Source organism: Streptomyces exfoliatus (assembly GCF_000725545.1).
Taxonomy (GTDB): domain Bacteria; phylum Actinomycetota; class Actinomycetes; order Streptomycetales; family Streptomycetaceae; genus Streptomyces; species Streptomyces exfoliatus.
In genome coordinates, this window is record NZ_JNZP01000050.1 from 1 (window position 1) to 47,550 (window position 47,550).

The 47,550-nt window shown below is 67.2% G+C and carries 40 protein-coding genes and 4 pseudogenes; 15 read left to right on the forward strand and 29 right to left on the reverse strand.

Annotation, left to right across the window (positions count from 1 at the left end; genetic code table 11):
- Positions 1-487: 487 nt before the first annotated feature.
- The 3 genes from IO20_RS0132905 to IO20_RS40525 all read right to left on the reverse strand — a co-directional run bounded on the left by IO20_RS0132905 (position 488) and on the right by IO20_RS40525 (position 3,575).
- Entirely contained in the window at positions 488-2,398 is a 1,911-nt protein-coding gene (locus IO20_RS0132905; protein ID WP_245685136.1) for a pentapeptide repeat-containing protein, read from the reverse strand.
- Positions 2,399-2,640: 242 nt separating this feature from the next.
- Positions 2,641-2,763, reverse strand: a complete 123-nt coding sequence (locus tag IO20_RS42075) for a hypothetical protein (protein WP_281181693.1) — start codon at positions 2,761-2,763, stop codon at positions 2,641-2,643.
- A gap of 638 nt (positions 2,764-3,401) precedes the next feature.
- Positions 3,402-3,575 carry a hypothetical protein gene (locus IO20_RS40525; protein WP_157850844.1) on the reverse strand — a complete coding sequence of 58 codons (174 nt, stop codon included), beginning with the start codon at positions 3,573-3,575 and terminating at the stop codon, positions 3,402-3,404.
- Between the two features lie 325 nt (positions 3,576-3,900).
- Here IO20_RS40525 and IO20_RS0132920 point away from each other — a divergent pair, with 325 nt between their 5' ends.
- Positions 3,901-4,935, forward strand: a complete 1,035-nt coding sequence (locus tag IO20_RS0132920; RefSeq protein ID WP_051875141.1) for an IS630 family transposase — start codon at positions 3,901-3,903, stop codon at positions 4,933-4,935.
- A gap of 317 nt (positions 4,936-5,252) precedes the next feature.
- Here the strand turns inward: IO20_RS0132920 and IO20_RS0132925 are convergent, their stop codons facing one another.
- Both IO20_RS0132925 and IO20_RS0132930 read right to left on the reverse strand, forming a co-directional pair.
- The gene (locus tag IO20_RS0132925) at positions 5,253-5,450 is read right to left on the reverse strand and encodes a DUF6207 family protein (RefSeq protein WP_030556778.1); all 198 of its coding nucleotides are present in this window, start codon (positions 5,448-5,450) and stop codon (positions 5,253-5,255) included.
- 160 nt (positions 5,451-5,610) lie between these two features.
- On the reverse strand, positions 5,611-6,576 hold the full coding sequence (locus IO20_RS0132930) for a protein NO VEIN domain-containing protein (RefSeq protein WP_245685137.1): 966 nt from the start codon (positions 6,574-6,576) through the stop codon (positions 5,611-5,613).
- Between the two features lie 348 nt (positions 6,577-6,924).
- Between IO20_RS0132930 and IO20_RS0132935 the strand changes: the two genes are divergently transcribed.
- The 3 genes from IO20_RS0132935 (at position 6,925) to IO20_RS0132945 (ending at position 11,233) form a co-directional block, all read left to right on the forward strand.
- Positions 6,925-8,820: a DNA/RNA helicase domain-containing protein gene (locus tag IO20_RS0132935; RefSeq protein WP_051875135.1), complete on the forward strand. Its 1,896-nt coding sequence runs from the start codon at positions 6,925-6,927 to the stop codon at positions 8,818-8,820.
- Positions 8,821-8,932: 112 nt separating this feature from the next.
- The gene (locus tag IO20_RS0132940) at positions 8,933-9,697 is read left to right on the forward strand and encodes a hypothetical protein (protein ID WP_051875132.1); all 765 of its coding nucleotides are present in this window, start codon (positions 8,933-8,935) and stop codon (positions 9,695-9,697) included.
- A gap of 594 nt (positions 9,698-10,291) precedes the next feature.
- On the forward strand, positions 10,292-11,233 hold the full coding sequence (locus IO20_RS0132945; RefSeq protein WP_157850845.1) for a hypothetical protein: 942 nt from the start codon (positions 10,292-10,294) through the stop codon (positions 11,231-11,233).
- 284 nt (positions 11,234-11,517) lie between these two features.
- On the opposite strand, the gene IO20_RS0132950 is transcribed toward IO20_RS0132945, so the two are convergent.
- Both IO20_RS0132950 and IO20_RS0132955 read right to left on the reverse strand, forming a co-directional pair.
- The gene (locus IO20_RS0132950; protein WP_030556770.1) at positions 11,518-12,210 is read right to left on the reverse strand and encodes an HNH endonuclease family protein; all 693 of its coding nucleotides are present in this window, start codon (positions 12,208-12,210) and stop codon (positions 11,518-11,520) included.
- Positions 12,211-12,585: 375 nt separating this feature from the next.
- Complete coding sequence (locus tag IO20_RS0132955; protein ID WP_030556768.1) at positions 12,586-13,065, reverse strand: hypothetical protein; 480 nt, start codon at positions 13,063-13,065, stop codon at positions 12,586-12,588.
- Between the two features lie 121 nt (positions 13,066-13,186).
- Here IO20_RS0132955 and IO20_RS0132960 point away from each other — a divergent pair, with 121 nt between their 5' ends.
- Positions 13,187-14,005 carry a CGNR zinc finger domain-containing protein gene (locus IO20_RS0132960; RefSeq protein ID WP_063761463.1) on the forward strand — a complete coding sequence of 273 codons (819 nt, stop codon included), beginning with the start codon at positions 13,187-13,189 and terminating at the stop codon, positions 14,003-14,005.
- A 96-nt stretch (positions 14,006-14,101) separates the two neighbouring features.
- Here the strand turns inward: IO20_RS0132960 and IO20_RS37880 are convergent, their stop codons facing one another.
- The 6 genes and pseudogenes from IO20_RS37880 to IO20_RS40085 all read right to left on the reverse strand — a co-directional run.
- Positions 14,102-14,380, reverse strand: a complete 279-nt coding sequence (locus tag IO20_RS37880; RefSeq protein ID WP_051875127.1) for a hypothetical protein — start codon at positions 14,378-14,380, stop codon at positions 14,102-14,104.
- 50 nt (positions 14,381-14,430) lie between these two features.
- The gene (locus IO20_RS37885) at positions 14,431-14,670 is read right to left on the reverse strand and encodes a peptidoglycan-binding domain-containing protein (protein ID WP_051894203.1); all 240 of its coding nucleotides are present in this window, start codon (positions 14,668-14,670) and stop codon (positions 14,431-14,433) included.
- Entirely contained in the window at positions 14,667-14,990 is a 324-nt protein-coding gene (locus IO20_RS37145; protein ID WP_051894204.1) for a peptidoglycan-binding domain-containing protein, read from the reverse strand. The genes IO20_RS37885 and IO20_RS37145 overlap by 4 nt, the downstream gene beginning before the upstream one ends.
- Before the next feature lie 294 nt (positions 14,991-15,284).
- Positions 15,285-15,686, reverse strand: coding sequence for a hypothetical protein (locus IO20_RS0132975; RefSeq protein WP_030556760.1), 402 nt, complete (start codon positions 15,684-15,686; stop codon positions 15,285-15,287).
- A gap of 39 nt (positions 15,687-15,725) precedes the next feature.
- Positions 15,726-16,358: an ATP-grasp domain-containing protein gene (locus IO20_RS37150; RefSeq protein WP_245685138.1), complete on the reverse strand. Its 633-nt coding sequence runs from the start codon at positions 16,356-16,358 to the stop codon at positions 15,726-15,728.
- 636 nt (positions 16,359-16,994) lie between these two features.
- Positions 16,995-17,105: pseudogene (locus IO20_RS40085) on the reverse strand (response regulator); the annotation flags it as partial.
- Between IO20_RS40085 and IO20_RS39255 the strand changes: the two are divergent.
- From IO20_RS39255 to IO20_RS0133000, 3 genes and pseudogenes are all read left to right on the forward strand, one after another.
- Positions 17,091-17,387 (forward strand): annotated as a pseudogene (locus IO20_RS39255) (transposase); the annotation flags it as partial. The pseudogenes IO20_RS40085 and IO20_RS39255 sit on opposite strands and share 15 nt — an antisense overlap.
- Positions 17,388-18,009: 622 nt before the next feature.
- Positions 18,010-18,303 carry a transposase family protein gene (locus IO20_RS42480; protein ID WP_157850847.1) on the forward strand — a complete coding sequence of 98 codons (294 nt, stop codon included), beginning with the start codon at positions 18,010-18,012 and terminating at the stop codon, positions 18,301-18,303.
- A 163-nt stretch (positions 18,304-18,466) separates the two neighbouring features.
- Positions 18,467-18,907 (forward strand): hypothetical protein, encoded by a 441-nt coding sequence (locus IO20_RS0133000; RefSeq protein ID WP_030556752.1) that lies wholly within the window; start codon positions 18,467-18,469, stop codon positions 18,905-18,907.
- A gap of 240 nt (positions 18,908-19,147) precedes the next feature.
- Here the strand turns inward: IO20_RS0133000 and IO20_RS37155 are convergent, their stop codons facing one another.
- Positions 19,148-19,342, reverse strand: a complete 195-nt coding sequence (locus IO20_RS37155) for a 4a-hydroxytetrahydrobiopterin dehydratase (protein ID WP_324604770.1) — start codon at positions 19,340-19,342, stop codon at positions 19,148-19,150.
- 526 nt (positions 19,343-19,868) lie between these two features.
- On the opposite strand from IO20_RS37155, the gene IO20_RS40535 reads away from it, so the two are divergent.
- The gene (locus IO20_RS40535; RefSeq protein ID WP_157850848.1) at positions 19,869-20,441 is read left to right on the forward strand and encodes a GIY-YIG nuclease family protein; all 573 of its coding nucleotides are present in this window, start codon (positions 19,869-19,871) and stop codon (positions 20,439-20,441) included.
- Between the two features lie 1,878 nt (positions 20,442-22,319).
- Complete coding sequence (locus IO20_RS0133020; protein ID WP_030556748.1) at positions 22,320-23,486, forward strand: ImmA/IrrE family metallo-endopeptidase; 1,167 nt, start codon at positions 22,320-22,322, stop codon at positions 23,484-23,486.
- A 19-nt stretch (positions 23,487-23,505) separates the two neighbouring features.
- On the opposite strand, the gene IO20_RS0133025 is transcribed toward IO20_RS0133020, so the two are convergent.
- Together IO20_RS0133025 and IO20_RS0133030 are read right to left on the reverse strand one after the other, a co-directional pair.
- The gene (locus IO20_RS0133025; RefSeq protein WP_234315026.1) at positions 23,506-24,168 is read right to left on the reverse strand and encodes a hypothetical protein; all 663 of its coding nucleotides are present in this window, start codon (positions 24,166-24,168) and stop codon (positions 23,506-23,508) included.
- Between the two features lie 236 nt (positions 24,169-24,404).
- On the reverse strand, positions 24,405-25,988 hold the full coding sequence (locus IO20_RS0133030) for a PD-(D/E)XK nuclease family protein (protein WP_234315025.1): 1,584 nt from the start codon (positions 25,986-25,988) through the stop codon (positions 24,405-24,407).
- Positions 25,989-26,213: 225 nt separating this feature from the next.
- Between IO20_RS0133030 and IO20_RS37160 the strand changes: the two are divergent.
- Positions 26,214-26,836, forward strand: a pseudogene (locus IO20_RS37160) (HNH endonuclease family protein).
- 513 nt (positions 26,837-27,349) lie between these two features.
- On the opposite strand, the gene IO20_RS0133045 reads toward IO20_RS37160, so the two are convergent.
- The 12 genes and pseudogenes from IO20_RS0133045 to IO20_RS0133105 all read right to left on the reverse strand — a co-directional run bounded on the left by IO20_RS0133045 (position 27,350) and on the right by IO20_RS0133105 (position 43,890).
- On the reverse strand, positions 27,350-27,919 hold the full coding sequence (locus IO20_RS0133045; RefSeq protein ID WP_030556740.1) for a hypothetical protein: 570 nt from the start codon (positions 27,917-27,919) through the stop codon (positions 27,350-27,352).
- Positions 27,916-29,169: a DUF7224 domain-containing protein gene (locus IO20_RS0133050; RefSeq protein WP_030556738.1), complete on the reverse strand. Its 1,254-nt coding sequence runs from the start codon at positions 29,167-29,169 to the stop codon at positions 27,916-27,918. Before IO20_RS0133050 ends, IO20_RS0133045 begins: the two co-directional genes overlap by 4 nt.
- Complete coding sequence (locus IO20_RS0133055) at positions 29,166-29,912, reverse strand: ABC transporter ATP-binding protein (protein WP_030556736.1); 747 nt, start codon at positions 29,910-29,912, stop codon at positions 29,166-29,168. Before IO20_RS0133055 ends, IO20_RS0133050 begins: the two co-directional genes overlap by 4 nt.
- Before the next feature lie 77 nt (positions 29,913-29,989).
- Positions 29,990-30,421, reverse strand: coding sequence for a hypothetical protein (locus IO20_RS37895; RefSeq protein WP_051766156.1), 432 nt, complete (start codon positions 30,419-30,421; stop codon positions 29,990-29,992).
- 990 nt (positions 30,422-31,411) lie between these two features.
- Positions 31,412-31,945 (reverse strand): hypothetical protein, encoded by a 534-nt coding sequence (locus tag IO20_RS0133065; protein ID WP_157850849.1) that lies wholly within the window; start codon positions 31,943-31,945, stop codon positions 31,412-31,414.
- A 457-nt stretch (positions 31,946-32,402) separates the two neighbouring features.
- Entirely contained in the window at positions 32,403-33,089 is a 687-nt protein-coding gene (locus tag IO20_RS0133070) for an Lsr2 family DNA-binding protein (RefSeq protein ID WP_030556731.1), read from the reverse strand.
- Positions 33,090-33,104: 15 nt separating this feature from the next.
- Positions 33,105-37,803: pseudogene (locus IO20_RS37165) on the reverse strand (RHS repeat-associated core domain-containing protein).
- Between the two features lie 914 nt (positions 37,804-38,717).
- The gene (locus IO20_RS0133085) at positions 38,718-39,098 is read right to left on the reverse strand and encodes a DUF6009 family protein (protein WP_030556730.1); all 381 of its coding nucleotides are present in this window, start codon (positions 39,096-39,098) and stop codon (positions 38,718-38,720) included.
- Positions 39,095-40,777 carry a DNA primase family protein gene (locus IO20_RS0133090; protein ID WP_211270462.1) on the reverse strand — a complete coding sequence of 561 codons (1,683 nt, stop codon included), beginning with the start codon at positions 40,775-40,777 and terminating at the stop codon, positions 39,095-39,097. The genes IO20_RS0133085 and IO20_RS0133090 overlap by 4 nt, the downstream gene beginning before the upstream one ends.
- Positions 40,774-41,850, reverse strand: a complete 1,077-nt coding sequence (locus IO20_RS39270) for a bifunctional DNA primase/polymerase (RefSeq protein WP_078946296.1) — start codon at positions 41,848-41,850, stop codon at positions 40,774-40,776. The genes IO20_RS0133090 and IO20_RS39270 overlap by 4 nt, the downstream gene beginning before the upstream one ends.
- 877 nt (positions 41,851-42,727) lie before the next feature.
- Positions 42,728-43,102, reverse strand: a complete 375-nt coding sequence (locus IO20_RS0133100; RefSeq protein ID WP_030556723.1) for a hypothetical protein — start codon at positions 43,100-43,102, stop codon at positions 42,728-42,730.
- A 131-nt stretch (positions 43,103-43,233) separates the two neighbouring features.
- Entirely contained in the window at positions 43,234-43,890 is a 657-nt protein-coding gene (locus tag IO20_RS0133105) for a DUF4352 domain-containing protein (protein ID WP_030556721.1), read from the reverse strand.
- A 780-nt stretch (positions 43,891-44,670) separates the two neighbouring features.
- Between IO20_RS0133105 and IO20_RS40540 the strand changes: the two genes are divergently transcribed.
- Together IO20_RS40540 and IO20_RS42080 are read left to right on the forward strand one after the other, a co-directional pair.
- Positions 44,671-44,925 carry an SAM domain-containing protein gene (locus IO20_RS40540; RefSeq protein ID WP_157850851.1) on the forward strand — a complete coding sequence of 85 codons (255 nt, stop codon included), beginning with the start codon at positions 44,671-44,673 and terminating at the stop codon, positions 44,923-44,925.
- Between the two features lie 322 nt (positions 44,926-45,247).
- Positions 45,248-45,616 (forward strand): FxLYD domain-containing protein, encoded by a 369-nt coding sequence (locus IO20_RS42080; RefSeq protein ID WP_281181694.1) that lies wholly within the window; start codon positions 45,248-45,250, stop codon positions 45,614-45,616.
- Here IO20_RS42080 and IO20_RS40550 read toward each other — a convergent pair.
- The gene (locus IO20_RS40550) at positions 45,611-46,228 is read right to left on the reverse strand and encodes an RNA polymerase sigma factor (RefSeq protein WP_051875119.1); all 618 of its coding nucleotides are present in this window, start codon (positions 46,226-46,228) and stop codon (positions 45,611-45,613) included. The two genes, IO20_RS42080 and IO20_RS40550, sit on opposite strands and share 6 nt — an antisense overlap.
- A 475-nt stretch (positions 46,229-46,703) precedes the next feature.
- On the opposite strand from IO20_RS40550, the gene IO20_RS37170 reads away from it, so the two are divergent.
- Together IO20_RS37170 and IO20_RS0133130 are read left to right on the forward strand one after the other, a co-directional pair.
- A complete protein-coding gene (locus tag IO20_RS37170; protein WP_037636876.1) occupies positions 46,704-47,288 on the forward strand; it encodes a matrixin family metalloprotease in 585 nt (194 codons plus the stop codon).
- Positions 47,289-47,290: 2 nt separating this feature from the next.
- The coding region (locus IO20_RS0133130; RefSeq protein WP_157850853.1) for a hypothetical protein at positions 47,291-47,550 on the forward strand (260 nt) is incomplete at its 3' end.

Genomic DNA, 47,550 nt, shown 5'->3' on the forward strand with positions numbered 1-47,550 from the left:
AGGCACCAAGGCGTACGCCGTCTCGCACGAGCCAGTCACTCGCAATCGAACACCGAGGTAACGCTCCGCGACGGCTCCCCAAGATCTGTGCCAGAACCCCGTTCTCGTGAACAAAGCCAGACGTTCGATGGACCCCACGGCAGCGGCGCGGACGCGGTCCCGGGATCGGCGGGACCGCCGCCCGGCGGGCGCGGGGGTGGGGTCGGCCGTCCAGTCGCCGGCGGCGGCGCGTTCGGCAGCTGTCATCGCCCGCGGATCGCGGACAAGCGGCTCGGACAGGTCGGTGCGGCCGGGCCCGAAGGGCCGACGTCGTGCGGTGCTCACCGTCCCAGTCTCGCCGGTGCCCACGTCTCGGCCTTACTCAGGTCCACCTCTTCGTACGGCTACCGCGTACGGAAGGCTTGCTCACCTTGGGTCGAGCTGTCACACGAGGAAGCCCTCCGAGCGGTTGGACGTTCAGTCTGCTGAACACCCTGGGGTCGGACGATCAGCGTTTGATGCGTCCGCGGATGGCGAGGACGGCGAGGGCGAGGAGGGCGGGTTCGAGGAGGCGGGAGGTCATCTCGATATAGGTGCCAGTGGTGGTGAGGTCCTGGCCGCTGGAGCGGAAGACCACGGAGTTGAGCGTGACGTTCAGGGCTTTGTCGAAGCGTTTGCTGGTGAATCTGTCCCCGGTGGGGTTCTTCACGTCCTGCTTGTCGATGATGAAGGTGACGGTGCCGCCGCCCGCCGGGACGGTGCCGGTGGCTTCCTGTTTCGGGGACGACATCGGCAGGCCGGAGGCCATCAGCAGCACGATGGTGGCAAGCATGGCGGCGGCGAGCCAGCCCAGGGCGCGGCCGGCGCGGAGGCCGTAGCCGGAGAGCAGCCAGTAGGCCCACAGCAGACGGCGTTCGGCTTTCGGGGTGCCGGTGCGGTCGTGACGGCGCATCTCGCACTCGCCGTAGTAGAAGTCGGCGGCGCCGGGTTCGTTCTTGCCGTCCTCGAACGCCTTGCGGAGCTGCCGGTACAGGGGCGCGATGTCGTCGGGGTCGGGTGTCCGGGCGGGGTCGGGGTGGTGCGGGCCGGTACGCCACCGGCGGGGCTCGGGCGGGGTGCCGGTGAAAACGGAGGGCTGGCCGACGGTTTGTGCCCGCCAGTGCTGCTCCTCGGCCAGCGTGCGCCGGCGAGTCCAGCGGACCGGGAATATGCCCTTGCGATGCCAGCCAGTGGGCGTAGAAGAAAGGGTGGTACGGCCCTCCAGCCGGAGCTGATCGAGGTGGAAGGCCCCAGAGAACAGGCAGTCGGACAGGTCGGTGTCCGTCAGTACCAGATGCGCGGCGTCCACGCCCTGCACCGACATCACCCGCACTTCCCCGCTCCCTGCCAGTGGGCTCTCGTCCAGGGGCGTCCTGCGTGGGCTGATGAACAGGGTCGGGTGAGCGATGACGGCGACAGGAGCCTCCAGCACCGCATGCCCCAGGTCCACAGATGCACGGCGGACCCGGACGGTCGCGGTCGACTGCCAACGGGTCCTCGTACACCGCACCTGCCTCGCCGCGACCTCCAGCGTCACCGGCGCCCCGAACACCGCCCCCGACAATCCCACCGTCCCTCCGCACACCACTGGCCCCCACCACGAAGCCGCCAAGAACTGCGCCTCGTCGAACCAGACGTCGCCGGAAAACCGCGCTCCGCCGAACCGCACGTCGCTGGAGAACCGCGCACGGTCGAACCAGGTGATGCCCGAGAACCGCGCCTCGCGGAAGGTGGCGAAGCCAGAAAACTGCGCCTCGCCGAACCCGGTGATACCAGAGAACTGCGCCTCGCCGAAGTTCGCGGCGCCGGAGAACTGCGCCCCGGCAAACCCAGCGTCGTCGAAGAACCGTGCCTTGCCGAAGTTGGCGTTGCCGGAGAACTGCGCTCCGCCGAACCAGGCATCGCCGGAGAACTGCGCCTCGACGAACCAGGCGGCCCCCAGGTGTGGACGTCGGCTGACGGGGTCGCGGACGGCGTCGAGGAAGTGATTGAGGAGGTCTTCGGTGAAGGGGGTGCCACGGTGGTCGATGTCGGCTCCGGGGGTCAGACCAGACAGGTAGGTGTCGCGGTCGGTGTCGGTCAGGTGGGCGAGGCAGGCGGTGTGGCCCGGGACCTGGATGCCGTGGCAACCGACGGGATCGGCGGGGTGGGCGCCGTGGGCACAGTGCGGCCAGGACGGTGCCGACGGTGAGGGGGTACTCATGGGATAACGGCTCCAGGAGGGAAGAGTGCCCGCGTTGCTGCCCGGGCGGGTAGCAACGGGGCGGGACGGAGGTATGGGGTCAGCCGCACCCAGGGCGGAAACGGTTACACGCGGTATACGGGTTCTCGTCTGTCTCGCCGCGGCGGTGGCGCTCGGCCTGGTAGGCGGTCCAGGCATCCGCGCCTTGACAGACGGACTGCGCGGGCGTGCCGGTCCAAACTGCGCAGGCGCGGGCCAGTGCTTCGACGCCGCGCGACACGCCGCAGCACGGCCGCCACCCTCGCCAGATCCACGACCACCGCAAGCCGGTCGGGAAAATCGGCTTCGGGCCGCAGATTCACCACCGGCGGGAAACTCTCCGGCTGAAGGTGCTGGCTCGGCAGGGGAATCGGCTCGCCGGTCTTGACCCGGACCGCCTTTCATCCCGACAGGTCAAGGCAGTCCTCGATCGTCGCCTTCGGCAGCTTGCGGGTCGTGTCGAGCACCGTCACCTTCGGCGCGTGCCCCAGCTCGCCCGTGCCGATCGTCCCGGCCTTCTTCATCCGGGCCAGGTCAATGCGGAACTGTCCGAGCGCGTCCAGGCTCGCGTAACTCTCCAGGTCCGTGCCCTTGGCATCGGCCTTCGCGAGGACGGCCTGTTCTCTTCCGGGTCGCCGGGGACGTCGTCGGCGCGGGCGGCTGGGTGGTCGTGACGGGCGCGGTGATGGCCAGCACCTTCGCGTCGTCGTGAGTGCCAGGAGCGCGAGCGCGGGCGCCGCTGTGCGTGTGTGTCGAGCCGTCACTATCAAGGGAGTCCCCCGCGCAGTCGAAGCCGATCACGAGCACCGTAGCGGGACGCATACGAATGGTCGCAGCCGACCTGGCGAGTCCGTCAGCACCCGCCGCCCGCCCGGCCCATGAACACCCAACCTCTCCATACGGCTATCGCGTACAAGGAGGTGTCGTCGCGCGGATCAGGCTTGACCACGTGGCCTGACTAGGTGAAACGCTCGTGCTCAAAAGGTGGGCGTCCCACCTCCGGTCACATCTCCGGTGCAACCCCTAGTGCGCCTCTGCAGACAACGGTGGGGCCAACCTTCGGTGCAACCCTCCCGAGGCGGGGCCGGTAGGGCTTGCCCACCCCGGGAATGACTGTCACATCCGTACGACTTCCGGACCCCGTTGCCGGGGGGCCGGCGCGCTACAGGTCGGCGAGGCCGAAGACGGCGGCGACGTACAGGGCGCCGAACGCGCAGGCGACCGTCAGGGGGATGCCGAGGCGGGGGTGGCGCCAGACGAGGTAGCCGGGCACGGCCAGGACGAGCAGGCCGACGGTGGGCACGAGCAGCAGGACCAGGAACGTGGTCGTGGACATGGAATTCCCCCTCGAGATGTGTGTGGATGCCGGTCGGTCGACGCGGCGATCCGCACTTTCAAGGAGGAAGGGGTTAGCCGCGCAACTCCCCGGCACTCAAGGCCCCAAGGGAATCTCATTCAATAGTTCGCGGACTTCTGACCTGGTGCATCTCGCCGCCGGGCAAGCGCTAGTGACCTGGTCGTGAGTTGATTCGACACCACGTGAGTCGCTTTGCGTACCAATTTGCGGGTTTGGCTGACGGGTGCCGGTTGGCTTCGGTCTGCTGTGCGCTGTGGGTGACAGCAGGCTGGAGCCGCTGGTCCTGAGCGAGACCGAGCGGCAGATGTTGAGCAACTGGGTCAAGCGCCGGACGACCGCGCAGGGGCTGGCCCTGCGGGCGAGGATCGTGCTGGCGTGTGCGGAGGGCGGGCCGAACCTGGCGGTCGCGGCCCGGCTGGGTGTGAACCGGGGCACCGTCGCCAAGTGGCGCGCGGGGTTCCTGCGTGACCGGCTCGACGGGCTCGCGGACGAGCCACGGCCCGGGGTGCCACGGACCATCACCGACGCCCAGGTCGAAGAGGTGGTGGTCCGCACCCTGGAGGAGACACCTCCCGGCGGGACACACTGGTCCAAGCGGGAACTGGCCAAGGCCGTGGGGATCTCCCCAGCGAATGTGCTGCGGATCTGGCACGCCTTCGGCCTGCAGCCGTGGCGGACCGAGACCTTCAAGATCTCCCCGGACCCGTTCCTGATCGACAAGGTCCGTGACGTCGTCGGCCTGTATCTGGCTCCGCCGGCGAACGCCGTCGTCTTCGCGGTGGACGAGAAACCGCAGATCCAGGCATTGGAGCGGACCGCTCCTGTGCTGCCGATGATCCCGGGAGTTCCCGAGCGGCGGAGCTTCGACTACGTCCGCCACGGAACCGTCGATCTGTTCGCCGCGCTGAACACCGCGACGGGCCAGGTGATCACGAAGCTGTCCGCCCAGCACCGGGCGGTGGACTTCCGGGACTTCCTCGACGAGATCGACCGCCAGACCGATGAAGGCCTGGCGGTCCACGTCATCTGTGACAACCTCTCCGCCCACAAGGCACCCGTGGTGCACAAGTGGTTGCTCGCGCATCCCCGCTTCCAGCTCCACTTCACCCCCACCTACTCGTCCTGGATCAACCAGGTCGAGCGGTGGTTCGCCGAGCTGGAACGACGCTGCCTCGAACGCGGAGTGTTCTGCTCTCTCGACGACCTCAAGACCGCGCTGGAGAACTGGATCAAGGTCTGGAACGACGAGGCCCGGCCCTTCAAATGGACCAAGACCGCCGACCAGATCCTCGACCGCATCTGCCGCTACTGCTCACGCATCTCCGAACCAGATCACTAGGCGACCCTGGGCAAGCCTCGAATACGGCCGGTACCACGGGCATGGGCAAGCCCCGCAACCCGTACGAGGACTCCGCGCATGCGGGGCGGTTGGGTCGGGTGCAGCTCCTGCACCTCGGCGGGGCGGGGCGTGCGGCTGTCCTGGAGTCTGCCGGAACGGGGGAAATCCGGCAGACTCCTGGACTACCAGAGCGGTCCCATGCGCTCACTACCCGCCTGCCCCCGAACCCACCTCCCACACACCACCTTCCGCCCCAGGCAGACCGGAGAGTCCGGCCGGGGACGGCGCAGCCGGCCGCGGCCGGTGTGGCTTCTGGGTCAGGGCCGCAGGTCGGCGTAGAGCCGTGCGGTGACACCCGGCTCTCCGGGGACGCGCCGTACCCGCGGTGTCCCCGAAGTCGCCCAGCGCCGGCCGAGTTCCTCGACGGCCGCCTGGAGGGTCGCTTCGTCGGTGGCGGTGATGTCCAGGACGATCAGGCCGGGCTCGCTGACGTGGATCGGGTCAATCGGTTCCATGCCCGCCAGAACGCCCCTGCGGAGGTGGCGGCGTCGGGAGCATCGCCCGGATCGCCTGGACGGGTCGAGTTCCGTGCGGATTTGACCCCGGAGACGGTCCGGATGCTGACGGCGGCACACGCAAGGACGCCGAGGGCGGCAAGCGGCCTGAACGGCAGGCTCAGCCGGTCGTGTCGGGGAGGCGGTACTCGTACTTGCGGGGTCGGAGGTCTTCCTCGGCCGGTTCCCAGTCGGTGTAGTGGGAGACGGTGCCTTCGCTGGGGGTGTAGGGGTCGGTGCGGGTGTCGACCTTGATGTCGCTGACGACGTAGAGGTCGACGGTGTTGATTTCGTCCCGGGCGTGCAGGACCTCGTTGATCGTCAGTTCGACGCTCGTGGCCGCGCCGGTCGTGCCCTTGACCTCGACGTGGCGTTCCTGGGTGCCGCGGGTGCAGCGCAGGTCGTAGGGCTTGCCCAGCTTTTCGACCGTCCAGCCCTCGGCTTCGTAGTGGGAGGTGGCGAACGCTTCGGCATACTCCTCGATGGCCTTGCGCTTCTTGGGGTCGGAGATGTAGCCGGCGCCGCGGCGGCGGCGCTGGGGCTTCTTCCTGCCCTCGACCTGTTCGGCGGTGAAGCCCGGGGACTTGTCCAGGGGGATGTCCTCGGGCTCGTCGGGGTCGAAGGGGATGCCGGCGAGTTCCAGGAGGCGCTGGGCGGGCATCTGGACGAGCTTGCCCATGCCGCGGTCGGTGCCCGAGCGGCGGATGGCGTCGCTGCCGGCCTCGGTGAGCGGTCCGTCGAGGCCCAGGGGGACGTTGTCGAGTTTGGCCAGGGGTTCGATGCCGAAGCGCTGGGGGTACTTCAGGCGCCGTTCGACTTCCTCGTCGGGCCAGTGCCAGGATTTCCCTTCGTAGAAGCCGCCGCGGACCTGGAAGAGGTAGAGGGTGGCGGTGTCCCTGAGCCACTGCTCGAGCTGGACACGGGGCGAGGCGCCGGTGGCCAGGACCGCGAAGCGGGGGCGGGCGCCGTCGTACTCGGGCTTCTTCTCCGGGAAGCCCCAGGAGAGTGTCTCGATGCCGTGCTCGAGGTTGCGCTGGGACTCGGTGCTCTGGCCCACGTGGACCATGACGAACGTCGAACTCTTCATACAGGCCATCATAGTGATGCGCTTATCGAGTGCTGGCTAAGTCCTTATTTTTGATAGCCTGCAGGACAGATGCTGGTCGAGGACGACAACTCGCAGGCTGAGCCTGGACTCTGACAACCCGGCGGCTGTTTCCGCCGGTGCGTGTGAGCCGTGGTCCGGGCCGTCCAGGACGGTCGGAGCAGGGACTCGCCGCAGTCCGGGGGGGCTGGGAGGTGTCGTGGAATCCGGGGGAAGAACATGTTCGAACAGACCACTGCAGCGTCCGCGCACAGCGGTGCCATTCTCCCCTCGCCGCGTCCCGCGCCGGGGACGACCGTGGGGAGGGTGGCGTGCGCGGCGTCGGGCAGGGTGGGTGAGCTCGCGGCCCGCGTCGGTGATCCGGCGTTCTTGAGGCAGTGCGCGGTCCGGTACACGGCTGCCGGGTTCGGGGTGCCGGGCGAGGCGGAGGTGCGCAGCTGGCGCAACAGCTGGCCGCCTCTGCTGCGGGCGCTGGTGCGGGCGGGGTTATCGGACCTGTGGGTGTATCTGGAGTACGGCACGCCGGGTGGTGGCCGGCGCCTGGACGCGCTGCTGGTCGGTACCAAGGCGGACGGGGCGCTGGGGCTGGTGGTCGTGGAGCTGAAGCAGTGGCAGTCCTGCCGGGTTCTCGACGCCGGGCGGGTCCTGCGCACAGACGGGGTGGTGACGGCCCATCCGGTGTTTCAGGTCGCGGCCTACCGGAGCTTCTTCCGGCACTGGCGGCCCGCCGGGGCGCCGAGGCTGGATGTGCGGGCGGTGGTAGTGCTGCATAACGCCAGCGCCGAAGAGGCGGCTGTCCTGCGCCTCGGTGCTCCCGCCGTCGCCGATATCCCCGTCCTGAGCGGTGCGGACCTGTCCGCACCAGCGGAGGACCTGGCTGCATTGTTGCGGGCCGGGGGCCTGGCCGCGCCGGACGCCGCCCGAAGAGCGGCCTTCGAGGGCATCCGGTGGGAGCCCTCCAGCAGGCTGCTCGACCACGTCGGTTCCGTCCTGGAAGGCAACAGCGCCTTCGCCCTGGTGGGCGACCAGCAGGACGCGTTCCTGCAGATCCGCGCGACCGCGGCGCTCCACCTGCCCGGCCGCGGCGGGAGTACGGCACCCGGCGACGGGACGGGTGCGGTCATCACCGTGCGCGGTGGGCCGGGCAGCGGCAAGACAGCGCTCGCCGTGCGGCTGCTGGGCCACCTCATGCGCCAGCACCCCACGACCCGCCCCCGCTTCATCACCCCGTCCGGGACCCTGCGCGCCCACCTCCTGGACGCCGTGAGCGGTCACAGCGCCGCCCGTGAACTGTTCCCCGGCATCGGTTACCTGCGGGCCGCCGCACGGCAAGCCGGCGCGCTCGTCATCGACGAGGCACAGCGGATCAAGCGCGGCGCCCACGGGCTGCCGCCGGACCTGGCCGCCGTGATCGAACACGTCCCGCTCGCCGTCGTCTTCCTCGACGAACGCCAGATCATCCGCCCCGACGAAGGCACCACCGTCGAAGAGATCCACGCCGCCGCCGGGCACCTGGGCCGCGCCCACCACCACCTGGAGCTCACCGGCTCGTTCCGCTGCGCCGGATCAGCCGCCTACACCGCCTGGGTCGACGCCCTGCTCTACGGCACGCCCCGCCCCTGGAAGGGCCACACCGGCTACGACCTGGGGCTCGCTGATGACCCCTTCCACCTGCAGCAGTGGATCGAACAGGCCACGGCCGCCGGGCACACCGCCCGCACCACCGCCGGATTCTGCTGGCCCTGGACCCGCAGCCGCCCCCGCGGCGCCACCACCCTCCCCCTCGACATCACCATCGACGTCCCCAGCACCAGCCCCGCCGCCCCGGACCGGACCTGGCACGCGGCCTGGAACGCCGCATCCGCCCTCACCCACCCCGACGACGGCCGCCCCCTCGCCCCCCACAACCAGCTCTGGGCCACCCACACCGGCGGACACCAACAGATCGGCTGCATCTACACCGCACAAGGCCTCGAATACCGCGACGCAGGCGTCATCATCGGCCCCGACCTCACCTGGAACAACGACCACTGGGAAGCCCACCCCCACCACAGCCACGACGAAACCCTCCGCTACCTGCCCCCCGACCAATACCTGCGCTACGCCCTCAACACCTACCGCGTCCTACTCACCCGCGGCACCCACACCACCCGCATCCACTCCACCCACCCCACCACCCAACACATGCTCCACACCCTCATCCACCCCACCACCCCAGCCGACTGACCAGCACCGCCACCAAGGACGCGAACCACACAAACCCGCCCACACACGGAACGCCCCCGCCTCCCGCTGCGACGTCGGGAGCGTTGTCGGACCTGACGGCTACCGTGCGTCCATGGACGCAGCAGAATGGATCGCCGCCGGCTCCGCCGGGGTGGCGGTGCTCGCGGCAGGCTTCAGCTGGCGGCAGGTCAGGCATGCCAACGGCCAGGTGCTGGCGGCCCAGGAGCAGGTCGTCGTGGCCCGGCGCAAACTGGAGCACGCGCAGAAGGTGCACCGGGAACAGAACGAGCCGTACGTCATCGTCGACATCCAGCCCGCCGGCGGCCCCAGACGGGGTCTTCTTCTGCTCATCGTCGAGAACATCGGCTCCACGGTTGCCCGCAACGTGCGGATCACCGCCGATCCCCCGCTCGAATCGGCTCTGGGAGCCGAGTACACCACGCGTCTGCAGCGTGCCCTGGAGCGCACCTTCCCCATGATTCCGCCAGGGCGCCGGCTCGAGTACACCTTCGACGGACCGATGCGGTGGGAAAACACCGAGCTGCCCACCGCGTACACCTTCACAGTCCGCTGCGAGGGGCCCTTCGGCCGGATGGAGGAGCAGCAGTACGCCGTCGACTTCGGCACCTGGGTGGAAACGCTGCTCCCTCCGCTGCCCCTAAAGCAGATGGAGGACAACCTGGAAAAGATCCGCAGGGAGCTGAAGAGCATGGTCGGCGTCTTCGAGAAGAGTCACGCGCCTGCCATCCGGGAGGAGAACGAGCACGCCATGCAGCAGCACCGCGAGCGCGCGGCAGCCCGAACGGCACGACAGAACCAGGCCGCAGAGGCCGAAGCCGCAGGCGAAGGACCAAGCGAGAAGGCTGCGGGCAGCTAACTCAGAGGCGCTCCGTCGTCCCCCAGCGGGTGCTGCCCCGGCGCGCGTTTGACGAGGTAGCGGACCTGGACGCGGCTGCCGGTGCCGGCCTATTGCAGGCGGCCCCGGTACCAGGCGAGGGTTCCGGTCCGACCGGATTGCCCAAGACCGGTATGGGCAAGCCCCACGACACGCGCTGGGATTACGGTGGCGCGGGGCGGGGGTGTCGGTGGGCCGTGACGGCGGGCCGGTCCAGCGTGAGGCGCGCGCGGGATCGGCCGCTCCCCGATCCGGTGCCGGCGCGAGGTCGGGGAGCCGCCCGGGCGCATGCAGGACGAGGTGGCTTCAGGACTCCGGTCCCGAAGCACTACCGCGGGCCCTGTTCGAGCCCCCGTCGTACGGCTTCCCGATCCATCGATGCAGCACATACGGGGTGTTCACGAGTGCTCCTGACCAGCCATCTCCCGGCCCGTTGAAGATCGCTTCCCAGGTGCAGGATGATCGCTTCCCGTTCCGGACAGCGCCGAGGACGACCTGGACTTTCACTGAGCTTCTTCAGCGTTGCTGGTCCGGGGTGGTGTGGCCGGGTCAAGCTTCGACAGCGGAAGGAGAACTGTGGGTATCGCTGGCGGGTTTACACCCAACACGAGTGTCCATGCGGAGTTGAACTTTGCCGTTCCGGAAGGAAGGAAGGGCTATCGGCGTCTGGTGGAAGAGTGGTTCGTCGACGCTGCCAGGAGTCTGAGTGGGGCAGCGCTGGAGCCTTTCACACATGGCCTCGATCTAACGGGCCGTGGAGCTGTGCTGAGCAAGTCGGGACTCCCGTACGGCGAACCCGGTGAGCTGTGGGGAAGTCTGTTCACCACGAAAGTGGCCCGCGGTAGACGCACGCGCTCCAGCCGGGCGTGGTCGCCGACGGAGTGGGATGCTTTCCTCGACGGTCTCGAGAAGGTCCCCTTCGAGGTGGCACTCAAGCTGACGCGACTTGGTGCGGACGGGTACCCTGCCGGACCTTGGCTCAAGGTCACCGCCGAGCGGGACATCGAGGCTCCCGAGTGGGTGCGGCTCACGGCCGATCGGTCCTCGGAGGAGTTCTTCGCCCCGGATCGCTCTTCCGGCGTCCAGCTGCAGTGGATCACGTTCCTGCGCCGCCAACTGGTGGAGGCGGGGCAGACCTGCCTCTTCGGGTGCTTGACGGACGACGCCGAGACGACCACCCAGCGGACGGCCCTGGAAGCGTCACTGGGGCTCTTTCAGGACGAGACCCTCCCGGAACTGGACTCCCGGCTGCGCGGTTACTCGTGGATCACCGTGTGCTCCCCCGGTGTCGCGAGCCGCCTCGGAGGTTCTGAGGCGCTCCGGTCTTCCGGGGCGTTCTCATCGGTCACTCCGCTGGTCGACGGCGGCCTGGCGCTCCAGGCGACCGAGGACATGCGCGACTACACTCCTGACCGCATTGCCATGGTCTACCGGCAGCTACAGGCGGTGCTACCGCCCGGTGAGCCGGTGGGCGGGTACTCGGACATGACCCTTCGGCTGGTCTTCGGAGAGCGCTGAGGCGGTCCGGTGGCGGTGCAGCGGACGGTGCGGCGCCGGGTGTTCAGCGCCTGCAGGTGTTCATGCAGGTGATGTCCAGGACGACAAGGACGGGCTCATCACATGGATCGGGTCAACCGGTTCCCCGCCCGCCAGAACCCCTTGCGGGCACGACGAGCGCGGTGGAGGTTCCTGACATTCCGGCCGACGACGTCGCAGTCGTCGGCCGCCGCCCACCACGCCGACGGGCCGCTGAAGCCGAAGCGAGCGGCCGCCGACGGGCGGGCTGGCGCGTGGTCCGCGGGTTACGGGGCCGGGGTGTAGTGGACGACGGTCATCTCGCACGGGCCGCCGGCGTAGACGTTGATCGCGTCGATCTCGCTCTGGTCGGCGGCCAGGCCCCAGCGGAGCTTGGTCGCGGTCCACTCGGCGAGGTAGCGGCAGGTGGCGTTCGGGGCCGGCGGCATCCAGGTGGCTGGGTCCTGGTCGGCCTTCTGACGGTTCGTGCGCGCGGTCACGGCGACAAGGCTGGTGGCCGCGTCCTGGTCGTTCGCGTATGCCTCGCGCCGCTTCGCGTCCCAGGCGGAGGCGCCGGAATCCCAGGCCTCGGCGAGGGGGACCATGTGGTCGATGTCGAGCTTCGCCGGGTCGGTGACCTCCTGCTCGTCGTAGTACGACAGCCACTCCCCCTCGGACAGCTTGCAGCCAGCCGCGACCGACGGGGCCTCGGTCGCCTCCGCCAGGAGCACCTCGGCCCGGGTGTTGCAACCGTCCGCGGGATCGAGTCCGGTGTTCCAGTGCCGGAACTTGTCCCGGGTGTAGCCGGCCCGGCTCTCCTCAGCGACCGGGATCTGGCCGATCGCGTAGGAGAGCGGGAACGTCTGCGCCGCGACCGCGGCGGGCGGGGCGGCCGGGGCGGCCTGCGCGGCGGCAGGCAGCGTGAGCGGGGTCAGGGCGAGGGAAAGCGCGGCAAGGCCGCGAGCCATGTTCTTGATCACGACAGCTGGCGTACCGGCCGGCGCAAATGCCGGCCACCACTTTCGCGGCCGCCGCGCCCGGCTGGACGAACAGGTTCACCGGAGAAACGTTCAGCTCCGCCGGGCTAAGACCTCACTCCAGTGAGCCGCGAACCTGTAACCGAAGCGCGGAACGCACTGCGCCCCACACCTGGGTCACAGGTGCGGGGCGCGGATGGGAAACGCACCAGCTTGACCAGTCGGCACGGCCCCTGCAGCTGACCGTAGCGGGCGGGCGGCACCGTACGGTCGCATCCGGCTCGTCGATGACCGAGACGAGCTACATGTCCGGCCCAAGGGTGACAGTCGGGTCGACGGTGCGGGCGGGCGCCGGGTCATCGGGATCTGCTTCTGCCTTCACGCTGCCTGGGCGGCTGGCGTGCCGAAGACGTCGTCGAAAGTGTGGGCCTGGTGGGTGGCGACCATGAGCCAGGCTCCGCTCCGGTGCCGCCGGGCGTGTGCGGTGTAGTGCTGCACCTCGGACGGAGTGAGGACCTTCAGGTCGCCGAAGACGTAGTACAGCGGCGTGGGGGCATGCGCAGCGGTGAACAACAGGCCGGCCTTCAGGGTGGAGCTGCTGATGGCGTAGCGGTCGGTGTGGGTGCTGGGCATGCGGTCCTTGGCGTCGATGGTGACGAGTTCGCCGTCACGTGCGGCGATCAGGTCGGGGAAGTAGCGCAGGGCCGAGTCCGTGCGGGCCAGCGCTCGACGGATCGGGGGCGCGTAGGTGCCCTGGCCGCAGAGCTGAACAGTCCATCCGAGGTTTTCCAGAGCGCGGGCGACCCGCTGTTCGTGCACATCGCCCACGCGCTTGCGGTCCTGCCATTGGAGCGTCATGCCCCTCCCCAGCGTGATACGAACCATCCCCTTTTCGTGCTACTGCCTCATCACTATGATGCCCCGCATGACGGCATACGTAGACCCACGGTTTCGTCCCACGCTCTGGCCCGGAACCCCAGTGCCCGCACCGGAGTTGAAGCCGGTGCGCGGAGCGCGGGCCGAAGGCGAATGGATTGTGTGGACGCCCCAGGTCCGCAGCGAAGGGGAGCCTGTCGCGTTGCCGGAGGACTTCTACCTGCGCGAGCTCATGGACCTCGATCCCACCGACCTCGACTCAGTCGCGAACATGATGCGCGCCTACGGGCACTTCGGTGGCAGCGTCGCATCCGGAAGCTGGGAGGACGACGAGTACAACCGGCTCACCGAGCTCGAGAACAGCCTCCACCCCGTGCGCGGGCCGTTCGCCGTGCACGGCGACCTCATCGGCGTCTTCATCACCCAGGCCCAAGAAGCCATCACGACCTGGACGGCACTACGCCGGGAAGGGGGACTGGACGCACTCGTCGAGCCGGAAGTGACACCCGAGGCACTGGCCCAGATCCACAAGGACAACGACCACCAGGACGAACCCTGGCCCAAGGACCTGGACGAGCTGCGCCAAGTGCTGCTGGAACTACGCATCACTAACCTCACCGGGATGCTGAACTCCGCGCTGCAGCCCTTCAGCATCGGCATCGGCAGCCTGACCGACCGCTACCCCACCATCCTGTCGGTGGCCTTCCTCCAGCTCTACAACCACCTCGCCGAGGAAGCCACCATCCGCACCTGCGCCAATGAGACCTGCCGGCGCTCCTTCGTCCGCCAGCGCGGCCGCGCGGAGTACGGCCAGAACCGCACCAGCGGTATCAAGTACTGCACCCGTGAATGCGCCCGCGCCCAGGCACAACGCGAACACCGACGACGCCGCAAGACCGCCGCCGAACACCACCAGCCGTAAGCCCCCGGAGAGGTCGCCTCTCCGGCACGGCCGGACACACTGCAGCGGCCGCGCCCAAGAAGGGGCGCGGCCGCGGATACGCGGGTGGGGTTACTTTCAGGCGCAGTGGATGTGGGTGTTGTGGTCATGACCTTCTTGTGGGGGGGCGCCGCTGCCCACGTGGATGCCGTTGATGAAGTTGGCGTCGAAGGAGAGGCCGCGGTAATGGCGGGAGTTCTTGCCGTGGACGCCGCCGACGAGCTCGGAGATCCGCAGCTTGTAGCCGTACCTGTCGTGCAGGGTGATCAGGGCGCGGAGCATGCGGGGGTCGAGCGGGACGCGCTTGTAGCCGACGTGGCTGTTGCCGCTGGTGGCGGCACCGATGCCCTTGGCCATGTCGTGGATGTTCCGGTAGGCGGTGGACCGGGAATCGACGTCTCAGAGTGCTAGGTGGCGTACGTGATTCCGCGCTTAGTAAGGAGCTGGCGGGCCAGGGCGGCGGAGCTGCCGGCCGGCTTGGCGGTGCCGGGCTTGGGGGTGGGCTCGGGCTTGACCGGGGTGGACCTGGTGATCAGGGCGTTCCACATCTTCGGGCCGACAACGCCGTCGACCTTCAGACCGGCCCTTGCCTGGAAGCTGCGGACCGCGCTCTTGGTGTTCTTGCCGAAGACGCCGTCGGTCTTCACGCCGAGCTGCACCTGGGCGGCCTTGACGGCCGGGCTGCGGTCGCCGAGGCCGTCTTTGCCCCGACGACGCCGTCAGCCTTCAGGCCGGCGCGCTTCTGGAACTTCCCGACCGCGGTCGCGGTCTTCCTGCCGTAGATGCCGTCGGCGGACACCGCGTAGCCCCGGGCGGTCAGGAGGTGCTGGACGCTCTTCACGTCGGTGCTCCTGGAGCCGGTCTTCAACTTCGGCCACGCCCCAGTCCTGGCCATGGTGCTGGCGTGGGAGGCGCCGCGGACGACTGGCTTGCCCGAAGCGTTCGCCTGGTCACCGGTCGCGCTCACCGCGCCCGCACTCCACTGCCTTGATGGCCTCGCTGTACGCGCCTACCGGGTCCGGGTGCAGTCCGCATGTCGCCCTCCAGGCCGCTGCCAGGTGATCGGCAGCGCAGCCAGCGGAAGGGGCGGCAGCCGCGTCGGTGACGGTCTGGCGCAGGCGACGCACGCCGTCATCCAGCCCAACCACGCTGGGCGAGCTTAAGGGCGCCCGGCACAAGTTCAGTACCGCGATCTCCGCCCCGGCCGGAGGAGCGTGGAGCCGATACGCCCCCGACGACCACCAGCGATGAAGCACGGTACTTACGCTGGGTCCGCTGAGCCGCGTTTGTCCTCAACATGGACGACGTGAAGCTCGGTGCCGTCCCGGTGGCGCTTGGAACGTCCGAACAGCCCGACAGCGATCTGCGACTGATCCTGAGGCTCATCGGGGCCGACATAGGTAAGGACGTCGTTGTGATGCCCAGTGACGACCCATCCCTCGACGTCCTTGAGGTCGATCACCCCAAAGTCTCCTGCCGAAGATCCGGCATGCGCCGGGCCGAACTTCTTCAGGAGGTCGGTTGCCTGTTCAGCAAGCTCCCCTTCCGGAGCGGTCAGCACGACACAAGTGCCATGCTCGAACAGCACCCACGACTTGCCAGGGTCGGCGAGAAGCCGCTGCCAGACGTCTATGACTATCTCGGTGTTCACGCCGGTCATCATGCCGCAGGGCACCGACACAGGGTGACGATCGGCCTACGGCTACGGCGAATACGCGACTCTTGAACATGCGGGCCTACCAGTCGCGAACGCCAGATCTCGCGGCCGCATGTGCTCGCGTGGCCCCGCCGCCCGCAGGACCACGTCCAGCACCCGTGCCGGGTCGGCCGCGTAGGCATGCGAGAACCACGCCATGTTGGCCTCCACCACCGCCCAGCGGTGGCCTGCGCGGTAGGGGTCCAGCAGTTGCCCGACGTCCACGACGACGGCACTCGGCAGCGTGTGCCCGGCTGCGGTGGCCAGCCGGTCGGCGAACTCCGTAATCTGCGCGGCGGTGGCCCCGTCCGCCCGGTCCGTACCGAGTGGGCGGGGGTCGAGCCGGCCGAACACTGCGTACCGGCTCGCCGTGGCAATCTGACCGTCCAGCAGGAACAGCCGGTACTCGGCCGCGAAGGTCACCACGTCAGACAGCAGCACCGGTGCTGCCGGGTCCAGGGCGGAGAACAGCCGGGACCCGTCGGTGTAGACATCGGCCGGGAAGGACTTGTCACGGGGCGGCTTGACGAACGTCGGCTGGTCGATCACCCATGCGTCCGCAATGGTCCCAGCCCGTACCTGGCGGCCGGTGAACTCTTCCGGCAACTCGGCGAGCCAGCCGTCTGCCGGCTCCAGCAAAGCGAACCGCCCTGACCGACATCCCTCGGCCCGCCGCCTCGACGGCCAACAGGTCCATCGTCGACGTCCGCCGTCCAGGCATGACCAGCACCGCGAATCCCTCCTGCACTCCGCAAAACCGCCACGCTAGCTGTATTGATCACGAGCGTTGTTAACGGGGCCAGGTCTTGATCATGGCGAAGACCTCCGGTGTGGTGGAGGCTCACACCGCATACGAAGGTCTTCGTGTCCCACCGTAATGCCCGGCTGACCGCAGGCGGCCGCCAGGCGGACCATTTCGTCGCCTGTTATCCCGGCGTCTACGAGGAGCACGCCGTCCCTGCCCTGCACGACAGCGGTGTTGTTCTCGAGTAGCTCGCTCTGGTGGATCAGCACACCCTCCGCAACCTGCTGAACTCAAGCACAACTCCCAGCACCTCAGCAGGCAAGACCACCTACGGCTCGTCCAGCTGCTCCAGACGCTCCACCGGCCGAACGCCCGCTCGGGGCGCGCCTCCCCCAGGGCACGCCCCGCAGCCTTCACCGCCGCACCGCCCTCGGCCTACGCCAGCTGAGCACTGCGAAGCTCGTGCTCCAGACACGCCTTGAGCGCCGACGTGTGGTTCCGGCGCCTTGGAGCTGCGGTGTCGCCGGGCCCTACGAGGTGTGTCGTTCGAGGTAGATGGACGTGAAGACGGCGACCTTGGCGCGTAGGGCCCAGGGGTCGAAGGGTTTGCTGATGTAGTCGACGGCGCCGGCCACCTCGCCGCCTACGCCGGTCTCGCCCCGGCGACCCGGAGCTCGGGCTCCTCGATCCGCGGCGAACAGCCGTCAAGGAGAGGAAACAAGCAGCTCAAGAGAGCCTTCTTCCTTTCCGCGTTCGCCGCGCTGGGAGACCCGACCTCACGGGCCGACTACGACAAGAAAATCGCCCAGGGTAAGCATCACACCCAGGCCCTGCTCTGCCTCGCACGGCGACGAGCAGACGTCCTCTTCGCGATGCTCCACGACGGAACCTTCTACGAACCCCAACTTGCAGGGGCCGGGTGACGGTTCTGACTCACCGGTCAGTCCTCCTCCGGCCGAAGCCGCCAGCGAGCGGCCTCAAGCCGCTGGTCATAGTCAGGCGCGAACAGCCCCGCAAGTGACTTGTCCAGCGTCCCGGCGATGCGATGGATCGGCACCCAGACCGCCGGATCGTCGACAACTCTTGATCGTGACCTGGCTATCACTCATGCACACCCCTACGGCTCGGCCCCACTGACCTTCGACCTTGACCAAACACATAGGGGCACCCCCCGGCCCACCACGACGTGGAGACCGAGTCCGCGGCACGGGCCCGGTGCGTCGGCGGCCGTCAGGGCAAGCCGGTCACACCTGGGCGCCGTCGCGTCCCACCGGGTGACGGACGGCCAGCTCCGGCTACGCGTGCAAGGCCACCTCTCATGGCGGCAGCCTGGTCACCCCAGTGACAGGCACTGCCGACCGTCACCTCTACTACGAGTTGAAGTGCCCAGGCGGGTACGGAGAAGCGGGCTCTGTCGCTGATCTTGTGACGTTGCAGCCATTCGATCGTTTCGGATGGGTGTGCGGTTCAGGGGACTTGCGGGAGGTTCTCCCGCATCTGGCGGACGTGGTGGTCGAGTCTGTGCGTCGGGATGCGGGCGTGGTCATGCTGCGTACCCGTTCCCAAACGGGTTCGGCGCGGTGTCCGCAGTGCGGAAGGCCCTCGGGCCGAATACACGGCCGGTACGAGCGGCGACTCAAGGGCGCGCCGGTGGGCGGGCTGCCGGTGGTGATCGTGGTGCTGATACGGCGGTTCAAGTGCCTGGCGGCTGAGTGCCCGACAGCCTTCGCCGAGCAGATTCCGGGACTGGCCCGGCCGCACGCCCGGCACACGCCCGCCCTGCGGGACCTGCTCGGCCGGGTCGCCCAGGCACTAGGGGCTGTCCGATGGGTCGTGTGAGCTGATCAGGGCCGTGGCATAGGCGCAGATGAGCTTCTCCCGAGGCGCCGTCGTCGGGCTCGCCCGCACGGAGAGCTCGTCGCCAATCCGCCCGTCCTTGCCTGCGTCGGCCGGTTGAGGAATTTGGTTGCGGTGGATCAGGCGGATGCGGTCATACTCCGGCATGAGTAGAGACGCCGAGGTCATCGTGCTAGCCCGCTGGTCGGACGAGGTGATGGAACCGCTGACCCAGGACGACCCGGAACGCACGTGGCGAGGTCGCTTCGTCCCGATAGCGGGGCAGTGGGGCTACGAGTTCGGGTGGGCCCTGGAGTTCGAGAAATTGCGTGGCCGCCAGGGCCTGCTCAGGCACCTGGAGTCGCTGCCGTGGCCGCATCCGCACACGGTGCAGGTTCTGCTTCGCGACCAGGACGACGACTGCTTCGGGCTGTGGATGTTCCAGGAGGGCCGGCTGGTGGAAGTCACCATTCCGCGCACCGAGCGTTTCCACCAGCCCAATGAGGACTTCGAACCCTACCCAAGCATGCTGCTGCGCACCGACCAGAACACGGCTCTGCCCGAGCAGACCCCAGAAGCGCGCCGCGACACCCGCTCACCCTGGTAGACCGAGTTCGGCAGCTCATCTTGGGGACGTCAGGGCTGTCGACGAGCGCGTACTCAGCGAACTGCGCCACCACTACCCAGGTGCCAAGGACCTCTCAACGGGGCGTTTCACTGCGGACGGAGCCATAGGCGGATCGCGGCCACGGTGACCGTCCCGTGGAAGACGTACGCCCGTTTGTCGAAGCGCGTGGCGACGGCGCACGCACGCCGTGCAAGGGTCGACTTCGCCGTTGCCCCTGGGTCAGTCGAGCGGGAGCGCCTGGTGCGCGGTCACCATCGTGCCGATGCGCTGCGCGAGGTCGAAGTCCGCGGCTGTCAGTTTGAAGCCGGCGTCATGTGTGGTGATGGATGCCCGTAGGCGGTCCATGCGGAGGTCGAGGTCGGCATGGTGCTGTATGCGGCGGGAACGGTCTGCGATCGACACGATCGCGGCCACGGCGGCGTGCTAGCGGATGGGGGTATGTCCGGCTGTTCCTTAGCCAGCCCGGCAAACTGATCACATGAACCGAGGCGCCCTGTAATCCGCACTGTTCCAGGATGGCTGCATCTCTGCACGCGCCGCTCTGGCCGAGCTGGAGGCAGGCGCGGACTTCGAGGTCTTTCTGAACCAAACGGGTTCCGCACAGCTCTGGGACACCTGGTCCTGGCGGCACGAAGTCATGCTCGACACGGGCGTCACACCTCGGCCCGGACTCGCCGAAGCCATCACCGGACTTCAAGCCGCAGGAACAGCTCGGGTATACATGGCGACCGGCGCCGGATCGCAGAGACGTTTCACGCTCTTCCTGTCAGAAAACCTTACCCAGTGCATCGCCTCCTGGTGATCTCACCTCATTGGATTAGGCGTTCTAAGCTGGCTACCTGCGGCGTAGGCTCCAGCGGCATGAGTACAAGGGGCACACCGCTTGGTCGGGTAGTTCAGAGCGGCTGGTTTGTCGTGCCCAACCCTTAGGCTCTTCGCCATGGACGAAGCCATGGTGTGTGTTGCTCTCGCTGCCTTGACTGATGGCCCGCAGCACACGGCGCAGGAGGCCCTTGAGGTGGTGCCGAACGCGGCAGGCCTCTATGCGATCCATGGTGATCTGCTGGCAGTCAAAGAACTCGCAGCAGGTGCCGCTGACCACCCCCTCTATGTGGGGAAGGCAGAACGCAGCTTGGTAGGGCGCGACCTGCGTACACACTTCGCAACGGGCAAGACTGGCTTCTCCACCCTACGACGGACTCTCTCAGCGCTCCTGCGGGAACCGCTTGGACTCCGAGCAGTGCCCCGCAACCTTGCTCGGCCTGACGGCAGCGCCAACTACTCTCTGGAGAGCAGCGGCGATGAGCGGCTGACGGAATGGATGCACGCGAGGTTGCAGCTCTCGGTGTGGGTAGGACCTGACGGTGTGGTCCTCGATGAGGTTGAGACTGCTGTGCTCAATGTGCTTCGGCCGCCCCTCAACCTGGCCAAGATGGGAAGCCTGGGCGACCGCAGGGTCAAGGCGGCTCGTGCAGCTATGGCAGAGGAGGCAAGGGCCTGGCAAGAGGCGTGACGGAATCTACGGTCGCGCCTGAGCTGGGTGCGGCGCACCGCACCCTCGGCCGCACTCGCACACGTCGCGCACCACGCCCGACGCTCACTCCTCCCCTCACACCTGCGGACTTGCCAGTGCCATGAACGCGGCTGCCGCTGGCACCCGCGACATCGCGGCTGCGCCGGCCCTCTCCTTCTCGTCCTGTCCCGCGAGCTGGGTGGCCGGCTGTGGCGGCTGGCTGACGTGTGCGCCGCATGCGCTGCGGCGATGAAAGACGCGTCGGCCGTGCCAGCGACCGCCCTGACCGGAAAGCAGGACGCATCTCCAGGGCCTGGCCGTCGCCGGCCGCGCCCCTCCCCCGTCGTGCAGGAGGAGATGGAACTGGTACGCAACATGCTCAGCTTTGCCGCGGCCTCACTTCCCGCATCAACAAGCGCCTCGGCCCGCCTCCTGGATTTGCAGGGCGTCTTGCGTTCCGACCAGCTAGGGCACGCACTCGTTCCGGCAGGGCTGACTCGCGGCATGGCCTTGGGGAACTCGACGGTCGCCTGGTGGGAGCTGGAGGCGGCCAGATGGTTGCGGCTTGCCCCGCAGGGGACGGCTGCGGCCGTCTGGCTCAGTGACCCTCTGACGGGCATGCCGGGCCACAGAGCCCGGTCACGGGCTGCCGACTGGACCCTGCGCGTCGCCCGCGAGCACAGGCTCACGAAGCCGGCCGCGAGGTCCCAGCTGGTCGCTGTCGCACTGCAAGCCCATTTGGAACCAGGCGCTGTCGAGGGTGCCGCCGACGCCCACCAAATCGCACACCGCCACACCCGTCTACCGACTGCTCGAAGAAGTCCTAAGGCTCGTGGAACACCAGGTGATCTTGACTGGCGCCCTCGATCACAACCGTGGCGAGCAGTCCTGGAGGCTGACTGCCCCCTTTCGCCCGAGCCGGCATGCCTGAACCTGCTCATCAAGCTGAAAGGCGCCAGCCCCTCACAGCCTGCCGGCAATGGCCGCCTCCACGGTTCCTTCCGCCACTCGGGCCTCCGATCCCAGGAGCCCGCGTCCAGAGACGCTCGGCCGCGTACCAGCGGTACGGGGGCAGGGCGGGGCCTCGAAGCATGCGCTACGAGGCCGACGGGCCGGCTCATGTCGGCGATCGCCCTGCGTCCGCTGCGGTCGCCTGCAAGTTTTTCTGTCCGAGCCGCTCAAGTTCACTGACGCTTGAGCGCTGATGCCAAAAACAGATCGGCCACTGGCACCAGGTCCGCTATCGCCGACAAGCGCTGTTGGGCAGTACTGGATCCGAGCCGACGCCCTGCGCCGATAGACGCCTACCAAGGGATCTTGGCTGACGCCTTTGCAGGCGGGTGCCGCCCGTCCAATAAGGTGACGCGGCATGGGCAAGGCTGCTTTGATAGTGCGGGCATCGGGCATGCTGGTGCATCGCTGCGCGGGCTGCCGGATGGGCACTGACGTATCGCGGGCTCTGCCGGGGAGGGAACAGACAGTCGTGACCCCTGAGGCAACCGCCCCCCGGACCGCATCCTCATCCTGTCGGTCGAGGCGGCAAGGTGCTGTCAGCCTCCCCGCAAGGGGCGTAGTCACGATGAGCTGCACCTATCGCCTGGCGCCCCTTCTGGAGACACGTAATCGCTGGTCAACCGGCTTGTGCGATGTCTCGGCCAAGGCCCCTACCCGGTCTGCTTCGCCTTCGCGGCTGTCAGTGTCCGCCTCTATCCTTGTGGGCATAGGGGGTGGTCGAAGAGTGAACTTTTCTGCTGCGGAGAGTCGGCTGTCAGGACTACAGGGCAGAGTCGGGGGGAGAGTCTTTGAGGACGGTTTCCCCGCTGCTGCGGGGGACGCAAGTGCGGGCACACAGACGAGGCGGCCAGGGAGGTGACGCGTGTGGGCAATGAGGCAGCGACATTTGATGCCCGTGCGCTGAGCAGCCTGCTCTCCCGCTACGAGGTCACTCCGCCTGTACTGGAAGAGCTTTTCGGGTCATCTGAGATCGGGGAAGAGCTGCTGGACGGGAAGCGTCTTCCCTCACGGCGGGAAGCCTCGCTCCTGGGTGCGCTGCTGGGAGTGGATCCCACCATCCTGACCGGCGCGAGGAGGCCCTCACTTGGCGTGAGCCTGCGCCTGGGCACGGCGGAAATCGAGCACGATGTGGTCGAGCCGGTCGAACACGCCATGAAGCTTCTAGCCGCAGATCGGCTGACCGAGCGTTGGGGCTTCAGCACGCCGGTTGAGGATCTCTCCCGGCTCCCTGTGTCAAGGAGGTTGTTCAAACCGAAGGAGGACGGCAGGACGACTGCTGTCCGGCTACGGGCCCAGCGCGCTCTGGATCCGCTCGCCCCGATTGAGGATCTCACCGGCTTCGTCGAGAGCCTGGGCTGCCTGGTGGAGTACCGGCCGTTGCCGAAGAACGTTCACGGCATTTCAGTCCCAGAAATCCACGAAAACCGCCAGACTTGGGCAATCCTCATCAATTCGGACGACTATTGGGCGCTTCAGAGATTCACGCTCGCACACGAATTGAGCCATGTCCTATACCAGGACAGCGGGCAAATAATCATCGACCGGGCGCAGAATTCCAACGCAATTCCAGAGATCATCGCGGACTCTTTCTCTCGACATTTCCTATTCCCGGACGAGGCGCTGGAGGAAATGCTGGAAGAGCATGGCCCCTCGAATGATCTACCGGATGTGAACCGTCTTGTCGCCGATGCCATGCTCACCTACGGAATAAGCAGGCGGGCCACGGTCAAGGCGCTACGGGATTCGGAATACCACCTGACGCCTTCCAGCGCGCTGCTGGATCAGTGCGAGAACACGACAGTCGCGTCGATGATGGTCAGCGTCGGAGCCGGTACGGCGTGGTCTCAGATGGCGGAGGCCGAGGGCCGGCGGTATGCCTCACCTCGTCTGACCGAGCATGTCCTGGCCGCATTCGCAAGCAATGTGGTGAGTCTGCAGACAGTGGCTGATGTGATCGCAGACGGGGACGAAGGGGAGGCCGTGCGACAGCTGAGCGCCGCCGGTTGGGACCTGACCGCGGCGGCGGAATAGACGGCACCGGGCTAACACATCAAGGGTCGCAGGAGCGGCACACACCTGCGAGACCACGGCACCGGAAGGCAGAGGAGTCCGCCGGACGGACATCGGTGGGCAGGGTGGCGAAGTGGGCCGTCATCTCGTTGAGCGCTGCCAGGAGGTCCTCTTCCTTCAGGTTCGGTTCTGCGCAGGCGAGTTCGGCAAGGATGTCACGCAGGTTCCGTGCGGATACCCCCTGCCGCCAGGCCACTCGGCTGGCGCCTCCGTCGTTGGTCAGCACGATGGCCGTGCCGCCGGCTTTGATGACGTCGGCGGCGATGAGGATGCTCTCCTTCTCGCCGTGATGACGCTTCGCCCTGTCCGTATCGATCTGGTGCCACGTCGCACCCCGCCGCTCGGCCGCCGCACGATCGAGCTCCAGGAGTTGCTGCTGCACCGCAGCCTCCAGCGCGGCCGAGTCCTCGGAGGGCTCGAGCACGGTGATGGTCTTGTCGTCGAGCTTCTTGACGAGGCGGTCCGCGCAGGCCGCCATCAGCACCAGGTTCCGACGCGGACGGGCGACCTGCGGGATCCGCGCAACGTTGCGGATCTCTTCCTCGACCGCCGTGGCCACGGCCACACTCTCCCCGTAGAGCTTGAGGAACATCTCCAGGTACAGAGGCCGGTGAGCCAGGGCATAGAGGACGCCGGTGTCCACGAGGGCGGTGGTGACGGGCCGACGACGCCGTGGAAGCGACGAATCGACCGCGTACTGACGCACCGGCGGCAAGGGCGGCCGAGGGCGGAGGTTCGGGCCGCGTGGCAGCATCACCCGGGGCGTGGGTAGCGGCCTATCCAACTACCCTCCCGTAACACACTCTTACAACCTGCCGACATGCTCCTCACCCAAGCCTAGCCCCCCGCCAGTCTGCCGTGCACGTGTTCTCCGTCGGGCTAGTCGGACAAGCCCGCCTGCAGGCCAGCACACGGCTCGTCATACACCTGCGGCTGTCCGTCGGCGTCACCGTGAGCGTCCGCGGCGTCGGGGCACCACCGCCTGACGGGGCACCAGGTGCACTGAGACCCGGGCGACGAGGACCATGTGGCATCTCGAATCCAGGAGCTGGCCCGCTGGCGGACCTCGGCCCGCGCCATGCGGACCATGTCCTGATCGCGCTCCAGATCCCAGGTGAACACGCGTGCCCCCTCTGAAGTGATCACCTCCAGTTCGACGACGGGGAGCATTTCGGTTTCACCGAAGGCATCTTTCGCAGTAGAGGCGATATTCATCAGCCACGGGACCGGGAAGAAGCGGTCGAAGGCGTCGCTCTCGTCTGCGGGCATCTGAGTCGTGGTCTTCGTCTCGCGTACGAAAATCTGCCCGCTCGCTCCTCGATATACCAGATCGGGCTGAGAAGCAATCACAACGTCCGCGGTCCCGTCGTACCCGTAAACCGAGGGTTCGACGGCAACAACTTCGACGCCGTCGGCCAGAGGGCACAAACGAGCATGCGCAGCAAGGAATTCACGAGTCTTCGCATACTCTTCCGCCGTGAGGGTTCCCGTGAAGGCCCCAGCCTGTCCGAGAGGTGCGACGTCCTGCTCGGTACACCGCGTGCCGCGTGCGTGGGCTTGAGCGAGCCACCGGTGAATAATGCGGCCGCGGTCCGACGCCTCCGACGACATGCGGGCTGGCGGCAGCCTGCACACCGTTTCGAGGTACCAGCGGGCGGGGCATTTCAGGTAGAGCTCAAGGTCGGCGGCGCTCACCGAGCGGGTGTGCGTCCCCGGCCGTCGCTGGCCAAGGCAGCCTGAGAGATCCTCCAGACTCGGACAGCACCCTGCCAGCTTGCAGTCCTGACACGACTGGCCGGGCCGGTAGTCAGCGGCATCCAGCAACTTCTTGATGACAGGACGTCCATACGTCTCGTATCGCGTGCGAACCTCATCCGGCGTGGCTTCGAAGACGACCTCGGTGGAGCCGTCAAACAAGCCAGCCTCGACGATTCGGATCTTCACTGGCGGGATCCGCATCTTGGCCCCGGCAGCAGCGAAGGCGGCGACCGTCGCCCAGCGATCATGCTCTTCGGCGCTGCTGCGGGCCTTGTTCACGCGCAGTCGTCGGACCTCGCGGACTCCATCGACGCTGGAGTACAAAGGCGCCCAGACGGTGACCTCACGCCCCTGGCTTCCCACGGCAGGGTCGAAGGCAAAAAAACGCACTTCCTCGTACTGTGCCGCGAGTTCGTCGTGGGCGTCGAGGTACTGCTCCACCGCGTGTGCAATGTACCTCTCCACTCCCGGGTGAAGATCGGGGTACTGTGCCATCTGTTCCCGGAGGGCCTCCTGGAGGCCCTCCCAGGTGGCGATGCGCTCGTCGCGGTGAAGCGCGGCGATGACCTGCCGGGTCACTTTCAGCATGAACGGATCGTCGCCGTGGCGCCGCTCCCAGCCGGCCACAGTAAAGCGTCGGCGGACTTTGGCCGCCAAGAAGACACCGCACCGGGCAGCGTAGCTCTCCGCGTCAGAGGCCGACACCCGAAGGGCCCCTTGGTACTGGCTCAGCTGCTCTCGCGGGTCCTGGGTCGACACTGACCGCACCCCCTGTTGCGTCGGACCTGCAGGCATACCTGCGAATGTCCGCAGTATAGGACCGACACGAGCATAGGCCTTTCGTATTTGACAGCAGCAACTTCATTGGCTAACGAGCTCGTGCACGGTAAGCGGTGAGACGTCGGGCTCCTCGCCCTGGCGCCGATCGCCCTGCCGTACACGGCCGCCGCGGCCCCGGTGGCGCCGGCCGGTGCGGAGGTGCTCAACTGGTCGACGCCGTCGAGCAGATCCCCCTCGCCGACGAGGCGCGCGCCGGATACAGCCGCGATGCGTTCAAGCACTGGAACACCGGCCTCGATCCCGCCGACGGCTGCAACACCCGCGCCGAGGTCCTCCAGGCAAAAGCGGTCCAAGCGCCGACCATGGCTGCCAGCTGCAAGCTGTCCGGCGGCCTGTGGAAGAGCTATTACAACGGCCAGGAGGTCAACGACCCCGCCAAACTCGACATCGACCACATGGTGCCCCTCGCCGAGGCCTGGGATTCGGGAGCGTCCGCCTGGACGCCGGCCCGGCGCGAGGCATACGCGAACGACCAGGACGCCAGCTCGTCCCTCGTCGCGATGACCGCACGCTCCAACCGTCAGAAGGCCGACCAGGACCCCCGCGACTGGATGCCGCCGCTCCCCAGCGCGCACTGTCGCTACATCTCCGAATGGGTCGGCACCAAGCTCCGCTGGAATCTGGCCGCCGACAACGCCGAGATGGACGCCCTCGCCGTCTTCGCCCACGGCGACTGCGCGAAGACCGCCGTCATCTTCACCCCCGCCCCGTAACACCCGGTCGACCTGCAGGTCCTGACGCGTTGCCCTCCCCTCCGGGTGCTCCTGCCGGTCGTCGGCCTCGTGGGCGTCGGCGACGGCCGCGCGCTTGCATCTGTCGCAAAGGTGCGGATGGGGGTCCTTCGGGACTCCCCAGTCCGTCGCCTGTGCAGCCTCCCAGCGGGCGTCGGTGAACTTCGCCCCGCAGCCGGTGCAGACAGGACGGCGGGCCTCGCGTTCGGCTGCCTGCTTCGCGGCCTGCTCCCGGGCTGCCCGCCGTACCTGTGCCTGGTACTGCGCCTGGCGGGCCTTGGACTCCTCTTCCTCGCGGACGTCGGCGACTTCGCGGCGCGGGTTGCCGATCGCCTCAAGGAACGGCTGCGGATGGTCTCGGCCGAAACGGAGGAACACTGGCTGGCCGGACCGTGCTGGCGCAGCTGGTTCAAACCGGTCGCAATGATCGGGATCTTCCGGTCCTAGAGACGGTGGCCGCCGCGCCAACACCTCACGAACCGCCCTCTGAAACGATCAGTTAGAGCGCCCTGCCCCTGAGAGCTTCAGCGCGAAGGCGAACAGGACAACTGCGACCAGCCACGCAGCCAGGCTTTCGGCAGGGTAGAGAGGAAGGGCCCACCAGACGTGGGAGGGGTGGCCCCCGGGTTGGTAGGCGCGACCAAGGATGAGGTTGAAGATGAGCAGCAGCAACCCTGATGCTGCTGCCGTCGCCTCGTTGGCGAGGCGACGTGTGAGAAGGGCGATAGCGAGAAGGAGGGTGACGTTTCGGGCGACGTCCATTCCCACCACTAGCCCGGCCGCGTGCGTAAGCACCACGGTGAGGATGAGGGCGCCATTGTCGTACAGGCGGACGTGAGCTACCGCTGTGCTCTCGGCTTCGCGTAGTTGTCGTTCGAGGCAGTACATGACGGCGACGACGATCAGAACTGGGGTGAAGTAGGTCAGACGTGCCCCGACCATGCCGCCGACGAGACTGGGAACAGGAATCTCGCTCGTCCCCACAGACCCGCACATCAAGACGAGCACGGCGAGTGCGATGGGAATGACCCACCAGCGGCGTACGGCGATTATGTAGCGGCTCATGGCATGACCCGCACGCAGTGCTTCTGGCTCACGGCTGCTGTGTTGAACCATCTGGCCTGCTCTTGGACCGATAGACCGCGGACCTTCTGGAGCGCTGCCCAGTCTGCAGGGAGCATTCCCTGCCGTATGACTTCCTCGTTCAGTCCCATCGCCAGGGCGGCCCAAGCGGCGGCGGGCGAGCCCGGCTGTCGGCAGTCGGTCACGCCAGCGAGCGAGGCCGCCCCGGCTACTGCCGACTCCGCCAAATCCGCCGTGTATTGGGCACGGTCGCCCCCGCCGTGAAGGGAGGGCAACGACCAGTACAGCGGCCACGTTCCTGGCTTGAGTGGAATCTCTGGGGAGGTGACGCGCAGTTCTTGAGGAACGGGTATCCCGGCAGCCTTCAGTCTGTCTATCGGAGTGAGTGCATCCCGCCGCAATTGCTCGGCATAGGGTTTGTACTCCGGGGGCACGCACACCCTCGGTACTTGTCCGGTACAGGCCATGGCGATGTTGCGGGGATTTGTCGGGGGCCGGTACCCCCAATCGCTCACCAAACTATGGCCTGCTGTGAACGTGGCCGCGGCTACCAGGACGCTGGCTGCTGCGGTCCAGGGGCGCTGGCGCACGCCGGCCAAGGTCCAGAAAGCGAGGGCGAGGCCGGCGACAATGAGCCATGGCACTACAAACACGGCGGGCTCGCGCACGTCGGTGACGGTGGATGTTCCGTCGATGAAACCGCCCAGGTGTCGCAGCCAGGGGTTGGCTATCGCGTGCGGCATGGATAGCCAGGCCCAACAGCTGATCCCAACGACGGGGGCCGCAATGCTCCTGGGCAGGATGAGCCCTAGACACCAGCCGATGATGAGCCAGCCGAAGGGAAGTACGACCAGATGCACCGCGGCGAGCCACCCGGCTCCGCCAGGCCACACACCTACCGCTCTGCGGGCCATCACGAGCGCCCCGGCGATGAGGACGAGGTGCAGGGTCAAGACCGGTGCAGCGGCCCGCAAGAGCTGTTCTGGGAGCCAACGCGCGCTGGTGGTTCGCATGGCTCCCAGCTGGCGGTGGCGGCCCGCTTCCCACGCAGCAGCCCCGGCCACCGCCGGGGCGATGATCGCCATGGCGAAGGCGGCAAGCTCACCGGATTGCACGCCGTATCCCGATGGCGCAGTGTAGGTGACATCGTCGATGTACAAACCGACGTAGAACAAGGCGGGTAGGGCCAGCCACGGTGCAGCCGAGGCCCGGAGATTCGCCCAGGTGATCATTCGGTCGCCTCCAGCAGCGACGCGTAGGCGCTCTCCAGACGTCGGCCCGGCGCGCAGTCCGGTTGGGCGTGGGCGGCGAACTCCTCAACCGCCCCCTTGAACCTCGGTCGGCCCGCTTCGAGGACCACGACCTCGTCGAAAGCCTGGTCGAGGTCGCCGATGTCGTGGGTGGAGACGATCACATGAACGGTGCCACGCAACGAGATCAGCAAGTCGAGAAACCTGCGCCGCTGGTGGGGGTCTAGCCCTACGGTGGGTTCGTCGAGGAGTAGCAACTCCGCGTTATGGACGAGTGCTTGTGCGATAGCGATCCGCTGTTGCTGGCCTCCGGATAGCGTCTTAATCTTATCGTTGATCTTGTCGCTGAGCCCGACTCGTTCAATTGCTTCCGGCGCGGCGCGCCAAGCGTCACGTTCCCGCATGCCCTTTAGCCAGCCGATATACGCCACGTGCTCTCTGCATGTCAGTCCGGGCAGGAATCCAGGGCGCTGCGGCAGCCAGGACACCCTGTGCCGGTAGTTCCGCATGTGTTTCCGGTTGGCCGGGTCAAGCCTTCCGTAGCGGACGAGCCCTGCCTGCGGCTGCGAGGCACTAGCGCCGAGAGAGAGCAGAGTGCTCTTGCCAGCGCCGTTGGGTCCGAGGAGCACAGTATGGCCCGGTGAAAACTCCAGGTCGAGCTGGTTAAGGACTGGGCGTGATGTGCGGGGATAACGGAAGGTGCAGGACTGGTAGTGCAAGGGCATCGGTGGTACCTCGGCGCCGGAGCGGGACTCCTCCGGCTACGCCGACATGGGGTGGGCGCAACCGGAGGAGCAGAGTTTTAGTAGGACACGGTAAGGGACTTGACCCAGGTACGGACGCCCGTAGCACCGTCGTTGACGACGAAGTAGTAGTCGCCGGCGCCGTGATCAGACCATGTGCCGGTGGAGGTGGAGGTGCTGCTGGCGTGGCACTGCGTGAAACTCGCCCTCACGTAGTACGGGTCGGGCCCGAAGGTGTCCTTGCGCAGGGTGACATTGGTGACCGAGGTGCTGCCGTCGGTGCTGCAGCCGGTGAACTTGATCGTGGTGGAGCCACCGGTGTCATACCAGCGACGGGATTCGTAGCCCGGAATGACGCCCGTAAGCGAGCCGGACCAGCTGGCGGCGTGGGCGGGCGCGGTAAGGAGGCCGAGTACAGCGGCGGCACCAAGGCCAACAGTGCCTATTCGCCGACCAGACTCACGCAGGGTGATGAGACGTGTAGATCTCACGGGTTTCCCCCCTTGGGAAGTTGAAAAAGACAACCGTGACCGTAAGTAAGGGACGGCGTTTGATCAACGATCAGTGATGTTTAGGCCATGAGTTCGTCACATCAACATGTTGGATGGCTGAGAGTCCTCCAGACCTGCGTCGACGTGCGGTCATTGGGCGTGCCTTGTGGCGAAGTCGGTGACGCCGTCACGATGGGGCATTTGGACCCAGAGGTGGGTAGTGACCTCACTGCGGCGACAGGTCCGACAGCGCATTTATCGGCGTAGGCGAGACCCTGCGGGGTGCGCAAGAGGACTTGCTGCTCCAGCAGCCTGTCCGGCACCCGGACGGCAGTGGTTGGTTCTATGGATCAGAAACTCATGGGGTCCTCGTCCAGGACGTAGCGGACGGGTGGGCCGCCGAAGTAGCCGCGGACGATGTGCGGCTGACCCGCCGGCGGAAGAAGCGGCGTGTCTCGGCGGCGAGTTCGGCCTGATTCCGGGCGCGGTGCTGCCGGGGCTGAACGCCTTGTCCCGGACCTTTGCATCGGCTGAAGCCATACCGAGCAGCCATCCCGGCACATCGTCTGCAGGACCGTAGGCGTGCCCCATGGAGGCGCCCAGTCGATACGCTCCAAGTCATTGGTCATGACCGGCACTATGCCGGGCAGCACCGACACCCCCTGACAGCACTGTGCCCCCCGCACCGCAGTACGGGGGCAAGGGGGCGCTCCAACGACCAGTCGGCTCACCTATCCACGATCCCAGTAGCGGGCCTCAGTCGCCGATCCGCTGCTCCCCTACGCGGATGACCCAGACGAACGACACCGCGCACCGCGGCCTTGACGGGACCAGGTGAGGAGTCAGTCGCCTTCGACCCACGCGAGACGAGCGTTCCAATGACGGCGGGATGTATCTGTCTGCGCTTCGTCGCGCATCCCGGCCTCGCGCGGCTCCGTCGTCGACCGGACGCTGGGTCGCCCCCGCCCCCGTACGCCGAGAGGGGCGTGGTCACAGGTCCATGTGCTCGTAGTGCCGCAAGAGGGAGCTGGCGGCCTGCTCGGTCATACCAAGCACCTCGGCGACCCGAGCGAGAGGGAGCTGTTCGCTGCTGGTGACGATCCTGGTAGCGAGGGGGCCGAAGACCGCGACGGTCGCCTTCAGCTCACCAGCCGCCTTCACCACGGTGAGCGGATCGTCGTCGACGAGCTCGTCCAGGCGCTCGTGCAACCGCCGCAGCAGACCGGCCAGGTCCTCGGGGAGCGGCACCGCACGTGCGGCGACCTCATCCAGGTGGCTCCCCCAGTCCCGCTCGGGCCCGGAGGTGTCGTAGGCGTCGACGTCGTCGCGGTCGACCTGCTGCCAGTCGATCGGGAACGTCCGCTCGCCGCGCCATCCGCATGCGCACCTGCCCCGCATCGTCGTCGCCATCGGCCTGCGCACCGCTCCGTCGTACACCCACCAGTCGGTGAAGCTGGGGACATGGCCACTGCTGCCCATGTCGATGTAGACCGGGCCCGGCTCGCTGCCATCGGCCAGCAACACCCCGACCCCACCCACATGCGAGTCGAACCCATCACGCTTCCAGGACACCCCGGTCCACCTCCTCGTCCACACAGGGCGCACCGAACCGCCACCCTGCACCCCACGGTGGAGCATCAAGGCGTTGCCGCGCAGCGAGTCGGCATATCCCAAAGGCACATCGGTTGCGCGCGCCACGCTGCGCGCCCCCGGCCCGCCTGGAAGCAGGCACTCGGCAACGCCGTCGCAGGGACCCTTGGGGGCGTCAGGGCCGTGTGCACGGTGTGCGGGCCTGTTTGGCGTCGATCGTGACGAGTTCGCCGTAACGGGCGGAGCTGGCCGAGCAGCCGGCTGAAGAAATTGCGCTGGATGGCGGCGTGGCAGTCGGAGTGCTTGTCGCGGGAGGGGCGCCGGTTGTGGGCTCTGGCGCATGCTCTTGATCAGAAGTTGCACCGAGCGACACACGTCTCGTTTGCCCCTTTCACGCGTTGTTGGAGTTCTCCTGTTCCCAGGCCTGGATGATCTCGATAGGGATGCGCCCGCGTTCAGGTAGGTCGTAGCCGTGGGCGTGGGCCCAGTCGCGGATGGTGCGTGTGCTGACGGATGTCCGGGGGGCTGCAACCGGTGTGTTGCTATGGAGAGCTGAAGGGGTGAAGGTGGCCCCGTGTTCAAGGAGGTCCTTGGGGAACATGGGGATGTGTGTTGTTCCGCTGAGAGTGGCGACGAGGAATTCGGTCAAGGACCCGTCGTAGATGTACCAGGGGGCGCGCAAGGCTTCGTTGACGGCGACGGTCCACTCGTCCGGGGTGCCAGCGGGCTGGGTGACCCAGAAGAGGTAGTCCCCGTTGCCCGTGACTCCCATGGCGAAGAGATCCTCGGGAGGGTGCGGCAATGCCCAGGGGTGTCGGGCAGTTTGTCGGACCTCTTCGATCTGCGTTCGTAGACGGGCCGGCATGGGCCCGGTCAGGTCGGCCCACTCGCTGGGGGCGTGAGGCTGGTACAGGGAGATGAAGTCGCAGAACTGGCCCGGGCCGTAGGTGGTGACGAGTTGCTTGTAGTCCTGGGGCAGGTTCATGCCCAGTGCAGCCTCGATCCGGGACCAGTCAGGGGCTGGCGGGACGGTAGGGGGAGGTGGGCACAGGGCCGTCAGTGCTGTGAGGGCAGTCATCCGATTCCTTGGAGGCTAAGGACGGCGCCGGGGGCGGGGCTCGTCGTGAGCAGGGTTGTTAAGGATGGTCCCCTCATCGAACAGGAGGTTGCCGTCCCGGTCCTTTTTGGCTCCGAACGCCTCGAGCTGGATGGTCTTGGGGGGTGAGTCAGGATCATCGTTTACGTACTCCAGGTACACGCTGTACTGGACGACGTCGTTTCCGGCGACAGCGTCGTACACACGCTGCTCGAACATGCTCATTTCTGGCGTGTTCGTCGGGTTCTGGGAGATCGTGAACAGGTTGTCGTCATGATCACCGGATCCGCCGAGCTGCCGCGCCAGCATGTGCCCGCGGGCCTGTCCCTTGTCCGGCTGGTAGCCAGGAGGGATGATCGAGTTACGGGCGTGTGTGCCTTCATCAAGCATGTTGCGGGTGATGATGGCGTGCATCTCATAGGGACGTCCGTGCTCGTCGCGAACCCACCTGACTTGCCCCGCCCATGTGGGATCCGGCTCGCAGGCTGCCAGGCCCAGGGGGTCAGCCAGAATGAACGGGTTCGCGACATAGGCGTAGGGGTTGATCGACGGAGCGATGCCCAATGGGTCGGGCGAGAGGTACCTGCCCGCTTCGGGGTCGTAGTAGCGGTTGAAGTTGTAGTGCAGACCCGTCTCGGGGTCGAAGTACTGGCCCGGGTAGCGCAGCGGGGTATAGGCGGTGCTGTTCTTGTTCCACTGGGTGGCGCCCCAAGCGGTGCTGCGGGCTCGCCAGGCCAGGGACCCGTCGGCCGAGACCATTTCCGTGGGGCTGCCCACGAGGTCGGTGACGATCGCGAAGAACCGGCGATCGACCTCCTGCTGTGTGCCGCCGGCCTTCATTTCACGCTGGCTCAGGGGTTTTAGTCCGGCGTAGTCCCACACCAGGGTCGCGTCATCGTCCTGCTGCTCGACCAGCTGTGCGCCATCCCAGCGGAAGGTCGTGGTCTGTGTGACTTGCTCGTCGTTCTGACCTACGCCAGCGATCCCCCTCAGGTGTCTGGACCTGGGTGAGTCGATCTTCCGCGTCCCACTGGAAGTGCCAGGTCAGAGTCGTGCCGCTGAGTGTCTTGGTCCGGCGGAGTGTGAGGCGGCCCTGCTCGTCGTAGCTGTAGCGCGTGCGCCCTGCCCGGACCAGGCGAGCGCCCTCGTATTGCCGGTCTCCGACGGCTGATTGGCCCGGTGCCTGGGCTGGAAGGGCTGTGCGGCTCTGGTCACCAGCAGCGTTGTAGGCGTACCGCTCCGTCCAGCCACGCGCCTGGACCTCTCGCACGCGACTGGCTGCATCCAGCAAGAACGTGCGGCGCCCCGCCAGGCTGTCCTCGATACTCGTAGGCACGCCGTCGGCCTGGTAAGTAAAGCTACGGCGTAGCAGGGGCTCACTGGTGTTGCCCAGGGTCATGTGGGTGAGACGGCCAACGGGGTCCCAGTCCTGCCGCATCTCCAGGGCGTCATCAACGAAGCGTGCGGTCTCGCGGCCGAGCGCGTCTCGTTCGAACCGGAAAGCGCGCTCCCCCACTGTGTAAGACGCCAGGCCGCTCGCCGTGTACTCCAGCAGGCTTTCGGCGCCGGAGGGCGTGCGCCTGCCGACGCGGCGCCCGAGGGCATCGTAGGTGAAGGACATAGTGGCGCCGTTGACGGTCTCGGCAACGATGCGACCTGAGAGGTCTCTCTCCAGCTGGATGCGGGAATGTGCGTTCGTGATCTGCGCGACGTGCCCGCTCTCGTCGTGAGTGAACTGCGAGACCGAACCATCGTCGTGCGTGATGTGGGTGACGCGGCCGAGGATGTCACGGTCGAAACTGATGCTCTGGCCGGCAGCGTTCGTCCGCCGGACGATGAATCCGAGTGGATCGCGCTCGTACGTCAGTGTGCGGCCGTCGAAGTCTTGCTCCGCGACGAGCCTGCCTGCAGCGTCGTAGATGTATTCCCACACCAGGCCTTCGGCGTTGGTGACCGCTGTCAGCCGCAGCTCCGTGTCATGGGTGAAGTGATAGTCGCTGTGCTCACCTGTCTGGGTGCTCAGCAGCAGGTCAAAGTGGCCGGAGGAGTGAGTGGTGGTGCGGCCCATGCGGTCGGTGTGTGAAACGAGGTTGCCCTCGCCGTCCCATGTCCATTCCTCGCGGCTGCCGTCCGGCATTTCGCGCCAGATGAGTTTCCCTTCGACGCTCCAGCCCTGCTGCACGACGCCACCCAGAGCGTCGACGACCTTGGTGACACGTCCGAAGGCGTCACGTGTGCATGAGGCGGTCGTCCCGTCAGGCCGCGTGACCTGTACCTGGAGGCCGGCGGCATTGGTCGTATAGCGGGTGGAGGCCCCCAACGCATCCTGGACGAGACACAGGTGCCCGCGGGGATTGAACACGTACTCGGTGCGGGCTCCGGCCGGGTCCACGGACCCGGTGAGGTTGCCGCGTTCGTCGTAGTCGTAGCGGCGAGAGATTCCGGCGCGTTCGGTGATCACCTCAGGCAGGTGCAGCTTGCTGTAGGTGGCGGTGGTCCGCACGCCGTCCGGCGCGACAAGACCGGTGAGATTGCCGTGCTCATCCCGCTCAAAGCGGGTGGAACGGTCAAGCGCGTCTGTCTGGACGAGCAGCCGGTCGTGGGCATCGAACTCGAACCGCGTGGCGTGTCCCAGGGGGTCGATCTGGCTGGTGACCTGGAGACGGCTGTTGAGGACGTATGTCGTCGTCGCGTCCTGCGAGTTCGTGTAGTGGGTGATCCGGTCGCCGGTTTCCGGGTGGACGTTGTACGAGAACGTCGACGAGAGGTAGCCGTCGGGGCCGATCGTGCGGACCACTCGCCCCTCGGTGTCGTAGACATACTGGAACGTCGAGTCGTTGCGGTCGGTCCAGGAAGTGATCCGGCCTTCCGGGCTGTAGGTGAAGCGCAGCGGCAGACCGGAGGAGTTGGTGACCTCGGCTAGGTTGCCCAAGTCGTCGTACGCGTACCGCATGACGGTGACAGGGCCATCGTCGGTGCGCAGGGAAAGTTCACTGATGCGGGTGTCTTCGGCCGTGAGCTGGACGGTGTAGCCGCCGTTGTGAGTAACCGCGGTCGGGGTTCCGTCCGGGCGCCGGGAGAAGGTGAGCCGATTGTGGTTTCTATCGGTCAGGCTGGTCAGCCAGTAAGCGGGAGAGGCACGGTAGGGGCTGCCGGTGAAGGAGCGGGTCACTCCGGTGTGAAGGTCGGTTGCCGTGTAGGTGGTCTCGTCCTCGCTCTGGCCGCCGTAGACCAAGGCAATTCGTGGGCCCTCCACGGGCAGGACCGCGGTGCCGTCCGGTAGGGGGAGACTGGGATAGACCAGGGTGGAACCGTCCTCGCGTGCCCAGATCGCCCCGGCTCCGGGCACGTCGGTTTCGAGGCGTTCATCGAAGGTGGAGGTCCAGCTGCGGCCGAAGAAGTGGCCGAAGCGGTACTCGGAGAGATGGGTGCGGCGAAGGACGAGGGGAAGGACTCCCGGAAGGGACAGGTCGGTCTGGGGGAGGGTCATCTCACCCGTTGCTACATCGACAGGGTCGTTGGCGCACTTCTTCTTCGTGAGCTCGATCCCGTGCCGGCGCGGGTCGGATTTCACGCCACGGAGCGAATCAGGCTTCAGGTACGCGTCTCCGCGCCTGCCACTGCGATCGCCAGGATTCTTCCCCCTGTTCCGCTCGTCGTCTCCGCCCTTGCGTTGCCGGGCGATACGGGCAGCGGTGTCGTCGTCGTTGTTCTTGTGGTCGACGGAGATCTGCTTGACGACCCTCGGCAGCGTCTTGCCGACGTGGTCGCCCATCGTGTTGGCAGACTTCACCAGGGCGCCCATGGCCTTCTCGATGGCCGGGTCCAGGGCGTCGGCGATGCTGTCCCGGCCCTTGTTGCGTCCCTGAGCCGTCTTCGCCTTCGCCAGTTTCCCGGCGGTCTTGCCATGGATGCCGACGCTCACACTGTTCAGTTTCGTACCGGCGTTGGCGTGCTCGTCGTGCTCGATGTGGAAGCCCTTGCCTCCGGGCGACCGTCGCCCGCCATTTCCGGTGTCGGCCGAGGCGAGGTTCAGGCCCTCCTTGGCGCCCTGCACACCTTCGTCGAAGGCGTCCTTGCCTGCTTGCCTGGTCTGGCCGAGGTCTACACCGTTCTGGACGCCCAAGGCGTCCATGCTGACCTGGACCACCAGGTCCGCGGCCATGTTCTCCAGCGCCGCCACGGCCGGCTCGGTCATCACACCGACGATGTGACCGACCGCCTCTTCCATCGCGCCCGTGATGAACTTCAGCAGTTGCTTCTTCGTGTAGGCGATCGCACCGGCACCCAGCAGCGCGGACAGACCACCGGTCACCGGGATCAGTGCCATGGCCAGACCTGTCTGGCCGGCCAGGATGCCGAGCTCGGCGACCGCTTTCCACTTCATGCCCTCGATCGCACCCGCCGCCATGTCCAGCGCGTCCGCGATGGTCCGGGCCGCGGACACCATGTCCTTCAGGTGCTTGCCCTTGACCTTGCCCCAGTGCTCGTTCAGCGCGTCCATCGCCTCGCCGTGACCCGACGACAGCAAACGCTCCATGTGGTTGTTGGCGAGCTGCCCGTCGTCGGCGAGGTCGTCCGCGAACTCCCGCAGCGCGTCCGCCATCTCCCGGTAGGCGTCCTCGTCCACGTTGGGCCAGTTCACCCCCACGAGGTCCAGCAGCGTGTCCGCCCAGTCCGGCACCGTGACAGCCATGGTCGAAGATCCCCCGTCGGATGATGATCAGTCAGCCGAACAGTCCTACCACGGTGCCTGGACGACGGGTAATCCGCTACAGCAACCTGTCTGGATACGTGGCGAAAAATGTCATCGGTCCAGCGAAAGTCGCAGGTCACATCGCTGTGCGTTCAAGAAGCTGGGACCAGCGAGTGGTTAACGTCGTCGCGAGTGCGACTGAGTAACGGACGGGGCCTGCAGAGTGCGACCAACCCTCTGCTAGGCGCACTCGGCGAGCCCAGCCGTCCACGGACTTCACATGGAATAGATGCGGCACTGGCGAGCGGATGTGGTGGGACCTGCTGTCACTGGACCAGATTTCCGAGCAGTTCACCGCCGTCGCCGTGAGGCAAGCGCCGCCCCTTTGGCTTGGTGCTCACGCCCGGTGAGAAGAAGGGTCTGGTTACGAGGACCTCCGTACGGTCGGTGACCGGCTCTCCCCACCCTCGCTCTTCTCCCCCACCCCCATGGCATGGCCGCTGGTCGTGTCCCAGCTGGTGCGACCGCGGCTTCGGCCCCCGGTCCAGCCTGTGGACCGAGTAACGAAGGATTGGGTGGGCTCCGCTCGGTGGGTTCCACCGAGCCGGCTCCACTCTCTCTTCAAGCTGGTAGAGCAGCAGCAGGGCGTCGAGGGCGTGCTGGGCGGGTGACCAGTCGCACTGCTTCAGCGTGCTGAGCAGGGCCAGGCGGTCGTCGCGTAGCGGCCCTATTGACACTCCCCGGCCGCCTCGCCCAACTGCCAGCGGCGGGTTCCTCTCGACGCGCGTACACAGGGCCAAGACCCTGCTGTACGTGCTCCGCACCTCTCGAGGCCCGTGTGAGGTCCTCCAGTGGAGCCATGGCGGCCAGGGCCGCGCAGATGGCCGCGGGCATACCGCGCACGGGGCCGAGGGCTATGCGGGCAGCGTGGCGGTGGCCGGGCCGCGCTGGGATCGAGGGGTCTTGGTGCCGGGGTGGCGGGGCTCGATGGTGCGGGGGTCGACGGCTTCTCCGGGGGCGCCTTCTCTGTAGACGCCGTCGGGGTCGCTGTCCCGGTCGTGCGGGAGCAGGAAGAAGACTCGCCGCTTGTACAGGCCGCTGTCAGGGTCGGACTCGGCGGTGCCGGCGAGGAGCGCGTAGCCGATCATGCGGCCGTCACGGAGGTAGGGCGGTCGTGTGTTGCGCCGCCTGGTCTTGTCGAGGGCTTGTCGGACGTAGTCAAGCTTGTCCGTGTCCTCCAGCCAGACCACGTCTGCTTCGTGGATGAGATCGCTTTCGGTCAACAGCGAACTCATGGCTGCAGCCCTTCTTCAGTCGGGTTCGCGGGGCCGACGGCCTGGCGCGGGGAGTGGGTGGTCTGGACGGGTGTAACCGAACGGGGTCCCGGTTTTTCATCGTACGGGGACCCGGGTGTGGGGTGAAGTGCGCCGCCTGCTGAGGGGGTGGGGGCGGGGTCGGGGGTGTCGGTCAGCAGGGCGAGGCCGGGGTAGTACTTGCGGCCGTTGGACTTGATCATGTCGGCAGGTGAGGCGAGGCCGGCCTCCTGCCGGACGCGGGTGGCGAAGGCGCGTGGGGTGGCCGGGCGGATTCCTTCGCCGGCGAGACACCAGGAGCTGTACTCGGTGTACAGGAGGCCCTGCTCGACGCGGAGTTCCCCGGGGTCGTCGGCTCTGGTGCAGCATTCGGTGAGGAAGCGCCCGATGTGGTCTTCGGTGGTGGCGTAGGCGCTGGTGGCCAGGCGTACGCGGCCGGGGCCTTCGAGGGGGTCTCGGGTGGCGAGGTAGCGGCGGGCTCCTTCGATGAGCCAGTGGAGGATGCCGGGGCCTTCGTCGCGGACGAGTTCGGAGGCGAGGTTGTCGATGCGCCGTCGTTCGGAGACGGTGCGGGTGAAGGGGATCAGCCGGATGCGGCGCCAGAAGGCGAAGCCTCCGGTGGTGACCTCAGGCCGGTGGTTACCGAGGAGCCAGAGGTGATGGGTGGGGGCGAAGGAGAAGTAGTCCTGCCTCATGCGCCGCGCCTTGATCTTGTCTCCGCCGGTGAGGAGACGGACCCGCGCTTCGTCGAACTTGTCGTTGGGTTTGAGTTCGGAGCAGACGATCAGGCGGCGGCCATGGAGTTCGGTGAGCTCGGTGGAGTGCTCGCTGAAGGCTCCGCGGTCCATGAGGAAGCCGGGCGGAGCGGCATCTGCGTAGTCCCCGAGGATCTGGATCATGGTGTCGAGCAGGACGCTCTTGCCGTTCTTGCCCTCGCCGTGGAGAAAGGGCAGTACCTGGGCGCCGACGTCTCCGGTGATGGAGTAGCCGAGCAGCAGGTGCAGGAAGTCGATCATCTCCCGGCCCTCGGCGTCGTCTCCGAAGGTGTCGGTGAGGAACAGTTGCCATCGGGGGGCGTCCATGGGGAGCGGGGCGACGGCGGTGGCGCGGGAGTGGAAGTCGTTCTTCGGGTCGGCCTTGTGCATCTGGCCGGTGCGGAGATCGACGACTCCGGAAGGCGTGCACAGGGCGTAGGGGTCGCCGTCGAGGGTGTCGGGGTCCACGGACATGTCGGGTGAGGCCTTCGCCTGGATGAGGAGGGCCTTCATGCCGGTGGTCGACAGGGTGCGCTTCTTGTGGTGGGCGAGTTCTCTGTTGCTGTGGATGCCGCGCGGGTCTGTGTCGGCCATGTCCTCGGCCATTTCGCCGGCTGCCCACAGGGCCGCCTTCTCGCCGCCGACACGCTTCCAGCGGTAGCCGTCCCAGGAGTGCCAGCCCAGGCCCTCGACGTGACGGAACTGGTCACGGTAGAGCTGCACGAACAGGCGGGCGTTGCCCCGGTCGGTGAGCGAGGGAGGCAGCAGCGCAGGCGTGCCCCAGGCCGCGGGGGCGGCGGCGCTTTGGGCCGGAAGCGTGACCGCAGGGTCGGCCGGGGTGAGGGCGAGCATCTGTTGGGCGGCGGCGTCCGCGTCGAAGCGAGGCATGTCTTCGGCCCTGCTCATGATCGTCCTTCGGGGTGGAGCGGCCGCCTGGCACCAGCGGCCAGGCCGTCGTCGATGATCTGCATGTTGCGGCGGGAGTTCCCGGGGCGGGCTCGGTCCGCTATCTCCTGGAGCTGGTCTCGGACGGTTTCGTTGTCGAGGTGGCCTGCTGCTGCCAGACCGCCCGCGGTGTAGGCGGCACGGTTGAGCTTCTCGGTGAAGGACATGCCCTCCTGCGCGACCGCGCAGTGGGCGACCTCACTCAGCAGGGGCTCCAGGAGTCGGCGGGCGCCTACTGCTCTGCGTCGGCGCGGCGCCTGGAGCGGGGCAGGTTGACTGCGGGGTTCGGCAGGGCGGATGAGGTGTCCGGTCCGGGTCAGTTCGCCCTTCAGCCAGTCCGGTAGCGGGGCAGGCAGCCGGCTCGGTCCCTGGGCCTCGTAACGCCCGTCTGGGGTCTGGGTGGTGGGGGCGACGATGTAGCCGCCTTCGGCGCGCACGTCGACCTGCCAGGCAAGGGCCACCTTAGGGCTGGAGCCTGTCGAGCAGCGGAACTTCGTTGTCGGGTCGGGGTTCCGGTACCAGATGTGGAGCCCGCCTGACGGGGTACGTACCCGCAGCGTGGTGGCGTCTTCGGCCGGGTTCTGCTGTCCCCGGTAAGCAGCAAGGAGCGCGAGAGTGTCGAAGCCCGAGGCCAGACCTGCCAGGTCGACCGATTCGTGGATGGCGATGCCCGGCAGGAGGCGGCTTCTGTCCGGAACTTTGGCGGAGTGCGCGTCGACGTCGATGACCACCAGGTCCGCCGGACCGCAGGCGACACCGACTCCCGCACCCGGGGCAGCCCCCCACCAGGCATCCACCAGGAGGGGGTCCGTCGTCGCTGAGTGGAAACCGTGGCAGGGCCGGCCTTCCGCCGGACACCGGCAGGTCTTCGGGTCGTGACTCCGTGCCTGGCACGCTTTGCAGTTGGCGGTGGGCGTTTTGCGTCCGGGCGCCAAAGGATGGACCGGCCAGCCCTGCTCGGCGCACCAGCGCGCGACAGCGTGCGGAGTGCCGCGCCTGGGCCGGGCAGGCCGGGGAACTGCGAGGCTCCGCACTCGGATGGTCCTTTTCCTTCAGGGTCGACGCCGGTCCCATTCAGGCCTCGTTCTCCACAGGGACTGAGGGACCGAAGGGACTCTGATCCGGAAGTGTAGAACGGATCTCTCCCCGATCTGGCAGGAGCCACGCACACCGTGATGTCGTTTCGGGTTCTCGGTCCCTTGGGTCCCTTCCAGCGCCAAGCCAGCCCACGTTGCGCTCCGGGCTCGCGGACGGAGCTGAAGGCGCAGGACTTCGACCTCCGCGGGCCGGAATGTCCGGAGGGACCGAGCGAGAGTGACCTCAAGGACGTTCAGAGACTTTGAACCCCTGAACGTTTTGCCTGGTCAGAAGGGCTGCATGCCCTTCGCAAGGGACTGAAGGGACTGAATTCTCTAGTTATGGGCTAGTTAGAGGTCCTTGTTGTATGCGCGCGTGCATGTATGAACAGTGTCGTGAGTACACGTCATAACTAGAGATTTGAGTCCCTTGAGTCCCTGAGATCAGGGGTGCACATGCCCTGACCAGGTAAAACTCTCAGGGACTGAGCGAAGGGACGATGCAGGGACTCGGGCCACTCAGGCCCTGAGGCCCTACCCCGGTCGGCAAGTTGCTCGCCCAGGGGCCAGGGCCTTCGTCGGCGGATTCCAGGCAGAAGGCGTAGGCCCCTCGACTCGTTGCTATACCTCTGGTCCGACGGCCGGGAGCCGAGTGGGGAGCCAAGTGAGGTGCTTCGCGAGCAGCTTCTGCCACGGTGCTCAAGGCGCGCGCGGCGCCGGCGAACCAGCCGGTGAGACATCTGGAGCGCCGGGCCACCGGCCCTGGCGACAGGGCAGCGCGGCGGCTACCCGGGCAGCCGCCGTATGGCAGCTTAGGACCAACCTGCGAATGTCATCAACGCAGGCCGCGCCACGACCCCAGCCCAGCAGACGTACCTGCTCGACCGCGGCGGACCGGTGGCCAGGTCTCCGTCGAGGCTTCGAGGCGGGCGAGTGTGGTGGCGGCGGCGCTGAGGCTGGTGACGAGGGCTTTGCGGCCCTCGGCCGGGAGCCGGTTGACGTTGTAGCGGACGGGTGCACCCATGAACCCCTCGACGAGGTCGTAGGTGTCGTCCTTGAGGTAGGCGAGATCGTCTTCGACGACGTGGTAGAAGCCTTCGATGATGCCAGCGCGGCGGGCCTTCGCGTCGCCCTTGCGGGCCTCGGCGGCGACTGCGGTGTGGGTGCGGGGCTCATCTGCCTTGATGACGCGCGCGTGTTTGCCTCCCACAGGTCGCCTCCGAGTACGAGAAAGGCCCCGACCGGGGTGGTGGTCGGGGCCTGGCGTATGTCTGCGGGCATGCCGGATCTGCCGCCCATGATGGGGCATACCTAGAGGTTTTGCAACTAGGTGCAGAACATCTACTTCACGTTGCCGCGCACGCCGTCGCCGAAGAGGCCGTTGACGTAAGTCACGTAGGCCGCAGTGAACTTGCCCTCGCCGGTGATGACGCCGGTGATGTTCTCGCCGGGCGCGAGGTCGACGGTGTCGATCTGGTCCTTGTCCATGCCGAGTTCGGCCGTGTGCTTGCTGCCGGCGTTGTCGGTGATGGAGAAGTACAGGGGGTTGATGCTGATCTTCTCGTCGCCGTTGTTGGTGACGGTGACCTTCACGCTGGTGTAAGCGGTGATGCCGTCGTGGAGGACGGACGGCTTGAAGGTGACGGTCGTCGCGGTGACCTTGACCGGGGCGTCGGCGGCGGGCTCTTCCTGCTTGGCTGGCGCCTTGGTCGAAGGTGCGGGGGGCGCGGCCGTGCCTGGGGCGCTGGTCTTCTGTCCGGCCTTCGGCTTGTCCGTGGTCGTGCTGTCGTTGCCGTTGGTGAGGAGGGCGACGAGGACAACCAGGAGAATCAGGCCGAGGACGATGACGCCGCCGATGATGGCGAGGACCGCACCGACGCCGAGGCCCTTCTTCGGCGGCGGGGGTCCGTATGGGCCGCCGGGGTACGGCTGGCCGGGCGGGGGTCCCCAGCCAGGCGGCGGGGTCTGCGGGGGGCCGTGCTGGGGCGGCTGAGTCACGGTGAGCTCCGGTGGTCCTGGTGTGGCGATCAGGTGAACCTACCGTGCAGGCAAGCCGGTGGGGAGCGGTATGCGGAAGCCCCACCACTCGCAGCCCAGTCCAGGTGTGTTGAGGAGCACTGGGTGGGCGCCCGCCCGCTCAGTAGGCGCCGCTGTCGCGGAATTCTTGGTCCACCTGGTCTCGGTACTCGGGGCAGTAGGCGGTGACGGCCAGCACGACGAGTTCCTGCGCGTCTGGCCTGCTCCTGGTCTGATCAGGAGTGGGCTGCCCCCAACCGGTGTGTAGAAGCCTGGTCGGGGCCGCTGCGCATCAGCAGTACGGACTGCTTTGTTCGATGCCCTCCACGCAGCGGAAGCAATGCCGGCCCCCTCGGCTCGGGCTCGGGTCATCGGACGCCTTCTCAAGGATCAGGCGGAACGAAACAAGCGGTTCACGGAGTACCGGCGGGAGCTCGTGATTGAGCTTCGAGCGCAGGACCCGCCGATGCCGTATCGGAAGATCGCGACCGAACTCGGCGTGTCGCTGGGCACGGTGCAGGACATTGAGCGGGGCGCCACGAAGTGGTCTCGGCGCCCGTAGGTCGAGGAGGGGGAAGCGTAGTGAGGCGCTGGTGGATGGCGGCGTGTGTGCCGCTCTTGGTGGCCATTAACGGCTGCTCACGCGGCGGTGGGCCATCGTCGATGGCGACGCCTTCGGATCCTCCTTGCGAGACCGAACTGTGCCGTACGTACGAGGAGGGTTACCTGATCGGAGACACGGCCCTCAGCAGCGGGAATCGGGTGACCCTCTCTCCCGCGGAACGTGCCCAGATTCCGGTCAGCGACGGGTCTCCGGCTGGCGCTGTCGATTCCGACATGGCGGTGATCCGGATCTTCTGTCGTCAGGAGGTTCGAACGTATGTGAAGGATGATCCGCTGGCGGTCAACCTGCCGGAGTACCGGGAGGCCTTCTTTGACGGCTGCATCGACGGCGCCACGCCTTTCTTGTCGGAGAAGACGCTGCGGAACAAGTACGACGGAACAGGGGCAGGCTAGGACGTGTCGTTCCACGAGAAGGCCTCGTCCAGATCCGTCCGCCGAAGGCTGAGCGCTGTCCGGATCGCAGGTGAGCGCCCGCCCCTCGGGGGTATATGAGCGGGCGCTCACCGGTGGTTCGTCTGTCTGGACCAGTCCGGATGCACCCTGCCGATCCAAGGCAGACGCTGTGCTCATGTCTCAACAAGCACCCCCGCCCGGGTGGGGCCAGCCGCCTGGTCAGGGAGGGCCGCCCCCGCCTCGCGAGAGGAGCACGGGCAAGGTCGTTGGATTCTCGTGCCTCGGCCTGATCCTGCTGGTCGTCGTTCTGGTGATCGCTCTCATGGCTACCAGCGGTGACGACGAGCCAGACAGGACTCCGACAGGCCCCGCCACACGGTCAGCAGAGCGCGAGCGGCCAGAGGGTGAAAGTGGCGCCCGTGGAGACGTCCGGATCACGGCATGTGCGGTTGATTCGGCAACCAAGTGGCCGAGTGCGGAACTGTTGATCACCAATCGATCGAGCAAGGCCAGCAACTACATCGTGAACGTCGAGTTCGTCGATGCGTCCAACAAACGCTTGGGTGAGGCTCTTGCGTCGTCGAACGGCGTGGCGCCGGGGCAGAAGTCCGAGGTGACGGCGCAAGGTCTGACTCAGGTATCGACCAAAATCACCTGCCGGGTCACGGACGTCACTCGATACGCCTCATGAACGAGGAGCAGCCGCGGGTCGTCGTGTACCCGCCGGACGACCAGGGGCGGACGGCGGGTCCGGATCCACGGACAGCTCTCCGGCATGGCGTACTCGCCGACGGACGTGATCGAGTTCCTGCGGCGCGCCGGCTGGCTCTATGAGGAGTCGTGGCCGCCTGCGGAGGTGGTGGGTGACCGTGCTGGGCGAGAGGCCCATGTACCAGGTGATGTGCTTGGTGTCGTAGCCGCCGATGTAGCGCAGGACGGTCGCGTCGAACTGGCGCGGGGACAGCTTGCCGAGGGCCGGGTACAGGCCGATGCCGCTGTCCATCGAGGCGAGGTTCTCGCGCAGACCGTCGATCAGCTTGCCGATGACGACCCGGCGCATGATCTGCCAGGTCTGCGCTTGCAGGTCGGGTTCGGTGAGCAGTGTGTCCCAGTGCCGCAAGATCTCCACGAAGGCGCGGTGGACGGCCTTCTCGGCTCGGTCGTTCGTACGCAGAATGCTGAGGGCGTACCGGTGGAACGCTTCCTGGTTGGTGAGATAGTGGGCCTCGAACTCCCGCGGGAGCGGGAGTGCGGCCTCGGCCACGGGGATGCGGCCGTCCTCCTCACAGGCGTCGTCGGTCATGGGCCCTCTTCGTTGAGGGCTGACGGGGAGTGACGGCTCCCGGGTGCCGCCAGAGATCACTCAACCGGCCCAATCGCCCGAACATGCATGCGCGACCGAACGAATTTCACGCACCGAGGTCGCCTTCGAGCGGTCCGTGATCAGCGAGGCGTGAGGTGCGCTCTGAGCTGCGGGAACAAGTCACTCTGAGCCGTAGTGTGCGTGCAGTGCGTGACCGAGGTCACCATCCGCGGCCAGTGATGTATGAGCGACTTCCCGCCATCATCGGGTGAAATACGCCAACTCCGGCACCCCGGGCCGGATCGCGGGTACTCCCGGCAGATGCGCACCGCCGCAGGCTTTCCTCGTGGCGTGCTCAGCCATGCATCTCGGGGGCGTGAACGGCGCAGCTTGCGAGGTGCTGCTGAGCACCTGTTGAGGCCTGCGGACTCGACACGGGATAGTCACGGAACGCTATCGTCCGGTGACTATGAGGATGAACCCCTTAGCCCTGGCGACTGCTTCGGCGGCCGTCGTCCTGCTGGCGGTTCCGGCGCCGGTCCGGGCGGCTCCGGCCGCCGCCCCGCACACGTGCGGGGGAGGCGAGTCCGACTCGCGCGGCCGCTCCTCCGTGGACGGCAGCGAGATCACGTGGGACGACGAGTCGAAGTTCGACGACGCACGCAAGCACGCGGTCAAGGTCTGGACGGCGGGCACGCTCAAGAAAGTGCAGATCAAGGCCGACGGGGCGACGTCGTACGCCGACGTGGAGTGGCGGGACGCCAACAGCGTCACGGGCAAGTGGCGGGACGTCTACGGCAAGTGGGCCCCACAGCACGGCACGGACCACCTGCTGCTGAACCGCGCCTACCTGGACAACGGGAAGCGAATGGGCACGGACGAGCACCGCCGGAGGGTCGCAGCCCACGAACTGGGCCACGCCCTGGGGTTCTGCCACAAGTCCTACGGCACCGGAATGTACCCCTCGCTGCTGTGGGCGGACTACGGCCACATCTCGGGGAAGAAGATCAACGGTCCGACCGAGACCGACGTCCAGGCGTATCACGCACTGTGGGGATGATCATGACCAAGAAGACGATGGCCCTGGTAGCGGGCGCGGCGGCCGCCGGAGCGTTGGCGCTGGGCGGGTGGTTCGGCTATCAACAGTGGACGGAACCGATCGAAGGGCACGTGCTGCGCGGCTACGACGCCACCAGCCCGGCGAGCACGGCGCCCCACACCGAGAACGTGTTCACCGGGCGCGTGGTGGCGTTCGAGGAGCAACGGGACATCGAGGGTTGGACTCAAGACGTCTACCGGGTCGAGGTCGCCTCGGTCCTGCG

What these genes read in the sequence shown, in the direction of transcription:
- IO20_RS0132905 (WP_245685136.1), bottom strand. Translation starts at nt 2,398, where the DNA reads ATGCCTGGACCGCCTACCAGGCCGAGCGCCACCGCCGCGGCGAGACAG.
- IO20_RS42075 (WP_281181693.1), bottom strand. Translation starts at nt 2,763, where the DNA reads ATGAAGAAGGCCGGGACGATCGGCACGGGCGAGCTGGGGCACGCGCCG.
- IO20_RS40525 (WP_157850844.1), bottom strand. Translation starts at nt 3,575, where the DNA reads ATGTCCACGACCACGTTCCTGGTCCTGCTGCTCGTGCCCACCGTCGGC.
- IO20_RS0132920 (WP_051875141.1), top strand. Translation starts at nt 3,901, where the DNA reads ATGTTGAGCAACTGGGTCAAGCGCCGGACGACCGCGCAGGGGCTGGCC.
- IO20_RS0132925 (WP_030556778.1), bottom strand. Translation starts at nt 5,450, where the DNA reads ATGGAACCGATTGACCCGATCCACGTCAGCGAGCCCGGCCTGATCGTC.
- IO20_RS0132930 (WP_245685137.1), bottom strand. Translation starts at nt 6,576, where the DNA reads ATGAAGAGTTCGACGTTCGTCATGGTCCACGTGGGCCAGAGCACCGAG.
- IO20_RS0132940 (WP_051875132.1), top strand. Translation starts at nt 8,933, where the DNA reads ATGGACGCAGCAGAATGGATCGCCGCCGGCTCCGCCGGGGTGGCGGTG.
- IO20_RS0132955 (WP_030556768.1), bottom strand. Translation starts at nt 13,065, where the DNA reads ATGACGCTCCAATGGCAGGACCGCAAGCGCGTGGGCGATGTGCACGAA.
- IO20_RS37880 (WP_051875127.1), bottom strand. Translation starts at nt 14,380, where the DNA reads ATGGCCAAGGGCATCGGTGCCGCCACCAGCGGCAACAGCCACGTCGGC.
- IO20_RS0132975 (WP_030556760.1), bottom strand. Translation starts at nt 15,686, where the DNA reads ATGATGACCGGCGTGAACACCGAGATAGTCATAGACGTCTGGCAGCGG.
- IO20_RS42480 (WP_157850847.1), top strand. Translation starts at nt 18,010, where the DNA reads ATGCTGCGTACCCGTTCCCAAACGGGTTCGGCGCGGTGTCCGCAGTGC.
- IO20_RS0133000 (WP_030556752.1), top strand. Translation starts at nt 18,467, where the DNA reads ATGAGTAGAGACGCCGAGGTCATCGTGCTAGCCCGCTGGTCGGACGAG.
- IO20_RS40535 (WP_157850848.1), top strand. Translation starts at nt 19,869, where the DNA reads ATGGACGAAGCCATGGTGTGTGTTGCTCTCGCTGCCTTGACTGATGGC.
- IO20_RS0133045 (WP_030556740.1), bottom strand. Translation starts at nt 27,919, where the DNA reads ATGAGCCGCTACATAATCGCCGTACGCCGCTGGTGGGTCATTCCCATC.
- IO20_RS0133050 (WP_030556738.1), bottom strand. Translation starts at nt 29,169, where the DNA reads ATGATCACCTGGGCGAATCTCCGGGCCTCGGCTGCACCGTGGCTGGCC.
- IO20_RS0133055 (WP_030556736.1), bottom strand. Translation starts at nt 29,912, where the DNA reads ATGCCCTTGCACTACCAGTCCTGCACCTTCCGTTATCCCCGCACATCA.
- IO20_RS0133070 (WP_030556731.1), bottom strand. Translation starts at nt 33,089, where the DNA reads ATGACTGCCCTCACAGCACTGACGGCCCTGTGCCCACCTCCCCCTACC.
- IO20_RS0133085 (WP_030556730.1), bottom strand. Translation starts at nt 39,098, where the DNA reads ATGAGTTCGCTGTTGACCGAAAGCGATCTCATCCACGAAGCAGACGTG.
- IO20_RS0133090 (WP_211270462.1), bottom strand. Translation starts at nt 40,777, where the DNA reads ATGAGCAGGGCCGAAGACATGCCTCGCTTCGACGCGGACGCCGCCGCC.
- IO20_RS42080 (WP_281181694.1), top strand. Translation starts at nt 45,248, where the DNA reads ATGGCTACCAGCGGTGACGACGAGCCAGACAGGACTCCGACAGGCCCC.
- IO20_RS40550 (WP_051875119.1), bottom strand. Translation starts at nt 46,228, where the DNA reads ATGACCGACGACGCCTGTGAGGAGGACGGCCGCATCCCCGTGGCCGAG.
- IO20_RS37170 (WP_037636876.1), top strand. Translation starts at nt 46,704, where the DNA reads ATGAACCCCTTAGCCCTGGCGACTGCTTCGGCGGCCGTCGTCCTGCTG.